The following is a 57,671-nucleotide window of genomic DNA, read 5'->3' as shown; positions in this document are numbered from 1 at the left end:
TGTCATTGCTCGAATGCGTAAACAGTTTGAGAAGTTAAATCCTGCATTGATGTCTTCACCTGCAATGGAGGCGTCACAATGAGTTCAATAAAAATTAATGGGTTAGACAAAGCACTCGAGTTAGTGCAAAAGCGTACAAGTGCTAGAGAATTAACCAGTGAAGGCGTCTATAAAATACTCAACGAAGTGCAAGAGACTTTAGATACTTATCTATTTAAAAAGGATCAGGTAGGTATTCGAATCTTAATTACAGTTTATACAAGAGTTGCGAGTTCATATTCAGGCATACCGTATGCAACTTTCGTTGAAGTTGAACGCGGTAAAACCGTGTGGAAACTGATCAATGTGTATCGTGATAAAGGGATAGCAGCGGATGCAAAGATCCTTAATTCGGAAATATTTGCTGATCAGATTTATTGTAAAGCTGAAAAGGAACTCAATAGACTAGTGTATCGTGACATCGAATTGTAGATTGTGGGATAGCTAGCACCTGATCTTCGGTAAATCGACCCATTGGGGTCGTATATTGCGGCGTTAACATCTGACGCCGCATTTGCACTTCTGCGATTCCCCCTTGTTCCACACACCCAAATCTTTGGTTTAACGTATCATAAACATCCATTAATTTTGGACCAATCGTGATTCAGATTAAAGAGTTCGACTGCTCATGTTGCTCACCCACTAAGTCAACCAGTTCCAATACCAATTTTATAAAATCTTATCTCGTTTGAAATAACAGGTCTGATAGTTTAGAGGATACTTAGTAGTTTTAGTTCAGCATTGTAACTCGTTTTAGGTATTACCGCTCAGTGTCAAAATGCCCTAGAATTTTTGCTCTGTAATTTATTACGATAAATTACGCTAAATAAGTAATTACATCTCGCTAGGTATTCTATAGTCTATAAATCAATACTTAAGGAGAACTTATGAGCAAGAAACGAGATACCATATTGTGGATAAACCACGCTATCAGCTACTTTAAGAGTCAGGGTAAAACGCAGAAAGATATGTCAAATGTACTCTGTATAGAAGAGTCTCGCATAAGTGAGATGAAAACGGCCAAAAGACTTTTGTCGCCATCTGAAAGGCAATCAATTATCGACTTTTGCGGAGCGCCGCGTCGTGAGTCTGGACGTTTTGAGCATGCTTTACGCTTTAACAGCGTAGACACCTTTGTCGCGTCGTTTGATGAGTTAATGGAAAATCGCTACTTGCGGGAACTCATTCGCTTTTTCCAAGATCATGAAAATCAGGCCAATTTATTAAGTAAGTGTATTCCAATAGAAGATGAGAATGGTAACTATATTGAAACTATTCGCTTGTCAGATATAGATGAAATGATTCGTGATGATGACTTAGAAGATACCTTCCAAAGATATCATCACTGGTTAAAAAATCAGAATGAGGATTCCTGTCTTAAGATGCCTGTGTTCAACAGCTCTGTGTTAGTTGAGGATAAAGATGTCTTCCACTTGATATACCAACTGTGGATGCTTGTTAAGCAATGTCCGACATTTTTACTAGCTACCGAGGAGTCTTTTAACCTAAATCCTGTCGTTGATGTTGAAGAGGTCGTCATGACAGGAGAGAAAGTATTACTAATCGAAAACTCGAACAACCCCAAACCTGTTAATCAACCGATTATCGAGCGTTTTGGCGATGGCAGTCGCTATCCAACCAATAAATGCATCAAACATGATTTATGGCAATCGGTACGATGTGAACTGTACCTAAGTGAAGACATGAACTACCACCTGCTGATTCATCTTTCTCATGAGTACCAGATTTGTTCTTATCCAGATACTGAAAAATACGGCGATGGAGCCGTACATATGAGTGAACTCACTTGGCAAACTGATGTGGATGAGAATGACTTGTTAGTCGTAGTCGAGAACATCAATTCACTGAAGTTATTCTCTATCATTGAAGATGTCAGAAAGTGGTGTGGACTACCTGTTGATAACCACCTCGAATTAAAACGTAGGATAGCTAAAGCGGGCGGTTACGTACCAGGTGCAAGGGTATTGGTGTAGGAGAGTTGTTGTGAGATTTGTTGCATTCTTTCAGGTTTGCCATTAAATATTTACATTAATGAACAGGTGAATTCCGAGGTTGACAGTGAGTCAGTGCAAGCGAAGTTTATATAAGACTAAATGATAAATACTGAGTAGCATAATTGTATTAAAGCGGCATAAAGCCGCTTTAATACCTCATAAACAAATATCAACTAACCCCGAGAGCCTTGTAAACATCATCTACAGGGGCACCGTGAAAGCTAACTTGAAACTTGGTAAATGTTTCAGCAGGCACCGTCGGAATATCTGTAGCAGATGCCATAGGAATGAGAATCTTGCGTGCGCCAGCTTCGAGAGCAACTTGCATTGAACCTGCCAAGTCCTGAACTGGATGCAATACGCCTCCTAGGGTCGTCGAACCCAAAAACTCATTGACTCTTGCATAGGTTTTACAAGTAAAGTAGAGCAGTTAGCAATCAAAGCTGCTAAGGGGGCTTTAATCGAAGGTAGGCACAGACGATAAAAGCCAGCGATTACACGCTGGCAATAGTCAACTTGGGAAAGGGTTAACGTAGAGTAAAGAGTATGGTTTTATGAGATTTGATTGGTCTTAACTTGTTTTAGCCAGTCGTTAATTGAGAAGGAGCAAAAGAAATCATCCATTTCGGAGTTTTTATCAACATCATCAAAAAGATAAAGTTGAAGTTCCCCATTATTAATTAGATTTCTAAAGTGAGATTTATTGAGAGCAAACACTACGTTTAAGATGTCCTCCTCACTTTCAATCTGACTTAGAAGCGTGCTTGAAAAGGTTGCCATAATAGCAGAGCCATCATTCAGCTTTATATACGAAAGGAGTACAAGCTCCATGGATTGTGCAAAAGTAAGGCATAGATCTAGTGGGGAAGTGATATGTAATTTTCTTCCGTTTAAACGAATGTTATGACTAATGGATAGAGGGCGGTCAATCAAAGAAAGTTGATTATTTGACTGTTCTTGATAGTTCTTCAAATTTTGCATAATAAATCCTTAATAAACTTACCCCAAACTTCGTTTATTGTAGATTTATTAAGTGACACGTGGGGTATTTAACGTGTCTTTTTTTAATTTATAATTTATTTTGATTAAAGTCAATTAACTTCTATAAAAAGTAAAGGTTTATGATTTTAATTATTTAATCATCACAATAGAGTTCTTCGTAGTCGATAAGATGCATGTTTCTATCAATCCGTTTTAAATCTTCAAAAGCAAAAAATTTCTTAGCTAATCGAATGGCGTAATACGGTTCGGTCGTATTTGAAAGTATTAACTCTCTACTATGGGGAACATGGACAAACTCAATACTGCCAAATCTAGTCTTATAAAAGCCCGATTCACCCGTTGTACCGAGAATTAAAACCATCGGAATTTGAGAGATAACGCTCCAGCGTGATAGGGCATCTTCGAAAGAGATGTAACACAGTTCATGCTCACGTAGCGACAGAGCAAGTTTGTCAAAAAAGTCAGGCGGCAATGTTGAACGCAAGTAAACAAATCGTTCTAAATCGATACTCACGATATAATCGTGTTTTGCAATGATCTGCTCAATATCATCATTTCTAAAGATTGAGCAGATCTCTTCACGTTTATAGATGAACTTTTCTTTACGCAGATACTGCATTTCGAAAATCATTTTCATAGATTAAAAGGTAGAGTTACTTAAACCGAAAAGAATGATTACATAATAGCTTGTTTTACATCAAGTGAAGTTTCATAATAATCATGTCGATTGAGTATCGATGGATACGCGTGTGAATTTAACCAAATGTTATACTTTCTATAATTCCCGTTTGTTTTATGATCAACTTCAATGTCAAATCCGAGTTTAGAAAGAAAATTATTTATTGCCCGTGTTTTATAGCCTTCAGAATGTGATTCTGAAGTGATGGGTTTCAACATTGTATTCATCGAACTCAGTTTTTTACAAAGTGCGGAATTAGTATTTAATAACTGGTTGATAACATCATAAGCTTCATAATAACTGGATTTAGGGATAGAATGCTTCTGGTCAATACTTTCAATAGATATGTTTAAAGTGTTAAAAAGAACATTCATCAGATTAAAAAGAGGCTTGTCTGGTGTTTTAGTCTGGCGCCACTCAGTATATTCTTGCAAATGTTCTAATAACGAAGCTTTGTTTCTAGAAAATGAGATTGCGTCGTCAGTCAAATAATCAATTTGAATATGCAACCTTTCTGAAATCACTCTCTTTTCAGCAGCACTTAGTTGCAAGTTGTTTGCTTGGCCTGATTGAATGACTTCATTAGCTTCATCCAGGTCAGTGACATGTTCAGGCGCGTTATAAATCGATTCGTTAACTGAGGCTCTGTATACTTCTACAAGCTGCTTTTGCAGCAGAGATTCATTAGCATCTTGTTTTGCGTAGTATTCTTCAGAGTTAACTCGAAAACCTAACGCTTTCGCGGTGCGCTGTAAAGATACAGGCATATTATGGCGCGTATGCGTCGAGATATGATGGATAACGTGCTGCATGTGTTCGAAAGTAAACGAACTATCGATTGGTTTACCAGAAGAATCTATGTTTTTGTACTCATAGGGGATAACGTTGTCGGTTTGAACACCGTAAGTAATTTCCTTTGCTTGGCGAAACCTTCTCCCTATCTGAATGAGTCCCTTAGGTGTTAGTATACTATGTGATATAACTAAAACCTTATCTGTGTAATTGGTTTCGATACTGACTGCTGAATCGATGTAGGGCGAGTATAAGATTTGCTTGTACAAGAAACTTGAAACGTTTGGGGTAGCTAGATATTTACGTACAGCATCAGTATTACAAGTATCACGTGTAACCACTAGATACCCAGCTTCCAGTGCTTTTTCAGCACAGCCTTTACCTGAAGATTTAAGGCCTATCGAAAACAAATATTGGTACAAAGCTTCTTTCTTATCAAAAGCAATCACCTGATAATCGTTATCTTCGTTCCTGATTGCGTTCAGTATGGTATCTCTATTCACCAGGTTGATGTTGATGTCAGAATATTTTCCGCCCTCGACTTTATAGAGCTGATAATCCTGAATTCCTGTAGACTTAACTAATTCAGAAGTGATGCAGTTAGTGCTGTCAGCATCCATCATGATAACTTGCTTAGCGTAGGTGATGACCGTTTTTAAAGCGTTAAATGATTTTGCTTTCAGTCGTTCATTTTTATAATGATTACCGTCGAGTGACAAGAAGCCTTTTTCGCTCTCATCGAAGATAACTAAATCGCAGCCGAGTACATATTGCAGCATGTTAGGCAGTGAGTTTGTGGTTGAAACGATGATTTGTGCCTCTTCAAGCTTTCTTAATGACTTAGTGTTGTGATTTGCTTCCTTTGCATTGGGTAGCAGTGTTGAGATCTTATAATTTATGTTATTGTTGATTTCGTTTTTATGAGCAATGATAGCAACTCTTAAGTTCGAATCCTTTTTCAGAAGATCACGAAGATAATTATCAATGACATACGTTGTTTTCCCCGTCCCTGTTTCAGCAGAGATAACATTAACTCGGTTTAACGATAAGTCGATGTTGTTTAAACAGGAAACCGTCTTTGCTTCTGAAAAGTTCAGGGACAGAGTGATCGCTTCATTCTCCTTTAGCCTGACGGAGCGTAAACGCTGATTGACCTCATCGTCACTGATCTCAAAGAATGTTGAAGCAAAAGACTTCACAACATCAATAGATGCAGTAGACGTTTGCACAGCTTGTCTGAGCAGCTTGAACGCATGTTCTATCAACTCATCATTGTTGATGTCTAGCTTACATGCCTGAGACGTTAAGTAGACTTCTTGAAATATAGGGTGCATATCGATCAAATCTATCGGGTGGCCTGAGATGCGCAACTCCTTTTTAAATCGGATGGCTGTGGCTATGGCATCGATGATTTCGTGTAAATCAGTCGATGCGTAAATACAGATTGAACTCACACAACGGTTATAGACGTGGTTATTAATGAGTACTTCACTCGGAGATCGTATAGCTATGTCATCACGTGCTTCGGTGTCTTTTATAACATCCTTTTCATTCTTAGTAATGTGAAGTCTAATATTTTTGTTTTTTAAAGGTGTAGCTGTGCTGATATTTTTATAAAAATATTCCATGATTTAATCTCGATTAATTAGTTTTTTAAAATTCTAATTAATAAATAACGACAAGATCAATCTGTTTTTTAATGTTTTTTATAATGCCTATTTATTCTTTACATTTCAATGATTTAATCGTTGCTGGTTTTCTATTATAATTTTAATATTCGATGGTATTTAAATTATAATAGAAAGGTTAAATGAGTCATTACGTTGTTAATAATATTATTTAAATAATATTACTTACATGTATAACAAACTGTTCAGGTTGTAACTTAGAGTATTTAAGTTTAGAAATATGACTTGCTTTGACTTATGATCGTATAACAATGTGTCCATTTCTGTATTGTATATATAATACAGAAATGTAGATGTGGACACTGAGAGCCTGTATTCCTAAACATAAACTCTTAATTGACATTGAATTATGCATGCGGTAGCATGCTAAACTTGCTGGTTGTTCATTTTGAGTAAAAGTTAACCTTTGAATGGCTATCGACCTATGTGTCCACTTCTCAATTGTATATATAATAATAAATGGAGAAGTGGACACTCAAAATTAAGCATTAAATATATATGCCACTTGCGAGGTACTATGCATCAGTAGGTAGACTCGCTCTTTGAGCGAGAGTTTCAATAGATGAGTACGTGATAATAACTCCAGTAAACGAATGGCGATATTCTGTCCGTAAATTGGAAAGGCCATTAAGAAAATTAATGGCGATTCACTAGAGGTTGTCATCCTCAACGATTTCATCGGTTTTAAAGTCTTTCTTAGTCAGTTTTGTACCATTTTCACTATTGTATCTTTCTATTGCTGCCGCCAGTTCACGTGATGCTTTACCTTGGGATCTTTCTTTAAAAACATCTTCTCCTACTTTAAATTTAACGAGTGGTGCTGGTTTTCGCTTCGTTGCGGTAGAAGACTTTGAACCTGTTAAAGTTTTATACTTTTTTTCGAGTTCGTGAGGTATTTCAAAGTCAATTACTTGTAAAGCGTGTATAGCTGCTTCAACAGCCTTCACTTCTTGCTCAGTATTAAGCTCATCGATAACGTGGCTAACTCTATCACGGATTGCTTCTAGCTCACCCAGAGATAGTTCTAAGCCTCGGATATTATTGCGACTATTAAATATTTCTATGGCTGCTTCTTGTTTTTCAGTCAATGTCATTAGTTTTATTCCTATTAGATGTACAACTGCTAATGCTCCAATTTTAAACCAAACTTAAAAAGTGTGGAAGTTTTTAATAATTAAAAAATTATTGTTTGACTTATATTTTTGTTTTTATATTTACAATAGTTTTTAAATGTGGTTTATTAAAAAGGTATTAAACATCTTCTTGATTTAAAGGTGAACAAAATGAATCGTCGTAAATATATATATAAAAACCCAAAACTAAACTTTGTTAAAAGTCGTTTAAATGATGGTTTAAATCCCAGTGTTTATTTAAATCCTTTTGATGATTATTTAATCGAAGATTGCGAGGCATTACTTAAAGCGAACAGTTTAACTGTTGAAGAACAGCAGCATAGAATTAAACCAAACGCATCATTCTCCAATAAAAAATCGGATAACTGTATGTTGTCGAGTCAATACCATACTAAAACGGATAGACTCCAATCAGCGCAAAGCAACCAAACACAGAAAGAATCTCGTGTCCCTGGACTCTATGGTTGCAATCGTTACAAATCAAAACGAAAAGAGCAAGTCAAAGAAAGCGAAATGTTTTGTTTCTTTTAACGTGAATCGGGATAGATATTATGACGAAGCGGCATCAATGTGAACAAATGCCTAAGGAAGTTCAAGTGTACTATACAGATCACTACACAACTGAAGAACAATGGTTTTTGTTTGTCTCTGAAACCGCAACAGAAATGGATCTAGAATTAAGCCATGAACTTAATGAGGTAGGAGAGTTGCTGTGGCAAACTGCTTTTAACATCATTCATTGCCCTTATTGCAGCTTGAAGTTGAAAGAAATAGATAATTATACTCTCCACTTTCATAAGGCTATTAACTATAAATTTACATAGCCACTTTACTTCGAAATTGTCATGCTTTTCAGCATGACTGAAAACCTAATTTTGAGAAGCGGTTAGGCCTTGTTCGAGCTTTATTACCTAGTCGCGACCAAGGTTGGGCAGCGAAATGTTCCACAACTATTCAACGTTTCGAGGATGTCAAGTGTTGAACTGCTTGAGTCTAAAATTGAAAAGCCAGTCACCTTTGATCTTGGAGAGTACAGCTTATCGAACCCCACAAGTTGGCTGATCAGTAGCAATATGGAACAAATCAAATTAAAGGTAAGAGGCTTTGTATACCACTGGCTTATGCACAATGAACTCAGCACGACTCAGCGAATTTCTGCTACTGATAAAGAGTGGACAACAGTAACTCCAGAGTCTCATGTTACCTATGACTTAGTGGGCTGGATTTTACGCTTCTCTACAGATGTAATTACAGTCAAGCCAATAATATTGGTAGATGAAGTCCTATATCGACTCAGTAGTTTGACCGTCCTTTACGAATAAGAAGGTTAATAAATTGAGATATAAAAGCCGTGATTTCAATAAACTCAGCGTAAGGCAGCGGAATCGCTTACGGAAAAAGTTGATTGATTTGGGGCACAGTATGATTTCAGTTGATTATGCTGGTTTTCGTTGGCTTGAGCGCGGTGAAATAATGCAATTTGGTCGAGTAAAGCTAAGGTTTTCGGCTTTGACACCAGATCTAAAGGAAATTGAAAATTTTCTGTGTCCGTTTACGGCAAGAATCATCGTCATCAGGTCTGGAATATAGATGTCATATGAAATATATAGCTTAATTGAAGATGCGTTTTCAGTTATCAATTCCTGTTACTCCCCGACTGGGGTATCGAGGACGAAATTGATGTTCGATGGGTTAATTGGAACCAGAGATAATAGGCTTTTTAGTATGAATATGAGGTAGCGTGATAGTGCAATGGATATAAATAAAAAAACAAATCCAACCAGATTTTTATGCTTACAAAGCAGTATGAAAAATACACAGATAGAAATGCCATAACGTTTGATAAGGAGAGCTAGGGTGCCGATTATATCGGAAATGAAAGTTCCACACTATCTCAATAAACAGGTGACTAAGGTTATTGAGTTACTGGCACTAGACAATTTAGTTATACCTAAATACCAGCGCCCCTATAAATGGACGCAAGCCAATCTCGCGGATTTACTCAATGACTTAAAGGTGTATCGTGATAAGTCTGCCTATCGTTTGGGAGCGGTCGTATTTCACCGACATTACGATGGTGGCAATGACCAAGAGAATGTCGAGCAGCTAGACATCGTCGATGGACAGCAACGTACGCTCACCTTGCTGTTGTTAGTGCAGGCGTTAATAGAAGAGCGGCTGCTAAGCACAAGTGAACAACAAGCGATAAAGCGCAAAGATGTTCGGGATAGCCTACAGAAGCTTAAAGCCCCACTTGCAAGCTTTCTAGCAGGACAACGCTTTAGCAGCGATATTTCGCACCACAATCTGCATCAAAACTTTATGGCGGCGAAAAGAGCGGTCAGCCGCAATGATTTTACTGAAGCGGATATCGATTATTTACTCAACCGCTGTGAAGTGGTTACATTTGTGTTGGATGACGTTTCAGAGGCGTTTCAGTTTTTTGATTCCCAAAACGCCAGAGGGAGAGATCTCGATCCTCATGATTTATTAAAAGCGTTTCACTTGCGCGAGTTCTCTGTTGCAGAAAGCGAACTAAAAGCCCAGTCAGTGAGCCACTGGGAGAGTTTGCAAAGTAAACAACTAGCAAATCTGTTCGCCAATTATTTGTTTCGTATTCGTAATTGGGCGCAAGGCAAACCCGCACAATACTTCGGTAAGTCACAGGTGGGGTTGTTTAAAGGGGTAAACCTTGAGCAAGTTGGCTTGTACCCTTATGTGGAGCCATTAAGAATTTCCCACCATTTTGTGGACGACTATAACGGCCAATACCAAAGACAGATAGATCATCAAAAAATGAGTTTTCCATTTCACCTTGATCAAATGATCATCAACGGTCGCCGTTTTTTTGAAATGACCAGCCACTATCAACGTACCATTAGTGCCATTATCGAGAGTGAGCACAAAGGTGATGATAACCAACCCATTGTCATATTGGGGCATGAACTAGAGCCTTTGCCGAGCAACATTTTACACACTCTAAATAGCTACTCATCGCGAACTCGCACTGGTGATGGCTATGTGCGTACTTTATTTGATTGTGGAGTAATTTTTTATTTAGATAAGTTTGGGGCGAACCAATTATCCCAAGCCATTGAAAAATTGTTTATTTGGGCTTACCGCTGCCGTTTGAAAATGCAGGTGGTGCAGTTGGTAACGATGGATAATCATGCTCTCAAGCACAATATGTTCGAGCGCATCAAGCAAGCGATACAGCCAAGTGATGTTTTAAATTGTCCGCTACCTAGCATTAAACAAAGTGAGGTCAAAGGCACCAAGCTAGCAGAAATCGAAGGGCTGTTTCAGGAGATGAAGTACTATGAATAACAGTCTTGGCGCAAAAGCACATGATGGTATATACAGCTTTAGAGTGAAAGAACTGCTCGCGGATACTAGTCGTTATCTCGTGCCTATGTATCAGCGCAACTATGCTTGGGGTGAAGGAGAAATCAATCAACTTATTCAAGATGTGCACGACTACCAGTTGCATAAGCCTAACCAGCCCTATTATATTGGAACTTTGGTGGTCTTTGAGCGCCCTAATGGTCAGTTTGAAGTGATCGATGGTCAGCAGCGTTTTACGACACTGACTTTGCTCGCGTTTGCGCTCAAGCGTATTGCAGAGGGCAACATTTCAATTGAAAGTAAACGCTCAGCGCCACAATCCATAGAGATGGGTTGGTATGACGTACCCAATCTCGACTTTGAGAGCCGCCAAAAATCTTCTGATACTTTTTCTGCTTTGAAACAAGGTGTTGCATTAGAGAACTTGAAAAATGATGAGTTCAACATTGATGTTGTTGAGGGATACCATCTTCTCGAAAAAGGCTTATTGGCTCTAGGTGATAAACTGGGTGACTTTTGCTCCTACCTTTTTAATCAAGTGGAAATTGCTCGTATTTCTGTACCAAAAGACACCGATTTAAATCACTACTTTGAGGTGATGAATAACCGTGGTGAGCAACTAGAAAAACACGAGGTAGTCAAAGCTCGTTTGATGTCAGTATTTAACGACATTGAAGATAAAAGTGAGCGCGAGCAGAATATTGATGTCCTGGATAAGGTGTGGGATGCAACAGCCAACATGGAGCGCTATATTCAGTACGGCTTTAGTAAGTCAGTTCGCCACGAACTATTTGGTATCAATGATTGGGGGCAGTTTACCCAGAAGAGCTTTGAAGATGTACAAAAAATAATAGTTGATAATGAAGCTCAAAAAGAGAACGAGGAAAAAGTCGCCGTTTCTCTAAGTTTGAGTGATATGTTAGCTAAGCCTCCGTCTTCAAAACACACTACTGAAAAAGAGTTTCCCCCAGAGCGGTTTAATAGTGTCATTAACTTCTCTAACTTCTTGTTACATGTACTTAGGGTTTATACCAAACAAGATGTGGCTTTAGATGACAAGCGCTTACTTGATCAGTTTGAACAATATCTATTGAATAAAGACCTGTTGGACAAGAACGCACGAATCGAAGCAGTAAAAGATTTCGTATTTGCATTGCTGAAGTCTAAATACCTATTTGACCAATACATTATCAAACGTGAATATGCTCAGGGTGAAGATAAGTGGAGCCTTAAGCGCTTACATTTTTACAATGATAAGAGCCAAAGCTACATCAACACCTTTGACAGTAGCGCGAATAATGACTGTGAAGATGGCTTCGAGGGAATTAACCGACGTATTTTAATGCTGTTGAGCGCACTTCACGTGTCTACTCCAACTATGGTCTATAAACACTGGCTCAATGGTGCGCTGTATCAGCTTTACTATATGGACGAAATAAGTCCTGTCGCTTACCTTGAAAGCCTTGAGCGTCTGGCTCGTCAGTTTGTCTTTGGCCGTTTTTTACAGCCAGAAGGCGCAGAGTATTTCGCCATGATTTACCAAGGTGCGGGTTATCAAGCCTTGGATAGTGATGATGAATCGGTGATGGACTTACTAAGATATGGCGAGATTGAGAATAACTTGGTATTCAACTACCTAGATTACCTACTATGGTGCAACGGATTAGAAAGCAGTGCCGATGCTGTTATCAACGAGTTTGAGTTTACTTTCCGAAGTTCAGTCGAGCACTTTTATCCACAGCATCCATTGGATGGCCATAAAAAACTGGATAATAGTGAACTACACCGATTTGGTAACTTATGCCTTATTAGTCACAGTAAAAACTCGAAGTTAAGCAACGTACAACCTTCGGCAAAGCGTGATCACTTTAAAGCAGCCATTAACGCTAAAAACATCGATACATTGAAGCTATACGAAATGATCCAGCACCTAAATAACAGCGGGGAATGGGGTGTGAATCAAATCCTTGAACATGAACAGCAAATGATAGAAGTATTGACGAAAGACTCTAGAACAGGGGCAAACGGATGAGCAGAGTTGGACATAAATAACGTGTGGCGCAACTCGTTTCAATAAATTCTCTGTAGTTCAATTGGATTCTAATTAGTTAGACATTTGAAAGTGCAGAGAAGGTAACCTGTAAATCAAAATGGCTATGTAAGCCGTTCGTTATATCGGTTGGAGCATCCGAAGCACATATTAAACGCACACTGAGAATATTGTGTGCGGAGCGAAGGTAACTGTCAGATAGGTTCTGAATTAGTGCATCTAACCTGATAAAGACGGTTTAGTAAAATAAGCCTAAAAAGTTTTTGTCCAGAACCTTCACAATTGGCACTTCGTAATTCAGAAGTGCCCCAAAGTGAGTTAGAACGAAAATACACCTCATTCTGCTTGTCGGTTTTTTCTACTAAAAATAATGGACAAGCAAAAGATCTGTCCCCCCTGCGCTTTTTTGATGAATGCCTATGAACACACCTTTTTCTATTCAATATATTGATTAACAGGCTTATAGTTGTCGGATTACCATTCTGTTTTGTAAGGAAATTTGCATACATGTCAGTTGAATTAGTTAAAGAGCAAGTTCGAAGGTTCCTTTCCACCGATACTCCCGAAGTACTAGCTATCAAAGGCGATTGGGGGGTCGGTAAGACTTATAGTTGGAAGCAGTACATCGAAGAGTTCAAAATCGAATGCGCTTTAAAATCATACTCCTACGTTTCATTGTTTGGGATTAATTCTATTGCTGAGCTAAAGCAAACTACGTTCTTAAACACTATTGATACAAATCGAATTGGAGAAGCGCCTAACATCAAAGGCTATTCAAAGAAAGTTGCTGACTTGGTGAAGGATACAAAAATTCCCTATGTGAGTAAGTATGTTGGAGGTATTGGCAGTCTTATTGATTCAGTTTCTCAGCTGGCGATGAACAAGACAATAATTTGCTTTGATGATTTAGAGCGTCATAGCAAGGGAATCACTATCAAAGACTTCATGGGGTTAGTTTCTTTCTTCAAGGAGCAAAAAGGTTGCAAGGTTGTCTTGTTGCTTAATGAGGAAGCTGGTGACGATACTTTCAAAGATTACAGGAAGTACAAAGAGAAAATCGTAGATAGACAACTTCACTTCGAACCAACCGCTGAACAGTGCTTCGATATAATGTTTGCTGACGACTTCGAGTTTAGAGATTATGTTCGTGATTGCTGTATTGGATTGAACATCAAAAATAAACGAGTCATCAGAAAGATAGTGGAGCACACAAATGAGTTTTTGGAGCTTGTTGATGGCTTCGATGAAAGCATCAAGAAGCAAGTGATTCACTCCACTATATTGCTCAGTTGGTGTTACTACTGCCATGGTGCTGATGAGGTGCACATTCCAGAGTTTGCGTTTGTAAACCAATCAGGGACTAGAAAGGAAAACGAAGAATCGGGATGGACGAAAGAAATAACCGATCATTGGAATATGACGCTAAATCGATATGGCTACAGATATACCGATGAAATCGACTTGGCTGTTGCTCGTGGTATTGAGCAAGGTTTTCTTGACAAAGAAAAGTTGATTCCTCTTTGTAGACATAAGCAGAAAGATTTAGAAATTCAACATGCTAGTGCTAAATGGGATGAGGCTTGGAAGCTTTTTCATGGCTCATTCGATTCTAACGAAGAAGAGGTTGCTGAAGCAATGGAAGCGGGTATGAGGGATATCGCACGCACAACATCATGCTCACAATATGCCACTGGTTTAGCTTTGCTAAGAACTTTGGGGAAAAATGAGAAAGCTGATGAGCTTATTGAACTCTTCATCGAATCTAGAAAAGATAATCCAGAAGTGTTTAATATTGATAGCATAGATGCAAATCCTTTTGGTATTAAAGATAAGAAGTTCGCAGAAAAGCTAAGGAAGCAGTACCTAGAGTTAAAACCTGAACCAACGGTTATGGATATTCTTGAGTTGAGGAAAGGCTCTAATAGCTATAACTCGTCAGAAGTTGAAGTGCTGAATAAGCTTTCTCAGGAGCAGTTTGTTGAGCTATTCAAAGGATTTAAGGGGGAAGACCTAACATCATATATCAGAGCCTGTATGTTACTATCCTCTGGTAGCCAAGAGCTAGCTGAGAAGATTGGTGGGGCTATAAATGAAATAGGAGAGTCTAGCCCATTGAACGAATATCGAATGGGTAAATTCCGAATTCGATAATTTTTGGAGAGCTATTCGAGCTTTACTACTCCATAATTTAGCTAATCCTGAACTATCTAAATTAGGTATTTCACTGACTCACTTTTGTCCAAAAGTGAGTCCAGCAATTAGGTCATGTGTGTGATCACCAAGCGATTCTGTCGTACCTTAATTACCAAGCGACTTTGTCATTAGATTAACTACCGAGGGAAAATGTCGGGAGTGATTTAGCGTATTTTTTTAAGTAATCAAATAAGCTTTAAGGGGGCTAAGGATGTTCACATGGATTCAAAGTCCCAGCCCACTGTGTAAGGTTCTTGATGGCAAAATCGCTATCGATAGTGCTACTCAATTGCTGCAAAAATCTCGAAGAACCGTTGAGCATTACTTGAGTTTTTATCGCAAAGAAGGTAATCGATTCGCTTTTCATGGTAACAAAGGTCGTGCTCAAACCAATAAGATCCCAGAACCGCTCAAAAAAGACGTGCAAAACTTCTTTCAAATGCAGCGAGCTTGTAACGAACTCGGTATCGAAATTATTTTCTCCAACTTGCCTTAAGTTAAGGGATGTATAGAGCGATCCTTCGATACCTTCCAAGATAGGCTGGTAACAGAACCTCGATTGCTCAAGATCACGGATATGGAAAGTTCGAATCGGTATTTGCAAAAAGAGATCATAAAAACTACTGGGTAAAAAAACGCCATGGTTAAGCCTACAGGTTTGCGTTCGGGCTGTTAGTGCATACCTGATGATTTAGACCTCAATACTATCTATGTGCAAAAAGAGTATCGTAAGATGCGGCGAAACCATACGTTCAGCTTGATAATAAGATGTATGTCATCTATTCACCCGTTCGTTATTCAATCGTCAACCAACAAGTGGAAATCCGTTGTAAGTATGATGGTAAGTTCGCAGCCTATTTTGGTCACCGTCAGCTCGATATAACGGAACTTGTTGAGTCTCCCAAATGCAGTGATTAAGGCAAAGAGGTTGAACGGCGAATAGAAGCATTAGTGCTTGTTGAACAGTTTGGAAGTATAACTAAAGCCGCTCGTATCCTTGGTGGCCCTCGCCACCCACTCTAAACCTAACAGAAAACAATGGCAGAAGGAGCGATGGGGATAAAACGGGTCCATAAGCCTCTCAAACGCAGTAAAAACCGCATACTAGAGCAAGCAGAAGACAAGATTATCGAGCTGACGTTGCAAAATCCCCACCACACTAAAGGAGTCAACTAACTCATTAAGTATACTATGCATTCGGATTGTGCAGAAACCAACGGTTTCTGCTGTAGCAATAAAGTTACAAGGGTAGAGCCAATTATTACCAATTGGAGTGGATTTGAGAAATGCAGTTACTATTATAGTCTACGCGTGTTAATAACTTTACCACTTGAAAAGTTTTTAGATGGTTGATGGTTGAAGAAACTAACTCTTACTCAAATCAAGGCTACATAAGGTAGTTCTTATTTGATTTGAAAGGTTCGTGATGCGAGCGTTACTATGAGTAGGTCGTAGAGGGCATTTATAGCTGATAAATCGTAGGTAATGATTTGAGTATAGACTTAATTTGGGTGAGTTAGTGTCACGAACCTTGTAATGAACATTAATGAGAGTATAGTGCTTCAGTCAATAGGTGATTCTATTTTAAAGTCAACTATAGATATCATCAGAAAAAATTCTAAATGATAAAGGTATTTAAATAGCGAAGTCGTCTAAAGTGGCACCTGAGTCCAGCGCCAATTGTATCACTTTAGGTGTACGTCCTTGTCCAGTCCAAGTCTTTTCAAATCCATTTTCATTGACGTATTTATATTTGGCTGGCAAAGGTTGTCGTTTATTCTTGCTTTTGGCTTGCTGTTGGGAAGATAGGGCAGAAATTACGGCATTAGCATCGAGTCCTTGCTCACGAATCTGTTTAGCAATTTCCTCAAGTTTTTCTTGTTTTTTCTCTAGTTCAATCTTTATCTTGTCTTCTTCTGTACGGCGTTCTTCTACAACCTTTGAAAATTTACTTAGAGCTTCTTCAAGCTGAATTAAAGATAAATCGCGAGAAAATACTCTTAAACTACGGATATTAAGTAGAGTTTTTTCAAATTCTTTTGTCATGATCTCTAGTACCTCATTTTTATATTTTTCTTTAAAACTATATGCAGCTTATCACATGAGTGTTCCTATTCGATAATAATTAATAATAAATTGTGAGTGGAATCATAACAAAGAGTTGGCAATAAGATATATAAATTTATAAAGAAAATATTTTAACTCCCTACAAGAATATTGTAGGGAGATTTTTTTAGAAATTGTATTTAATATTTACACTATAAGTATCTAGTGTTACGGAGTAGTCTTTGTTATTCGCTTTTGATTCTAAATCGAATTGTTCGGCATGATATGCAACATTGAACGAAACTGGACCTAAGAAATCAGGAGTAAACTCTAGCCCAAGACCATAGGTAAAAGTTGCACCAGTATCTTTATCAATGGAATCCTGGTTCTCATCTAAAGAGATATAGCCTACACCTACAGAAACGAAAGGAGATAAGAATTCTGTAATCGGGTAAGATACATTAGCATTAAATGATAATGACTTCGGACTCCATTTATACTCATTTTTGGCAAGGGGAGATTTAAAAGAAATATCACCATGCTTTTGTAGCTTGGTTTCGAAGGAAACATAAGGGTTTAGCTTATACCCTGCATTGATAAAGATAGGTGTACCTTCTGAATCAATAGTCATTGGAATAGGTATATCTTTAGCTATATCAGTATCTATACCGCCTGTGCCTAGGCCAGCACCAATATAGAAGTCACTTTCGTTAGCCGACGCAGATAGTGCAGTAAGTAATGGTACTACCAATAAAATAGACTTTATCTTCATTTTAATTTCCAAGTTTTGATTGATTGAGTTTATTATCTAGTTTTTTTATGATAAAACTTTCCCAGTCCGTAGATGTTATATTAGTTGCAATTGCTCTTTTACAAGAAATTCTAATAAATGATTCATTCTGATTTCCATATAAATTTATAAATACATTCTCTCCCCAACTGAATGCATTTATAGGTGTTTGAGCAAGTATATTTCCGTTAGACTTATCTTCGTAAACAAGTTGAAGATCAGAATTGTTAATTATTTTTATAGTATCAATCCATAGGGTTTCAATACTGACAGAGTACTGATGTGTTTTCTTTTCATTGATCGAGCTTCTAGAGTCCTTAATTGTCGAGCAACCAGTAACAAAAATAATTCCAAGTACAATTAATAATTTAATTGTTTTTATAAACATAAAAACCTATATCTATGATAATTCACTTCATGGTTGTGAATTCTATTGAATTAGATATCAATAGTCACTGAGAAGTGGCCGATTATAGGTAAACAAAAGTAATCATTTTTCATTTATGTAAGCATGTGTAAGAGAAATGAATGGTCTTTATTAAATAGTCTATAATTATGAGTTTATCATATGAAATAGTGAACAACATGAGTACAAAGAAAGTATTGTTAGTTGAAGATGATCATGAAATCGCTCGATTGATAAAGATGTACTTAACTACAGAGGGGTTTGAGGTTGATACCTTTGATCGGGGAGAGGATGCATTAAAAGAAATTGAAGAAAATGCCCCTGATGTTTTGATTTTAGACCTTATGCTACCTGGGTTAAATGGTAGTGAAGTATGTCAAAAAGCTAGATGTTTCTATGATGGAGCTATATTGATTTTGACTGCGTGTTCCGATGACTTGAATGAGGTAGCTTTATTGAGGCTTGGGGCAGATGACTTTATCTCAAAACCAGTTAAGCCACATGTGTTAGTAGCTAGAATTGAAGCATTGATAAGAAGAGTACTACCCAAAGATTTGCCCTTAAACGGAAAAGAAACACCGCTAAAAGTGCGAGATATTGAGTTAGAGCCGCATTCAAGACGGATTATCTTTAGAGGGAATAGAATTTACTTATCGAATGCAGAATTCGAAATGTTACTTCTACTCATGAGTAACGTAGGAAAAGTAGTGACTAGAGAAGATTGTTGTAGATCATTGAGAGGGGTAGAGCATGGATACAATGATCGCTCCATAGATATGAGAATATCTACTTTAAGAAAAAAGTTACAGGATAACAGTTCTCCACACAGGTACATTTTGACCATAAGAAACAAAGGGTACATGATGATCGATGAATAACTTTCTTCCTCCAATGTTTACAAGAATCTATATAAGTATGATCTTGTCGCTATTTACCAGTGTAGGATTCACTCTCTTCCTCACTACTGAATACCTCAGTAATGATGAGTTAGTAGATTTTCATAGAGATACAAAATATGTATTTAATACTATTAAAAATCAATTAGAACAAGATAGCGTATCGTTCGAGAGCTATTTTGAAGATTCCAAAAATCCAATGCCTTACCAACACTTCGATGTGAAGTGGGTTCCAAAATTGGACGAGGATAATTTAGAACATCTAACTTATCTATCAAACGTAAAAGGAATTGATATCTTTGAAAAAGATTCTGAAACTCTGTTTGCGATTTATGAAATTGGAATTGACAATGGTTTTCTTTTAATTAGTGATCGACCACCTTTAAAGCTAAGTGAAGAGGCTTTATCCACAACTCCAATATATAAAGATCCAGAGGTTCTTGTACCTTTACTAGTTTGCTCAGTTATTCTAATTGTTATCGGAGTTTTACTGTATTACCCAACGTATCAACTTCAAAAGCAGATTGAAAATCTAACCCTTGTACAAAAAAAGTTTGGGAAAGGAGAACTATCCGTAAGAGCTAATGAAAACATACCTAAGCCATTAAGTAAATTGGCTTTTTACTTCAATGAAATGGCAGAGGAGATATCTGGTAGTTTTACAAGAAGCCAGATCTTTGCACAAGCAGTACCACATGAAGTAAGAACACCTCTTAGTAAAATTCAATTAGCTGTCGGAATAATAAGAAAGGGAAAAATAGATAAAGATACAAAAGAGTTACTTGATGATATTGATAGATATATTGATGATTTAACGGATTTAAGTGATAAAGTTGTTCTTCTTTCTAAACTAAATAATCTTAGTAAATGTCAAAAAAACAATAAAGAAGCATGTAATGTTATAGCTTTAGTCAAAGAAAGGCTGAACTTTTTGGATAATTGCGATAAGAAAGTTAAGGTACAGTCTGATGATGAAATAACATTATTTTGTTCTCCTATACTTTTGAGGCTTGCATTGGATAATTTAATTTCAAACGCGATTAGATATTCATGTGATCATGTACATGTAGAAGTTACGACTAAAGGTGGATTCATTAGGATTACTATCAAAAATGATGGGCCTCCAATCGAAGATAATAAAAGAGAAGAGTTATTTATGCCTTTCTCTCGATTAGATGATAGTCGAGCATCAAAGTCGGGTGGATTTGGCTTAGGGCTTGCAATTGCAAAATCTGCGGCTAATTCTATGGAAGGAACCTTAAGCTTAGTTAAAAGTGATGCTTTAGAAACTGCTTTTGAACTTAACATTCCTGTTAAATAGTGTATGAGTGAAATTTAAAATGTACGTCTACTTGAAGGTATTTTATGAAAAATTCTTTTGATTTCATAGTGTTCTACTGTGTCGTAACAAGTGGGTCTTTTAGTCAGGCAGCCATACAGTTAGGAATTGCTAAATCAGCTGTTAGTAAAATTATATTTCGAATGGAAGAAGAGGTTGGCGTTCAGCTTTTATATAGAACTACTAGAAAACTTTTCTTAACGGAGGCAGGTAGCAAGCTCTTTGTAGGAGCGAAGAAAGTATATGATGCGGCAAAAAAAGCAGACGAAGCACTGAATGGACTGGAAAAAAACTTATCAGGTACTATTAAATTAACTGTTCCGACTATATCAGGTGAATTAATTTTTCCTGAGATTATATACGAGTTTAATAATAAGTTTCCTACAATAAAAATAGATATGGATTTGGATAATAAATATTTAGACATCGAAGATAACGGATTTGATTTAGCAGTCAGAACAGGTTCATATCCTGATTCTTCGTTTAATGTGAGAAAGTTGGTTGATGCAAAATGGACTACTTGCTTATCTCCTATGTATATAGCTAAACATGGACTACCAGATTCTCCAAGTGAACTCAATAGGCATAAATGTTTGACGTATTCTTTTCAGGAAGGTGGAGCAAACATTTGGAGTTTTAAAAACGCTAAGAAAAGATATAAAGTTGAGGTCAATAGTACTTTTTCTTCTAACAACTCTTCTGTTTTACGAAATCTTGCTATTTTGGGTAATGGGATAGTATATGTTCCAAGAATTCTTATTTATGACGATATAAAAAATGGGAGTTTAGTTGAAATCTTTAAGTATGATACAGCCAAAGAGATAGGTATATATGCAATTTACCCAAAATCAAGAACTCAATCAGAGAAGGTTGAGTTATTAATTGAACATATATATGAGAAATTTAATCAAAGAAACTCCCATTTTTAAAACGAGACTCGAAAGTCTCGTTAATATTATATAAAGTAGCTCATTAATGCTGCAACTAAGCCATAAATAGTCATAGGGACGATAGTTCTTTTCAATATATAGCCTTCTTGTCTAGATATTCCTAATATTGTAGATACAGCAATTATGTTATTTATACATATCATATTACCCATAGCTCCTCCGACAGATTGAAGAGCAAGAACTTTTGACTCTTCAAGACCTACATTTATAGCAATACTTTGTTGAATTCCTCCAAATGTTAAGTTTGACACCGTAGCAGAACCAGAGAAAAACGCTCCTAATGCTCCCAAATATGATGCTAAATATTGCCAGTTTTCTCCAGTAAACTCTGAAAATGCCGTCCCAATAGTCATTATTGGAGATTTACTTCCTCCAAGCATCATCAACTTCACCATTATTAGCGCACCAACAAGAGCAATAAATGGATACTTGATTCTGTCAGTAGTATCACTGCATATTCTTTTCAAACTGGTTGAAGATATATTAAATATAAATATGGAAATAACAACTACCAAAACGAACGGTATTAAAGCTGGAACGTAAAGCAATTTATATGACCAAGAAGCGCTTGTTCCAAGAATATTGCTAACTTTAATTATAAACGCCTGACTGATGCTTAAATCACCTATCAATCCTAATGATAAATTAAGCATTGATGTATCATCGAGTAATAATTGTTTGATACCAAACTGTTTAACACGAGTAATAATTAGAATAAAGATCAACAATAAAGTAGGAGATATTGCTTTCAAAATCTCAAAATTACTAACAAGATTACTATTTGAAATCTTACTACTTGTATCCGATTGTTTTTCTAATCCTAACCCTTTTTCTGCTATAAAAATTGTTATTAAAAGTCCAATTGCACCTCCTATTAACGCTGGGAACTCATAGTTCCACTGTGCAATATGAAAGTATGGGATAGTACAGGAAAGAGTACTTGCCAATATAAACTTATAGTTTGATTTAATCTTCTCCCAAGGTACAACAAACTTAAGAGCAATTAGAGGGATTATAAATGCAGAGACTAGGTGAATTAATGCAGAAAACTGTGCTGTTTGAATAATATCTTCTTCGGACAATCCTAAGTTTGAAAAACCAAACCAAGTCGGGGTACCTACAGCTCCGAAAGATACTGGAACGGAATTCATCGTCAGTGTAAATAGAACTACTTTTATTGGTGAAAAACCTAAGCCAACAAGAATAGGTGCTGCTATAGCTGCTGGTGTACCAAATCCAGAAGCCCCCTCTATCATAAATGCAAAAGCCCAGCCAATTATCATTAGTTGGGCAACCTCATTTCGACTAATGGACTCTAACCAAACCTTAATTGTTTTTTCAGAGCCAGTATAGTAGAGCAACCTATTTAATAAGATCGCACCTGCTACAATCGAAATCGGAGTTGTAGCCGATAGCATGCCAGAGACGCTGTATGCACCGATTGTGATCATGTCAGTATCAAAGTGAAAAAACTGGATTAGAGCAACCATAAAAGCTGTAAGCGGTAGTGCTATATGTGAAGGTACCGCATTTTTCTTTGTCATCATCCATATCAGAAAAGCGATAGGAATGATGGATATAAGTAGGGATATCATTATTATACTCCGATGCTTAATTTCAACCTTGAAATTAAGCATTCACATTTTGGATTTTTTGTAAGGGGTATTATCAAAATTTGCTTAATTAAAAGCGTAAAAATAATACCTTAAATGATTCATTACTACACATATAAAACATAGTGTATATATCTCGGAAAAATTATTTGTGTAATATATTTTCAATTAATTAATAATTGTTAACAATATAAAACCCATATAAATCATATAAGTGCTTAATTATGAAGTTTGAACTTTGAACTTATTGTTTCTAATTAGAAACAGTGTTTTTCTTAAATTTGCTATTGATGTTAAAGTTCATATTATTCAATCGTTTATCTATGTTTCTAATTAGAAACAGTGTTTTTCTTTTTTGTCTCATTCATTTAAGTATCTGAAAGTTAAGTTATTTTTTGTTTGTTTGGACTTGTTGTCTTTAATTTCATTCACTTACAATAGATTTGATTTTCCGAAGAGTTTATATTCCCAAATCCCTACATAAAGTGAGAAATGATGATGAATAATAAAAAAATAATCGATGAATTTGTATCTATTGTCGGAAATGATAATGTTCTTACTGATTCTAATAAAACCAAATATTTCCGTTCAGGATTTCGTTCTGGATGCGGAAAAGCAATAGCAATTGTTTTTCCAAATTCACTCGTTGAGCAATGGCGAGTAATCCAGGCATGTGTGAATAATAACTGTATTATAATCATGCAAGCTGCTAAAACAGGACTTACAGAAGGCTCTGCTCCTAGTGGAAATGATTATGATAGGGATGTTGTTGTAATAAATGTTACAAGAATAAATCAGGTTCAGTTGTTAGATGGCGGCAGGCAAGCATTATGCTTTCCAGGAACAAGTTTGTATTCATTAGAAAAGAAACTTAAATCTGTAAATAGAGCACCACACTCTGTCATCGGTTCATCTACAATCGGAGCAACAGTTATTGGTGGTGTTGCAAATAACTCGGGTGGCGCTTTGGTCAAGCGAGGTCCTGCCTATACAGAGCTTGCAATTTATGGTCAAGTAGATAAACACGGTAAATTACATCTTGTAAATCATCTCGGCATCGATGGTTTAGGTGATACGCCAGAAGAAATTCTTCGAAATCTTGAGTTAGGTAATTTTGATTCTACTCAGATTCAATATGATGAGAGGATGGCTTCCGACAAGGAATATGATCAACGTGTGCGAGATGTCACTTCAGAGATCCCGTCTAGATTTAATGCTGACGAACGTCGTTTATTCGAGGCAAGTGGTTGTGCTGGTAAAATAGGTGTATTTGCAGTTCGTGTTGATAGTTATCCTGTTCCAGAAAAGGAGCAAGTATTTTACGTTGGTACAAATGATCCTTCACAACTGACTAAACTTAGAAGAGACATCTTGACGAATTTTGAAAACTTGCCAGAAATGGCTGAATATATGCATCGAGATATTTTTAATATTGCAGAAAAGTATGGCAAAGACGTATTTTTATCAATCGATTTGCTAGGTACTGATAGATTGCCCAAGATGTTTGCATTGAAAGCCAAAGTTGAAAATATCTTGGATCGCGTTCCATTCGTTAGCAAATATCTTCCCGATGCAGTCATGTATTATGCAAGTAAATTATTTCCTCAGCATCTACCAGAAAGGATGTTGGATTTCCGTGATAAGTACGAACATCACTTAGTTCTTAAAATGAGTGAAGCTGGAATCAGAGAAGCACAAATCTATCTTCGTGAAGTCTGGGGAGAAAAGCGAGATTGTGATTTCTTTGAGTGTACACCAGAAGAAGGTAAAAAAGCTTATTTACATCGATTTGCAGCAGCAGGAGCGGCTATACGTTATGAAACGATCCACCGTAAAGATGTAGAAGATATAGTTGCTTTAGATATTGCGTTGAGAAGAAATGACGAGGAATGGTTGGAAAATTTACCCGAAGAGATTAGTAAGAACCTTATCCACTCGCTGTATTACGGTCATTTTATGTGCCACGTTTTTCATCAAGATTACATTTTCAAAAAGGGTACTGATACAAAATTGATGAAAAAGTTGATGTTAAAACACCTTAATGCACGGGGAGCAAAATATCCAGCAGAGCATAATGTAGGACATCTGTACGAAGCTGATAACTCACTTCAGAAATTCTATCATGAGCTTGACCCGACCAATACCTTCAATCCTGGTATTGGTAAGATGGAAAAGTACAAGCGCAACTGTAGCTGTTGTGTTTGATAACTCTCTTATTGAAAAGGCCACCTTATTAATCTCAGGTGGCCATTTTTTTCCTAATTTATGACTTTTGTAAAATTTTTTTAGAGTTGTAAGCACTCGTAATCTTAGTCTAGTAATCAAGTTATCATTAATGTCTATCTAGTAAAGTAAAGGCTTTGTTCGTATAAGGAATGATTCATTGAAAAGTACTACATTAGCGTTATCTTACCTAGCGATCGTCACTGCGTTAACGGGCTGTAATTCGAGTAGTGAGAAAAACACTGATAAAGATGTTACGCATAAACCCGCCGCTAAAAATGTTTTTATTTCTGAGTGCTCAACTACTGTCACGGGAATGACTCCTTTGCAGTTCGAAGTTCAAGGTAAAACAGCAATCATCGATGGTGTTTCATGCGATGGTTCAACTTCGGCATTCAATAACATGTTATCTAAAAATCCATCGGTAAATCGGCTGTATTTGAGGGATATTTCTGGCTCTATTGATGATGATGCTAACTTAAAGCTTGGACGGTTAATTAGAAGTAAGAAGATGAAGACGGTTGTAGATAGTAACAGCCATGTAACTTCTGGGGGCGTTGATTTATATCTTGCTGGTGCTTCAAGAAGTTGGTCTGCTGGAGCTAAACTTGGTGTACATTCATGGAGTGACGGGGTGAAAGATGGTCGTGAGTATCCATCATCACACAGCTCACACGATATTTTCACGTCTTATTACCAAGATATGGGCATTAACTCTGATTTTTACTGGTTCACATTGAACTCAGCTAAGTCAAGCTCCATGCATTACTTGACGCTTGATGAAATTGTTAAGTATGAAATAGTCACTGAGGAATCTAGTTTTTTAGGTATAACAACGGTACCTAAAGAGCTAGCTAAAACTTACTCTTTACAGTTAGGATTTGACCGCTATACAGAGGTTAAAACTCCAAACGGAAAAAGAATACCGATATTAGCCCAAGACGAGTTGACGGATGAACAAATAATTAGAGCAAGGAATGTATTATCGCATTACTTGACCAACTTTGATGGTTCTGAGTATGGGGATAATAAATCAGAAATCGCGAATAAGATGGCAGAAAATAACGCCAAACTATTACTGCTTAATGGCAAAGATGACGGATCTAACCCAGCGGTAAAACTTGATGGCCAACCTCTATACAAGGAGGAAATCCAAGTCGAGGGCGGTAGCTGGTACATCGAACAAAATTATGACCATAGAGATGCTACCTTTGAAGAAATATTGCATCTTGTCCATGACTACGGTATTGGCGTGGATCAAAATGAAAAGTTTATGGGCGCATTACCAGGTTATCAAGCGGAGTTAAGAAGTGCTCAAGTCAACGCTCTTACAGGAAAAATCTGGGGCCTCGGAGAAGATAATCAGGCATGGATACAAGAGCTGACTAAAGAGAACAGCCTGTCTCAAGAATACTATGCTGCTGTTGTTGATTCCTATTATGGCTTGTGGGGAGCTTGGGGACAAAAAGAGATTGCTAGTGTAAGTATCGAAGGAAGTACTGATGTGGCTGATACTGAAACATCCACATTAACTGACCTGTTAGATGCGACAGAACTAGCTCTCCTAGAAGAAAGAAGAAAACATTTAGAAGAGAAATTCAAAGGTGGTATGTGGGGCATTTATACAGCTAAGACAAGAGCAGAAATGTCTACTCTTGATCCGTTGGGCCTAAAAGCTGTACAGAAATTACTTCATCCATACCTTACCTATAATGCAAGAATTTCTAAGAGCTTTGAAGGAACGTTTAGTTTAAAGTTTGACACTAAGTTGCCTTATACACACCACTCACAATATCTGAAGAATATTACATTAACTGGCAGCAATAATGTAAATGTTATTGTAAATAAACTCGGAAATAAAATTGTTGGTAATAAAGGTAAAAATACAGTTATCTTCTCAGGTGATGAGTCAAATTATACAATTACTAAATTAGGGGATGGAAAATACTCTATTTCTGATAATCGAGATAATGGTGATGGTGTTGTCTTATTAGAAAATATAGAAAAAATAAAATTCACTTCTTCTGAACTAGACCTATAAATAAAAAGCCACCAAATTATGGTGGCTTTTTATTTACTTAACTAACTCAAGGATGAGTTTATAATAGATTGTGTGAAAAATTGTAGATATGATAGCTCTTGTTCTGCCGAAGATGGGCCTGATTTCAATCCTAATTGTGTTATGCAATCAATGTGTAATGCCGCAATAGAACCTGCTACTTGCTCGATAGGTATTATCCAAGAATCTTTTCCAAATACTTTTAATAGTTGATTTTCCACTTCACTTGATAAACAATCTCTGATTAACCTTGAAGCAATTGACCAATCATCACCCATTTTGTAAACCATAGAACGACCTATTCCATTCCGCCTTGACGCCAAGCTAGCCATATTAATGAAAGATTGTTGTGGTAGGCTACTCAGCCAAGCGTCTTTAGTATTCATTTGTGTAAATAATTTTTGAAACAACAGTTTATGCATTTCAATAAAAACACAGAGCTTTCCATTATAGTATCTATAAAATGTACTTTTACTAACATCTGCTTTAGATATTATTTCCAATACAGAGATTTCACAATAATCTTTTACTAATAATAAATCTCGAAAAGCAACTAGAATTCGTTTGCAACTTTTGTTTCTATACATTAGGTTTACTCCTATCTTATTGAATAGGATAGTGTGTTGAAATTTATAGTCAATATTAACATTAACGGTTTGGGACTATTGTTAAAAATAGTTCCAGATCGAACAGTTTGACTCTTTAGTTTCTAGTGTTTGATTTATAAAAGACTAAAATGGCTTCTCAATCATTTTATTGAGGCATTGATAATGGAAAATTTGAGTAAGAATCTGAATGTTGGAATATATATTTACCCTGGTGTTACCATGCTTGATGCATATGCTCCGTTACAAGTTTTAGCTGTAAGTGGATTAGTTAATGTTTTTACTTTTTCAAAAAGTATTCAACCTGTTTCTTCAGATGCAAATGTTAAGCTTTTACCAAACTATAGTGTTCATGATCTTCCCCATGTTGATGTATTAATTGTTCCTGGCTCTGCAAACCCGATAGAGCAAATCAGAGACAATGAAGTCATAGATTTTCTGACAAAAATAGGCAGTCATGCAAAGTACATAACATCTGTTTGTACTGGCTCTTTAATCCTAGCAGAAACGGGGTTACTAGATGGTTATAAAGTAACTACTCATTGGGCATACAAAGAAGCTTTAAATAAATATCCTAAATTAACGTACTTAAATCAGAGAGTTGTAAAGGATCGTAATAGGATAAGTGGTGGAGGCATCACATCTGGATTGGATTTTTCTCTGGAACTTTTAGCTGAGTTATCTGGGGATATTAAGTCAGTCGAAAGTCTAGAGTTACTCTTAGAGTATGACCCGCAACCCCCTTTTGGCTGTGGTAACCACAACGACGCCAAAGATGAGATGAAGAACTCTGTGCAGAATTTGGTTAAGTCAATCGCGTACGAAATGTTTAATTAAATTCAATTGATGACATGGTGTCTATGTTGTGCATGAAATTGTTATCATAGGCATCAGTAACACTACGATTTAACTCTTGTTTCACATATTTATAAATTTTTAAAATTTGTTCAAATATATTAAAATTTTAATTTTTCTTTAAGCGTGCTTAGATCACAAATATACATAAAGAAATGGATATATGTTGTATTAAATATATAATTTATCTTTATCGCTTTCATTGGGTCACTTTGGTTAGATATCCTTTGGTTTGATAAGGTATATGTAGAGTGAATGCAACCGAACACATTTCAGATTTCTTAAACTGTCTTTCTGATGCAAATATAATTGTAGATAAATATTCTAATATTGTATTTGCAAATACCTATTTTTTTAAATTGTTTGGATTTAATAAAAACGAAATTTTTAATAAAAAATTGGACGTTATAATTCCCAGTTACTTTGCTAAACAGCACCATAAAAAAGTTGATGATTTTATATCCAACAAATGTCAAAGTAGAAATATGACTTCTAGAGGAACAATCCTGTGTGTACGTTCAAATGGGGAGTTTTTTAGAGCAAGAATTTCAATAGCAAATATCTATTTTGATGGAATGGACTGTGCTATTGCAACCATTTTTGATGTTACTAGCACTGAGAAACTAATTGAGGATCTTCACGTTAAGGCCTTCAAAGACCCTCTGACTGGGTTATTTAATAGACACGAATTGGATCGTATTATTAACAAAAGTTCTGATTTGTTGTTCAGTTCTTCTTCATACATAGTGACTTATTTAGATCTTGATGATTTTAAGGTTGTTAACGATACCTATGGACATAATGTGGGAGATTTATTACTTAAAGGTGTCTCCTCTAGACTTATAGAAAGTGTTCGAGAATGCGATATGTGTTTCCGTGTTGGTGGGGACGAATTTATAATTCTATTTAAGCTGACGGATTCATATAAAGAAGAATATCAAATAGACGCTATAAAGTGTAAAATTACCAATATATTATCTAAGCCTTTCTCTATCGATGGACTTTCATCTCAATTAAAGGTTGAATTTAGTATGGGGTTCTCAGTATATTCTAAACATAGTTGCCATCTTAATGAAGTTATAAAAAAAGCAGACAAAGACATGTATAAAATAAAATTTAAAGACAAAAACTTTAAACGTATTTTTTATAATTAGTATTTTTATTATTAAATTTTAACTGGTCGGTTTATAACTAAGAGTTTATTATCTAATGACTTGTACTAGTTCCGACTAGATCTGATACTTAAGTTTGATAATAAAATAGTTACCCACTTTTATTAAAGGAGCTTAATCCGTAATCAAAGACAACAAGTGGTAACGCTCATGCTTCTTACTAGTAATCCAATCATCAAATACAAAGTTGGGCTTCTCAATCTTGCAGAAGAACTTGGCAATGTATCTAGTGCCTGCAAGATTATGGGTATCTCACGAGATACGTTCTATCGCTATCAAGAACTAGTTGAAACTGTGGTATCGATGCTTTACAGAAGAACACCAAACTTGAAGAACCGAGTTGATGGTTAAACAGTACTAGCCGTTCTCAAATAGGCCATTGATTTTCTTACTCACGGGCAATCAAGTCGCTGCTCTTGAGTGTAAGAAGCGCATGATGAAGCTTGTGATGAGATAGAAACAGAACACCCAGGCTACCTAGGATCTATTGCCATGCAAGAAATTGAGAACCAAATTATGTTCTGAATCCTACGCTAACTTACCTACCAAATCAGTCATATCACAGCCCGCTGACAACGGGTGTTATAGCACCAAGTTTTTAACAGGTTTCATTCAAAAATACCTTGTAGTATTTCGGTAAGAGCAACTCACCTTTTTGCCATTCTAATTGAACGTGTTGGCATCGGCCTTGGTAACGATAGTTACCGTCGGCGTAGATTAACGTGCCTTTATCTATCAACTCATTAAGGAACACAGCTTCTTCGATTTTATCGTCCATTCTGATTCTTGTTTGCAAGTCTCTATCATCATCTATTGCTATCGTCAGAATCCTATTTTTGGCGCTGAACTCTACAGATCTAAGATTACTAATTTTGTTTTTATCGCCACTGGTGAAAAAGTAGAACGCTACTTCAATTAAACTCAGAATAACAAATATTTTCTTTTCATCCCCATAAATAGTGCGTTGTATAATCAGCTATTTTAACACGGCGTTTTAGATAAAAATTGATTGAAACGGCAGTCTTGTTGGAGTATTCAATAAAGAGATATGTTTCAAAGGTCTTAGTAGAGTAAGAGAATTTTCTTCACGTTAGGGCGTTTGACTCTAACGATCGTAAAGAAGTTTAAGACGGGGCTGCTGAAGAGTACATGAAGGCAATCCAAATGGAGCCAGTAGAAGTCGCGTTATAAGACAGAAAATATACCTAAAGTAAGGTGTTAAGAATTGAACTGTTAACACCTTACTTTAGGTATATCTAGCCAGTTAGTTGTATATTGCGGAGTAAGCTTTTCTCTTCGCATGCTCCATTTCTGCTCTATGCCTTGGGAACAAACAAAAAGCGTATCAGTGCCATAGCGATTATTAAGACCATCAAACACTTTCATTAACTTATCATTACTCGGGGTTTGATTTAACAGATCTAATTGTTCGTGCTGCCCATTAACTAGATCGATCAAGCCGATGCCAATTTTGTAATAACGTACACCAGGTTTGAACAATTGTGTTGCTGCATGTGTAGCAATTTTGACCAACTGCATTGAGTCAGCAGTTGGATAAGCAAAATGATGAACTATACGGAAGCTCTGAGGTTTATCATCGAATGGTGAATTGGAAGCAAAGCAGAGCATAGCTTTACACAGCGACTTTTGATTTCGTGCTTTATGTGCTGCTATAGCGGCGTGTTTACTTAGTGCTTGCTTCAGTAGTTCAAGGTCGGTGATTCTTGTTCCAACGCTACGAGTTGAGTAAATCTGTTTTTTATCAGCTCTAGCTGTGTCCCAGCCCTTGCAAGCGAGACCATTTAATTCACGAACGGTTCTTTCAATTTCGACTGAAAATTCTCGACGTGCTTGTTCTGGGGCATACTGAGACAAATCATAAGCCGAGTTAATCCCCATATGTTTTAATCGTGTTGATATTTTTTTGCCCACTCCCCATACATCACCAACTTCTAGCTGCTTTAATATAGAGGTACGCTGATGTTCATTGTCGATAACGCAAACGCCCTTACAGCCTTGAATTTTTTTAGCTGCATGATTGGCAATTTTGGCGAGGGTTAGCGTTGTTCCCATACCTATACTTACTGGTAATCGACACTCCTTCCAAACAGCTCGTCGGATTAAAGAGCCATGTTCTCGTAAGTCTTTAATGGCAGGAAAGCAGCGATGAAAGGAAAGAAATGATTCATCAATGGAGTATACATATTGCTCAGGCGCAAACCGCCCGATAACATCCATCATTTTGGACGACAAATCTGCGTAAAGTTCATAATTAGATGATAGAGCAATTACACCTTTCAACTCACACAACGCTTTGACTTCAAAGTAAGGTTTAAACTTTGCTATACCTGCTTCTTTAGCTTGACGATTAGCTGCAACGACACAGCCATCATTATTCGACAGAACGATTACGGGCTTACCTCTCCACTCTGGTCTAAAAACTTGCTCAGCACTACAATAAAAGGAATTAGCATCAACTAGGGCAAACATTATTTTTTACGAGATGAGAGTAAATAGCTTGGGCGGTGACAACGGATAGAGCGAATCACTACACCTTCAATCGAAAATGTATCTTGAGCATGAATAAAGATAGGCATCATTGTTTCATTTGCAGATAAGAGTGATCGACGTGTCATATCTAGTATTTTACAAACGAACTCACCATTATAATTGGCCACGATTACATCAAGGTTTTGGACGGCAACGTGACGATCTACAATCAACAAGTCACCATCAAAAATGCCAATCTCTTGCATAGATTCCCCCATTGCTTGTCCGATGAATGTAGCACTTGGATGCTCAACTAGCAGTTCATCAAGGCTCATTCCTAGTTGTCTGTATTCAGCAGCAGGGCTTTCAAAGCCTGTAATACCAGCGCTTGCTAAGATAGGGATAACTTTCATAATAAAAATGCAGCTGTACATATATACAGTTATTTTGAAACTAAACGGTTTGATCGTCAAGGACATTAGAAAGAAAATACCGCACTTATCCTACTAAGTGTTTTAGGATGTGTCGGGTCGGCAGTAGGGCTACCTATCGTGCATAATTCGCCAATTTCATATACATACACCAATAAAAATGCTTGAAAAGAGGGTAGGGTGTAAAGGGACTTTCTTTACGCTTCGGGTTAGTCGTCGATTGCTATTGTAGAGTTTTGATACTGCGAGTCTGGCTGAAGCATTTATGCCCCATTCCTTGCCAGTAACCTTCTACCTCACAAATAACAGTGAGGTGATTTGACCTACTTCTTCTAATCAGCATAGTGTCTATGAAAGTGGGGGGCTTACCCACTTAGCCAACTAGTTCGAATAGGCCGTCTTATTTCCATTTTTTAACCTACCGAAGAAACGTGTTCTCTGTTAGAGTCACCGTCAACTACGCTATTGAATAAAGACACCCACAGATCACATGTAATTGATGGATTTTTATTCACCCTTAGAACTCATTTTAGGAATCCCTAGTGACTAACAACGAAATTTTACGTCGTATCCAACACGCGTTAAACCTTAAAAACGCACAGATAATGAAAGCTTTCGGGCAGGCCGAAGTCACTGTGGCTCACGATAAAGTGGCAAACTGGTTAAAAGATGAAAGCGAAAAATCTTACGTTAAGATGAAGGATCAAGAGTTAGCGGTATTCTTAAATGGCTTTATTAACCTCAAGCGAGGAAAAAAAGACGGCGAGCAACCTAAGCCAGAAATCTCGTTGACTAACAACATGATTTTCATGAAGCTGCGCATTGCACTAGACATGAAAGCAGAAGATATGTTGGACGTATTAGAAGTGGTTGGTATTAGTTTAAGTAAATACGAAATTGGTGCGTATTTCCGCAAGCCAAACAATAAAAACTACAAACAGTGTGAAGACCAACTACTGTGCGACTTCTTAAATGGTGTGCAGTTTACCAATCGTCCTGATTCTGAAGAGTTTACTGGGTAATTTTTATCTCGAATCGAACGTAGCAATTGATTAAAAAAAGCGAGAACCATCTTATTTGGCTACTCGCTTTTATCATGCTAAAGACCGATATTAGAGCTTCACAATCACGTCTACTCTTTGTCTTTCTTCAGTAGATACCTATCAAACCACGCTGAAATCTGGTCGGCTTTTAGAATCCAGACACACCGTCCCCTATGACCCTACCAAGATAAACTCAAGCTAAAACCTTAAGCCAGTTAGGGGCCACTATTCTGGTCAAGATGTTCCAGACATCTTGTAATGATTAACTAAAACTGGCCACGTATATAGAGTTTTTCCATACTTTTGGTCATGCGTGCAGAGTCACGACTAACGCCATTGGTAACACGAATTTGCCCCATTCAAAGTTAGAAATAGGGATCATGCTTGTATCGAATATCTGTTTTGCAATAATTACTTTTAATGATGCTGTTGATTTCAATTCAACCTTTCACTTTTTATGTCATTGATTTTATGGACAATAAAAATCAATCAAGAAATAGATATCTATTATATTCATATAGTGTATAGTGTCAGAAGCTCAAACGGTGAGCTATTAGTAAAATATTTAGTTCAAGATCTTCTCAGTTTTTATTCGATTAAATTCGTCATATTTATCCTGCGATACCTTTTTCTTCATTCCTTATTTAGTAGCTTTCTTTTTAACTTAATCAATGTATCGAGATATATTATGTCAAATAAATCAACAGGCTTAGTAAAATGGTTTAATGAATCCAAAGGTTTTGGATTTATCACCCCTGATAACGGCGGTTCTGACCTATTTGTTCACTTCAAATCAATTGTTAGTGAAGGCTTCAAAACATTATCTGAAGGTCAAAAGGTTTCTTTTGTTGTTGAACAAGGTAACAAAGGCCCTCAAGCGGATAATGTTACGTTAGTGTAAGATATTTCTAAAAAGTCTCTTCTGTCGAGGAGACTTTTTACTTTATGTTTAATAAAGATTCTGAACGTTCGAAATACGAATAAAAATAAATGTTGGGTTCGATAAGATAAGAAGCAATATGAGAAAGCCAGTAAGAAAATCAAGCAAGAAAACACAGAAAAACAACTTCGAAGAACGATTCGCTGCGATGGTAAAAGAATATCAAGAAGCGAAAGAAATTCTCGACTCTATGACTGAAGGTTCATCAGAATATTTAGCACAGAAAAAAGCATGCGATAAAATTTTTGCAAACGCGGAACGATACATTAATAAGAGATAATGAATTGAGATGGCTTTATTCTAATCTGAATAAAATCATCTTTCTTAGCATCAATAGGATGATGTATGAGCAAGTTACCTAAACCGACACAAAAGCAGAAGCAATTTAGTATTAATCAGAAAGGGATTAAACGGATACCAGAAGAGTTGAAAAAAATGGGTGTTCGCAAACGCATAGAAGAGATTGAAGAACAAAAAAAGTGGGATAAAGAGTGGGGACTATGAGTTCACGAAACCTCTCTGAGCTTATCAATACGACACTCCTCTTACATTCCGAAAAGCTGAGCAACTTGGACCGAGACATGCTGACAGGTTTACGAGATCAACTTAATCGTGAGCAAGTCTTGTCAGACAAACAAGCCAAACTGTGTCAAAGGCTACTACGAAAAACGAATCATGATTGCTAACCAACGTCAGCCTTCACAGCTATCTACCCAGCTATCATCAAGCATCAAGCGTCATTCGACTTAGCATCTGATCCATTAAATCTCTAATCTCAATTAGTATTGCACCCTCTGGCGCATGATGTTCAGCTGAGCGCTTGGCGTTCGTTAGACTTTTCATGAAGATAGCTTCGCTATCCATCACGGCGTGTTTCGCGTTGAAGTAAGTGACTTAGGTCGGCATGGTCCTATTCCTTTTGAGGAGACGTAGTGGTATGACGCTTTCAATATAACATTGTTTCACGCTTAAACGTTCGAACTGACTTGGTTTCTCCCTAAAAGCTGACTAGGCAAGCAACTGATTATCAAGGAGTATGGACGGCAAAAAACCATCACAGAATGGCTATTACCTCATCTCACAAGCCTGAGCACTACGAGTATGTTTCATCGCTCCCTACAGTTTAAGCAACTTAACGTTCCACTTGTCATAATATGATGTGTGCCCCAGATATTTCGTGGTTGCGACTCCCAAAGCTCATCTGTTGAAGAGCATAGTCTTTCTATGAGCAACCTTTTACAAACCTTACATTCAATATGATAAAATTTTTTTAGTGTATGATTCGCACTTTTTTAACTTAAACCAGATCTTCTTTCTACCATGCTTTTTCAAAGTAATTCCTCCAAAACAACACCAGCCTCACCATTAGCAATCCTTTGGAGAAGACTATTCATCTTTGTTTTTTTATGTATTGATGTTTCTTTATTTTGAATAGATTTGTTTTTATTATTTCTATTCTCATTATTAAATATTTGATTAGACATATTATGCCCTTTATAAAAATTATAATTAAGGTGCACTGAACATAAGTATTTTTAGGATAGGTAATTAAGGAGATTACAGAGATAAACTTGCTAGGGATGACGCTGGAAAACTTTCTTTATATTTTATCTTGAAACAACTCTGTGTCAGAGCAAAGACCACTATACAGATTAATTAAAAAAAATATATCTTTATTTTAAATTAATTTTCATATCATCTATTCACACGCATTTTATCACAAAGGGTTCATCTTGATTCCGACGTTTTACAGTTGGGAACATTAAGCAATAAATCAATACCGCTAAACGGCCTTTTTTGAGAGAGACTTGCTTGCGGCTGTCAAACTCGCCTTTGTCCAGTCGTGAGCTACAATTTCGGCAGCACTCGATTTTGTTAAGCATACCGACTTAGGTGTATTCCCATGCATGGGAATGACTTGACTCACCATTTCTCTCCGTAATCATCATACGACTTCGGATAGATACTTTCGCTTTTCTGAACAATATGCATTTCAAGATTTAGCGACGATAAGATGCGAAACAATGTCTGAATGCTGGTTGTTTCTGGATTAAGTTCAAACTTAGAAACGGTGTCCTGCTTAAGTCCAACTGGATCAGCAACTTTAGTCTGAGACAGCTTTTTGTGTCTTCTTTCATCACGAAGATGTATCGCTAACTGCTTCGGCGATGTTATTAACATAACAATTTCTCGTATTTACCCACTATCGAGGGTAGTTTTACCCCAGTCAAGGGTAAAAGGCAACTTTAGCGTGTGAGGGGGCTGTTGGTTCTAGTTTGTGTTTGCTTATGCTTTCGCTAAGTATGCGATTAGCTTTTGAGCATCTTCTCCTGCTTTTTTCGGTTTGGGCTTGTAATCGAAAGGCGTTAAAGCACTAGCGTGGGGTGCAAATCTTTTTAAGTTTGATGCATGAGAGATTGATGCAATACTTTTTCTTTTCGCTCTTATAGCTTGTAAGTTATTACTGTCGTCAAGACTGAACACATGGTCATTGAACATAACAGTAGGGAACTTCGCTGCATTTAGTCTTAAAGTCATTCTGTATAGCGCCTGATGGAGTTCTTGCGCTTCTTCAGCATTAATCTCATCTTCACTATCTAGCTCGTCAAACATCTCTACAGCTTCATGCAGTTTCGCAGCTATTGCACAAAGAGAGTGTTTATCTTTATTGATAACAACACTTTGTTTTTCATGCAACTCTACTTTTCTGTACTTCTTGTATGGCGCATTTGCGGGTTTGAAGTGAGACATGATTTCTTCAAAGTTGTGCTCAGTGATTTCGTACTTTCCTGATTTCGCTTCTTCAGTGCCATGCTTGGCAATTAAGTCCTTAATTGAACGCGGACATGTAGGAGATGTGATTGATAGCTTTATTAATATTACATGCGTTGCGTTGCCGCTCGAATTTGTTAGCTCAGGGTCTTGGTTGATATGCAATGACTATAAAACAAAAATTTAAAGCGAGCTTTGAAGCTCGCTTTTTAGTTCTACTATTTAGAACGAATAGAGTGTCTAGGGGATATTAAGCCCTTGCAAACTTGTAAGTACGATAGCCACCTATAAGGTTACGAGCTTTGTAACCATTGTTAACTAACTGACGATAAGCAACGTTACCACGTAACCCAACTTGACAGTAAATCACAATCTCTTTGTCTTTTGGTAGTTCGTTCATACGATGACGTAATTGGTCAACAGGAATGTTGATTGCACCTTCAAGATATCCTACCGACTCAAGTTCACCTGGATTACGTACATCAAGAAGGACCTGGTTTTCAGACAATTTATCGATTTCATCATAATGAATCGCAATCGCGTCACCTTTGATGATGTTGTTTGCGACAAACGCAGCTTGGTTGATCACATCTTTTGCACTGCCGTAAGGTGGCGCGTAAGTCAATTCTAAGTGTTGAAGTTGCTCTACCGTCATACCTGCGCGTTGAGCCACGGCCATAACGTCGATGCGTTTATCGATACCGTCTTTACCAACTGCTTGAGCGCCGAAAATCTTGCCCGACTTTGGATCGAACAACATTTTAAATGAAACGACTTCTGCACCAGGATAGTAACTCGCGTGGCTTGCGGTATGGACGTAAACTTTTTCGTATTCAACGCCAGCATGTTTCAATTGTTTCTCATTTTTTCCTGTTGAAGCCACAGCAAGGTCGAAGATCTTACAAATCGCAGTACCTTGTGTACCTTGGTAAGTTTCTTTGCGACCTAGCATGTTATCGGCAGCCATACGACCTTGACGGTTTGCTGGTCCAGCTAGAGGAACAAGTGTCTGCTCGCCAGTGACAAAATCTTTTTCTTCAACTGCATCACCAACAGCGTAAATTGAAGGATCGTTAGTTTGCATGTATTCATTGGTACAAATACCACCTAGAGCACCGATTTCTAAGCCAGATTCTTTTGCCAATTTTATCTCAGGGCGAACACCAATTGCCATAATCAAAATATCGGTGGTGAGTTTTTCACCGTTATTTAGAGTGAGTTCCAGTTCACCTTCTAAGTGTTGGTGCTTTTCGCTTTCACCAGCCTCGATACTTGCAATATGCTCGTTAGGTAAGAACTGAACAGATTCAAGCGCCACCCCAAGCTTCAGGTTGATCCCTTTTTCACGGATTTCTGCGTGAGCAAAACCTGCCATTTCACGGTCAACAGGTGTCATGACTTGCTCTGCCATTTCAAGCAAAGTGGTTTTAATCCCAAGTCGGTGGAAGGCTTCCATTACTTCTAAACCAATGAAACCGCCGCCTACAACCGTGGCGTGCTCTGGCTTGTTCATCTGGATCGTTTTAATGATGCGATCCATATCAGGGATATTACGAAGTGAATGAGTCAACGGGTTATCCAGACCAGGGATTGGTGGAACGATAGGGCCTGCACCTGGGCTAAGTAATAGGAAGTCGTATGTCTCTTCGTATTCTGAGCCATCAAGAAGATTTTTTACTGTCACTGTTTTGTCTTGACGGTTTATCGATACCACTTCATTCATTACACGAACATCAACGTTGAAACGCGCTAAAAAGCTTTCTGGTGTTTGTAGCAATAATTTACTTCGATCTTTGATGTCGCCACCGATGTGATAGGGAAGGCCACAGTTAGCAAAAGACACGAAATTACCTCGTTCGAACATAATAATTTCTGCATCTTCACTTAAACGACGAGCGCGGGCTGCTGCTGATGCACCGCCAGCCACACCACCGACAATGAGAATTTTGGTCATATAGACACTCCAACTTAGCGAGTAAAAAACAAACAATAATACACTCGAAAACAAGTGAATTTTTGTTTGTTTTTAAGATTATATTAGGAGTAGTACTAAACTATTTTAATGTCGTCTATCATGTAGTTGACTAATGACACAAATGGACCGCGTTCAAACATAATGATTTCTGCGTCTTCACTAAGACGACGAGCGCGTGCTGCTGCAGATGCACCGCCAGCAACACCACCAATAATCACGATTTTGCTCATGGATTTCTCCTACTGATGATCGAAAACGCCTACACCTTACTTAAATAAATTAGTCATGTCTAATGTTAATTTGGCTACATTAGCATTGACTTAATAATATTAATTAGTAATATCTAATAAAACTTAACGTATTGATGAAGAGGCATAAGAATGGGCGACAGTATGCTACAAAGTGCGACCGAAGCGAGTGAGCTACTTAAAATAATGGCTCATCCAGAGCGCTTAATCGTGATGTGCAAGCTTATTGAAGGCGAAAAAGGGGTCGGTGAACTGTTTGAAGGCTCAACATTAAGCCAATCAGCCTTTTCACAACACCTCACCGTATTGAGAAAACACGACATCATCAAAGCTCGAAAGGTGTCTCAGCAGGTGTTTTATTCGATTTCTGATGGAAGAGTCGCTCCACTGATCGAAGCGTTTAACCAAGTTTTCTGTAAGCAGTAATTCAAAACTTTATACGGGTGATTGTTATGTTTGAAGTTCCTTGGATGTCGCTTTTGGGCGGCGTAATGGTTGGCGCATCAGCGGTAGTATTGATGCTTTTCAATGGCAAGACAGCTGGAATCAGCGGGATCTTAAATGGTGCCGTTGAGAATGCGGACCGAGTTTGGCGAATTGTCTTCTTAATTGCGATGGCATTGGGCGGTGTGTTTGCTGTTTATGCTCTTGGTGGGTATGTACCAACTGAGTACAGCGGCTCTCTTCGTTTGGTTGTCGTTGCTGGTTTACTGGTTGGGGTCGGTACACGTATCGGTAATGGTTGCACAAGTGGTCATGGCATTTGTGGGATGGGGCGTTTCTCTATCCGTTCTGTAGTCGCAACGTGTACTTTTATGGCAACCGCCATGTTAACCGTCTTACTAGTCTCGTAAGGAATAGTGTCGTTATGAAAACTCAGGTAATGAAAAGTATTAAGCAAATTTCTATCGTTGCATTTTCTGGTGCGCTCTTCGGTATTGGTATGGTGATTTCCGGTATGGCTGATCCGGCAAAAGTGATCGGCTTCCTCGATATTACCGGCGCGTGGGACCCAAGCTTAGCCTTCGTTATGGGCGGAGCACTTGCGGTGTTCGTTCCTGCTTATCTTTTATTAATAAAGCCAAGAAGCGAATCTGTGTTTGGTGATGAGATTGTCTGTCCAACTTCTAAAGCGATAGACAAAAAGTTAGTTGGCGGTGCAGCACTGTTTGGTATTGGGTGGGGCTTACTGGGTGTGTGTCCTGGACCTGCGGTTGCCAGCCTTTTTACTGGCAACACACAAGTTCTGCTATTTATTTCGGCAATGTTGGTTGGGTCATTCACCGCTAAAACAATAGTTAGTCGGTAAAGAGCGAATTTCAATGCTAAAAAGAGTATTTCAACGTTAAAATGAGAGCGTCGTAGAAACTGGGCAATGGTCACTCAGCTTATAGTCGAGCACATCTTGTGTTTTGAAAACGGTTTGAACACCAGACGACGCCTTTAAATCACCACTCACAATAATGTGGTCTATCACCGAGCGGAATTGGTGGGTTTTATTCGGATTACGATTAGAACGCACTTTACATTCCGCTTTGGTATTTTGGGTCACTAACTTAGCATCGGTATTGTCCGATAGCACGTCCCATAACCAATCTCTTCGATAACCCAAATTGTGGTTAAAGTCGCCAAGCACCACATATTGTTGTTTGTTGTCCTCGCGCGCTTTTATCCATTTGGCTAGTGCCTGTCCTTGTTGTTTCACGATCTTACAATCGCGATTATTGCGATACGCACCACTGCATCCCGCTTTTAGATGTACAGAGAGTAGGTGAGTCTCGTTGTCTTGGTTTGGATTCAAGACAAGGTAGCTGGCGAAGCGGAGCTTGCTGTTGCCTCGTGTGATAGAAAAGTCTGGTTTGTCCAACACGCTCATACCATTACGTACCGCAAAACCGGTGTATTGATTGGTGTCATTGAACTGAAGGTGTCGGTTGGAGGCGTTTGAACGATCGGACAGATAAATAGTGAAATCATTGCCAACGGCTTTTTGGATTGCGGCGACACTTTCGACTTCTTGAAAAGCGAGAATATCGACTTGTGTTTTATCCACATAGTGGGTCAGTTTTTCAAAATCTTGTGGTGTTCTAGACACTTTTCCACCATCTATAGATAGCCATTCAATATTCCAGCTGGTTAATTTGACGGAATTTTGAGCAAATGAAAGAGAACTAAAAAGTAATATTACCGTAACAAAAAGTGATCGCATTTTGGTCTATCGCACTCCTATAATTTAGCGCATTCCTTTCCATCCTTTATCCTATAAGACCTCGAAAAAAAGCAAGTGGATTTCGCTCCAATTTTGCAATTTTCACAGTTTTCTTCGCAACTGAGATCAACGCCAATAAGATCGATTTGTTCTTGTTCGCTACCCATTTTTTATTGATCAAAATCAATGTTTTCAATTGGTGCTTCTCGTTAAATACGCCACAATATATTGTGTCAGCAGAATAAGAAATAACCCCATATAGTGTATTTGTGGATAAGTCTGTGAGTATTTTGGGGTAAGGAGAAAAAGTGAAACCAATCGTAATCAAGCGTGACGGCTCAAGAGCTCCGTTTAACAGGGATCGTATTCAAGCAGCAGTAGAAGCAGCAGCGGAAAACAAAGACAAAGATGTCGCCATTTATGCACTAAATGTTGCTCTGGCAGTTGAGTTACAGCTTCAGGATCACGATGAAGTTCACATCCATGAGATTCAAGACTTAGTCGAAAATGAACTCATGCAAGGTCCTTACAAAGCCCTAGCACGTTCTTACATCGAATACCGCCACGATCGCGACATCGCTCGTGAGAAACAAAGCGCACTAACTCGTGAAATCGAAGGTCTGATTGAAGAAAGCAACCTAGACCTAATCAACGAGAACGCGAACAAAGACGGTAAAGTAATCCCGACTCAACGTGACTTGTTGGCGGGTATCGTAGCGAAACACTACGCGAAGACACACATCCTTCCACGCGATGTGGTTCAAGCACACGAAGTGGGTGACATTCACTACCACGATTTGGATTACGCTCCGTTCTTCCCAATGTTTAACTGTATGCTTATCGATCTTAAAGGCATGCTAACGCACGGCTTTAAAATGGGTAACGCTGAGATTGATACGCCAAAATCAATCTCGACTGCAACAGCAGTAACGGCACAGATCATTGCTCAAGTAGCGAGCCACATTTACGGCGGTACAACCATCAACCGTATTGATGAAGTTCTAGAACCGTACGTAATCACAAGCTACGAGAAACACCTAGAGATCGCAAAAGAGTGGAACATTGCTGAGCCAGAAGAGTTCGCAAAAGCACGCACTGAGAAAGAGTGTTACGACGCGTTCCAATCTCTAGAGTACGAAGTAAACACGCTACACACTGCGAACGGTCAAACCCCATTCGTTACGTTTGGTTTTGGTCTTGGTACAAGCTGGGCATCACGCCTTATCCAGAAGTCTATTCTGAAGAACCGTATTGCAGGTCTAGGTAAGAACCGTAAAACGGCGGTATTCCCTAAACTGGTATTCGGTATCAAAGATGGTCTGAACCACAAATCAGAAGATCCAAACTACGACATCAAGCAACTTGCGCTTGAGTGTGCGTCTAAGCGTATGTACCCAGACATTCTTAACTACGACAAAGTAGTAGAAGTAACGGGTTCATTCAAAACACCTATGGGCTGTCGTAGCTTCCTTGGTACTTACGAAGAAAACGGCGAGTTGATTCACGAAGGTCGTAACAACCTTGGCGTAGTGAGCTTGAACCTTCCTCGTATCGCTATTCGTGCAAACGGCAGCGAAGAGAAATTCTACGAGCTTCTAAACGACCGTCTACGTCTTGCTCGTAAAGCGCTAGAAACACGTATCACTCGTCTAGAAAACGTGAAAGCACGTGTTGCACCAATCCTTTACATGGAAGGTGCGTGTGGTGTTCGCCTGAAAGCTGACGACTCAATCGCAGATATCTTCAAGAATGGTCGTGCGTCTATTTCTCTTGGTTACATCGGTGTACACGAGACAATTAACGCGCTATTCGGTACAGAAGCGCACGTTTACGATGACGCTGTGCTGCGTGAAAAAGCAGTAGCAATCATCAAGCACCTGAAAGACACAGTAAACGGTTGGGCAGAAGATACTGGTTACGGTTTCAGCCTATACGCAACGCCAAGTGAAAACCTATGTAGCCGCTTCTGCCGCATCGACGCGAAAGAGTTCGGCGTCATTGAAGGCGTAACAGACAAAGGTTACTACACCAACAGCTTCCACCTAGATGTTGAGAAGAAGGTGAACCCATACGACAAGATCGACTTTGAGATGCCTTACCCAGAAATCTCAAGCGGTGGCTTTATCTGTTACGGCGAGTTCCCGAACATGCAACGTAACGTTGAAGCACTAGAAAACGTATGGGATTACAGTTACACCCGCGTACCTTACTACGGTACAAACACGCCAATTGATGAGTGTTACGAGTGTGGCTACAACGGTGAGTTTGACTGTACAAGTAAAGGCTTCACTTGCCCAAGCTGTGGCAACCATGATTCAACCAAAGTGTCAGTGACACGTCGTGTTTGTGGCTACCTAGGCAGCCCAGATGCACGCCCGTTTAACTTCGGTAAGCAAGAAGAAGTGAAGCGCCGAGTTAAACACCTGTAAGGTTAACTACCACTCGTTTTACACTTTGAAAATCAACTTTAAACAGGTTGATTTTCTCTTTCTCGATAACACAGAGACGCATTATGAATTACCACCAATACTATCCAATTGACGTTGTTAACGGACCGGGTACGCGCTGCACGCTGTTTGTGTCGGGTTGTGTGCATCAGTGCCGTGGGTGTTATAACCAGTCGACGCAACGTTTGGATTCTGGTGTACTTTTCACGCAAGAAGCGGAAGACAAAATCATCGCTGACTTAAACGACACGCGTATCAAACGCCGTGGCTTGTCGTTGTCGGGTGGAGATCCGCTTCACCCTGCTAATGTGCCTCATATTTTGAAGATAGTGAAAAGGGTGAGAGGGGAGTGCCCAGGTAAAGACATTTGGGTTTGGACTGGCTACACGCTGACGGAACTGAATGACGCGCAAAGGGAAGTGGTGCAATACATCGATGTTTTGATTGATGGTAAGTTTGAACAAGACAAGAAAGACCTCAATCTCGAATGGCGTGGCAGTTCAAACCAAATCATTCATCGATTTACGGACATCTAATCAAGCATTCTCCGCACATAAAAAGGGCTCACGCGTGCATAACGGGTGAGCCCTTTTGGTGTGAGTTCGTTAATGTCTTTTTGGTTACGCTGTCACCGATTGGTCATCTTCAACCATATTATTTATCCAACGTTTAGATTGAATACGGTAAGTCGTCAGTACGCCTTTCACTAACTCTTCCGCGAGCAGAGACATCAAGACAAAATGCAAAGGCAGCCCTAACACCATGCCTGTGTAATAAGTAAGGGGGATGCCAATAGCCCACTGACCGAACGTGTCGATGAAAATGCTATAGCGAATATCAGCGCCACTCTTTAGTACGCCGCCAATCCCAACCATGTTAAACACCCTCAAAATCATACCTAGCGCCATGACTAAACATACGTTAAGTGCCATGTCTGCATCGGTTAACGGGCTCAGTACCAATAGGTGATGAATCATGGGCGAGCTCAACCACACTAGGAAAAACAGCAAGGTGGCTAAGATTGCGCTGGTTAACACATACCACCACGCCGTTTTCTCGACTCGGTCATAATGTTTTGCACCAATATCATTCCCAAGAAGAACGGATGCAGCGACCGCAAATCCCATAAAGGTTGAAATCAGTACCCCTTCAATCGGTGATAAGAATGAGATGATCGCCAGTTCTGAAACGCCCAATTGACCATAGATGATGCTGTAAACGATCAATCCACCAGTCCAAAGCGCATCGTGGACCAACATGGGTAAAGAAACCTTAAAGTACTTTTTTCGATACTGTTTTAAGCGGCCTTGTACCCAATCGAACTTAGTCGGAATTAGGTAAGCATATCGTTTGTAGAAAAAATAAATCAAGACGGCGGTTTGGAAAAATCGAGAAACAAAACTACCTACGGCTGCACCAAATACGCCCCATTGAGGGAAACCAAATAAACCAAAAATCAAAACATAATTAAGCGCGACGTTAACGACAATGGCGGAGATACTAACGTTGGTTGCCAGTTTGGTTTGGCCCACGGAGCGCAATACCGCTTCAATCGGTACTACTATCGCCGTAGCAATGAGGCTAAAGCCCGTAACCACAAGATAATCACGTGCATAAGTGACGTATTCAGGATCGTCTGACATAAAAGAGACGATCTCTTCATCAAAAATCGCATAAAGAACGATAAACGGCAGCGTCACCAAAATGGAAATAAACCAAGATTGCGCCAACGTTCTGCGAATTCCGGCTAGGTTTCCTGAGCCGTAGTATTGAGAAGCAAGTACGGTAACTGCACCGCATAGGCCAAAGACAACCGCTAGGTTGAAGAAAAAGATACGATTTCCAACTCCAACTGCTGCCGTTGCAGATTCACCGAGTAGGCTTACCATGAAAATATCCACGACGCCGAGCAAAGCAAAAAGCATGGACTGAAGTGAAACAGGTAGGCCAATCGTAATCAGTTTTTGCCAAAATACTTTATCGATGTATTCGCGTGTTAAGAGCATCGTATTTCTCCTTAAAGATTAATGCGAGTAGTTTATCCTCATGATTTGGCGGTGTATTTTTCAAAGGAATCCAAAACCTTTGTAAAACTCTCTACTAACGCACATGTGAGCCAATAAATCATGGAAGATAAACAAGAACGCTACGCGATTTCAGAAAAAACTTATCAAGAGTTTATTGATCACAGTCGAGTATTAGCACTTGAGGAGAGAGGCATTGTGCAGTGCGGCATTGCCACTTGTCGTGACTTCTTCTCTGTTTATCGTAAAAACCAAAAGAAACACATGCTGCTCTATACGGTGCGTGGTAAAGGGTGGCTAGAGAGTGGGACTTATCGATACGATTTGGAACCGGGCTCGTTGATTACAGTACCCGCAGGTGTTGAAAACGGTTTTGGTATAGAAGAAGAACCTTGGCAGATCGCGTGGCTTTTTCTTGCTCCTGATAGAGAGTGGCCGATATTAGAATGCGATGTTCGCTACCAGCTTTCATCTACACCTGAAGTGATGTATGCATGTATCCAAACACTACTACGCAGCATTCACCTTCCAATCGATTATGGTGGTGCGGTAGGTGAGCATAGTGTGGCTCAGTTAGAGCTGATGTTAAACATGCCGCCCTCAGAGTCGATATCACGCAGCCAATTGAGGCTTCGGCGTGTATTTGACCTTGTCCAACGTCAGCTCCATAAGGATTGGAGCGTTGAGCAGGTGGCGGCTCTATATCCATGTTCGGAGCCTCATTTGCATCGACTGACTCAAAAGCAGTTTGGTCGAAGCCCAATGGCACATTTAACGCGTATGCGCATGGAATATGCTGCTAGGTTACTTCGTTCAACAGAATGGCCAATTCAGCATATTGGAGAAATAGTCGGATATCCGACAAGCGCTAACTTTAGTACACGTTTTAAAGCGTGGTCGACCATGACACCAAGAGAGTTTAGAAAAAACGGTAGAGTGGATTGGTACGACAAGGAGTGAATCGTTCTTTTTCTGAACGATAGAGCGCACAAAACTCACCGTAAGCCAGAATTTTGTTCTCTAATTGATGAAATAAGTGAAAAATCATTTCGTCATTTTTTGCGATGGTGTTAACGTGAGGTTCGGTACTTGAATTTCAAAGGGTTATGACTTTCATGTTTTCTAATCTCCCAACTCCCGTATTAGATCCTATTTTATCTCTATCCGTTGCATACCGTAACGATGAACGTCCAAACAAGGTTGACCTTGGCATTGGCGTATACAAAAACAGCGCAGGCGAAACGCCGATCATGAAAGCCATTCAAATGGCGCAGGATGTCGTTGTTGAAACTCAAAAAACCAAGTCTTATGTTGGTCTTGCGGGTTGCGAAGAATTTAATAAAAGCATGATCGATTTGCTGCTGACGGGAACGTCTGCAATGGATCGTGTTGCAGCAATTCAAACGCCAGGTGCAAGTGGTGCGCTGCGTATGCTCGGTGATCTGATGAAGATCGCACAGCCAGATACGACGGTTTGGATTTCCAACCCAAGCTACGTAAACCACAAGCCAGTGATGGAAGCAGCAGGCCTTAAAGTTAAGTTCTACCACTATTTCTCTTCGGAAACGAAACAAGTAGACACCGCAAAAATGATGGATGATCTTGCGAAAGCTGGGCCTTCAGATGTGGTACTTCTTCATGGTTGTTGCCACAACCCAACTGGTGCGGATATTGACTTCTCTGCTTGGCAAGCCATTACAGAATTGTCGCAGAAGAACGGTTTCATCCCATTTGTGGACATTGCTTACCAAGGCTTCGGTGATGGCCTAGAAGAAGACGCAAAAGGCCTTCGTTTTATGGCAGATAACGTTGAAGAGATGTTGATTACTACTTCATGTTCGAAGAACTTTGGTCTGTACCGTGAACGAACTGGTGCAGCGATTGTGGTTGGTAAGAACATGCAAGACGTGGCCAACGCAAAAGGCAAGTTACTTACGTTAGCGCGTTCTACTTACACGATGCCACCCGATCATGGAGCAGCTTTGGTTAAGACGATTCTTCAAGATGACAACCTGACTTCCGTTTGGAAGCAAGAGTTGAGTGAAATGCAACATCGTTTGGTTAGTCTTCGTCAAAGTTTGTGTAACGAATTGAGAAACAACCATAATACAGATCAATTTGATTTCATTGAGGGTCACAAAGGCATGTTTACTGTGCTAGGCTTTAGTGGAAACCAAATGGCGCAACTGCGTGAAGATTATGGCATTTATGGTGTTGGCGATGGTCGAATTAACATTGCCGGACTTACCGAAACTCATATTCCATACGTAGCGGACGCAATTAAGAAAGTATCTCAAGCTTAATTGGAGTGTGGATGAAAAACTGGAAACTGATTCTGCCGCTTATGATGAGCGGCAGTTTAATTGCTTGTACGTCAACTCAAACGACGCAGGAACCTGTTGAGCCAGAGTCGCCAAAGGTCGAAGAGCCCGTTAAAGTAGAGCCAGAAGTGAAACCTGAGGTAGATCCAAAGCCAGAGGTGGAGCCCAAACCAGAAGCGAAACCTGAGAAAAAGCAGGAACCAAAGCCTAAGAAGCCAGTCAAGGTCACAAAAACACCCGATGGCATGTTAATTCTCGGTTCTGAAGAATGGGTTTATGTTCCTGAAATTGACCAGACTTTCAAGGCTAGAGTCGATACAGGTGCGACAACATCATCAATTAGTGCGACTGACATTGTTCCGTTTGAGCGTGATGGTAAAGACTGGGTTAAATTTAAGATAGATTTAGGTGACAAAGACACCAAAGAATTTAAAGTACCCGTTGAGCGCTGGGCTAAAGTTAAGCAGTCTTCGTCAGAAGAGGTGGATAAACGAGCGGTGGTAAAAGCCTACATTACCGTTGGGGATCACAAAGAAAAGACAGAGTTTACGTTAGCGGATCGCGGACATATGACGTTTCCAATTTTGCTTGGTCGAAGCTTTTTTAGAGATATCGCCGTTGTAGATGTATCGAAAAAATATGTGCAAGATAAACCTAAAAAAACCGCTAAAAACTGATGTATTACAGCTAGTTTCTGCTACAAGCTAATAATTCGTGATTAACAAAAAATGGCCTCCAAAATTGGAGGCCATTTTTATTGAATCATATGCTTGCTTGTGATGCCCTGGTAGTCATAGTCATGTCCACTAAAATGCAAAACGAGCAGACATTACAATTTGCTGGCCATAGACACCATTATTTTTGAAATCTGCACCAAGTGATAGTTGCTGAGTTGAGTGGAATCGTGCGCCCAGATTGTAAATGGTGTTCGAATCGTCATTATCTATGATTTGGCCGATACGGCCATGTAGCTCAACATTTTGCATAAACCAAATACGAGTGCCAATATTCACTTCCGTGCGCCACTCGTCGCCGACTTTATCACTGCCGTTCTCTTTAATGTTGTGTACCAACATTTGGCCATAAATATCTGCAAATTGGCCTGCTGGCCCATTAAAGCCTATACCACCAGCAATGTCCCAGTCTCCGCTGAATTCACTGTCTGCGCGAGCAATGAAATGGGTATTCTCTGTAAAGTAGGTATTGAACTCTCCACCAAATGTACCAGGGCTAGTGCCCATGCGAAATTCCATCGTGTTGTAGTTGAAATTATTTGCATGTGCGGAAAGTGGCAAAATAGCACACAAACCAAAGGCTGCAACCTTTAGAGCTTTACCTAGCATGGTGTCTCCGGGCAAGATGATTAAAATGAACAAAAAATGGTCTGCAAAAAGCAGACCAAGATTGATAAAGCTATCATTTTAAGTGCTTGCCGTCACTATTTAGCTGTAATCGTCACTACATCATGTTGATATGCACAGCAATCGGGGTTTGTTTTACATGACCACGAGTTGTTCGACTTCAATCTCTGGTTTGTTCCCGCCTTCAAATTCGCCAAACAAACGGACTTTAGTCTTGTGATCAATCGGAGTATTTAGCTGAATATCATCATCGAGTTCGACTATCACTTCACCGGAACCATCGCTAAAGACAAACTTATCCGCGCGAACTTGACGCAATAAGTTACCTTCAACGACCACATCTTTTTCAGTAAACATATTGGAGTCGTTTAGCAAGGCATCCAATTTTTCCACAGTGACAGGACCGTTAAACTGCAAGTTTGATTGGTTTTGAGCGTTATCTTTCGCGAACGCGATAGAAGGAGCAATAGCTAAGGCGGCGATTGTTGCGATAATTGTATTCTTTTTCATGTTACATCCTCATCGGTTTGTTTTGATGGGGTCATTAAAACAGGGCTTGTTTGAACCAATGATGATTTCAACATTCATATTCTATTCATTTGCTTGAGTAAGTGGGGACGATGACGTTATGATTGTTCATCTTCCTCTATTCCTTACAAATGTTCATGAAATCAGCGATCCCATCTTTAATGGTTCAAGGCACCACTTCGGATGCCGGAAAAAGTGTCCTTGTGGCAGGTTTATGCCGTGTATTAGCACGAAAAGGGATAAATGTTGCCCCATTTAAGCCACAAAACATGGCACTAAATAGTGCGGTAACCAAAGATGGCGGTGAAATAGGTCGAGCACAGGCCGTTCAGGCACAGGCGTGTAATATTGAGCCAACCGTACATATGAATCCGGTTTTAATTAAACCTAACAGTGATACAGGTGCTCAGATCATTTTGCAGGGTAAGGCGATTTCCAATATGGATGCGGCTGGCTTTCATGATTACAAGAAAGTGGCGATGGACACGGTGTTAGATTCCTTCTCTCGTCTGACTCAAGAATTTGATTCGATCGTTATCGAGGGCGCGGGGAGTCCTGCTGAAATCAATTTACGAGAAGGCGATATTGCAAACATGGGTTTTGCTGAGGCCGCTGATGTACCAGTGATCATTGTTGCTGATATTGATCGTGGTGGAGTGTTTGCACATTTGTACGGAACACTTGCGTTACTTTCTGAATCTGAACAAGCGCGAGTAAAAGGATTTGTTATCAACCGTTTTCGAGGTGATATTCGCTTATTGCAATCGGGCCTCGATTGGCTAGAAGAAAAAACAGGTAAACCTGTACTTGGTGTACTTCCTTTTCTTCATGGTTTGAATTTAGAAGCAGAAGACGCGATCACTGCGCAGCAAGAGTTGCACTCTGAGGTAAAACTGAATGTTGTTGTGCCTGTTTTAACCCGGATTAGTAATCATACTGATTTTGATGTGCTGCGATTGAATCCAGATATCAATCTACGTTATGTAGGTAAAGGCGAAAAAATAGATAAAGCCGACCTTGTTATTTTGCCTGGGACCAAATCAGTGAGAGACGACTTAGAGTATCTAAGAAGCCAAGGGTGGGATAAAGATATCTTGCGTCATATTCGTCTTGGTGGAAAAGTGATTGGTATCTGTGGTGGCTACCAGATGCTTGGATACTTGATTGATGATCCAAACGGCGTCGAAGGCCAACCAGGTCAAAGCGAAGGACTTGGCTTGCTTGATATCACTACGACGCTAACTAACAGCAAACAGCTTACAAACACACAAGCACAGCTTTCTCTTAACGGCAAAACAGCCAATGTAAAGGGTTATGAAATCCACGTAGGGCGAAGTGAAGTACGGGGCCTGCAACCTCTTACATTCAGTTCCGGTGAAGCGGAGGGGGCGATCAGCGAGTGTGGCCAAATCATGGGAACCTACCTTCACGGGTTCTTTGACGAGGCAGATGTCTTAAGCCTGGTATCAGAATGGGTAAACGGCACCCAAATCAAACAACAAGACTTTGAAGAGTTAAAGGAGCAAGGCATTAATCGCATCGCAGATGCGATAGAACAACATATGCGCCTTGATTTTTTGTTTAAATAGCACATTAACTGATTGAACTTTATATTCAAATAACCTGTTCTTTCGCTTGCCTTGTATTGGAGTATCTCTATGAAAGCATGGAAACAGCATGCTTGCCTTGCGGCAGTATTAAGCATTTCATTTTCAGCAAACGCAGCAACGAACCTAAAAGTGTATGCAGCCTCTTCTATGACGAATGCGATTAACGAGATCGCGCAAAACTTTGAAGAAAAGTATGACGTTTCTATCACTCCCGTTTATGGTGGTTCTTCTTCTATCGCTCGACAAATTATCAATGGCGCACCAGCGGATGTATTCATTTCTGCGAACACGAAATGGATGGATTATTTGGTCGATAAAGACGTCATTTATCGTGACAATGTCACAAATCTAGTGCGCAATAGCTTAGTGTTGATTGCTCCCCAGTCTTCAGAATTAACCTCATTTAACTTTTCTGATGCAAAGGCATGGGAGAAGGCATTGCATGGAAATCGTCTTGCTTTAGGCAATCCGACGTCAGTACCTGCTGGTATGTACGCGAAAGAGTCATTGACTACACTGGGTGTATGGAAAGCGGTTCAAACTCACGTCGCACCAGCAAAGAATGTGCGCTTAGCTTTGGCGTTGGTTGAACGTGGAGAAGCGCCTTTAGGTGTGGTCTACAAAACCGATGCTCAGTTAACTGATAAAGTCAAAATTCTCGGCGAATTTGCGAGTGATACGCATGCGGCTATTGTTTACCCGGCTGCAATTGTGAATGATTCTACTGAGTCGGAGCAGTTCTTCCAGTACCTAAAATCGGACGAAGCCGCACGCGTTTTTGCTCAATATGGCTTTCAGCAATAAACCGGCCTTCAATTATAGGAACGAAGCGTGACAGAACTGGAATACCAAGCCTTAATGTTAAGCCTCAAAGTAGGCGCGTACGCAGTACTTTGGCTGATTCCTCTCGGCGTTTTTCTTGCTTGGCTACTTTCTCGAAAAACGTTCTTTGGTAAATCGATTCTCGATAGCTTAATTCATTTACCACTGGTATTGCCGCCAGTGGTAATCGGCTATTTATTGTTGATTTCTTTAGGACGACAAGGGCTCCTTGGAAAGTGGCTCTATGAAAACTTAGGGGTAGTATTTAGCTTTAATTGGAAAGGGGCAGTAGTCGCTTGTATTGTCGTGGCTTTGCCTTTGATGGTTCGTTCAGTACGCTTAAGCTTAGATAGCGTCGACCCTAAATTGGAGCACGCAGCCTCTACGTTAGGCGCTTCTCCTTTAAAAGTGTTTCTCACCGTCACGTTACCACTGACCATTCCCGGAATTATTACGGGCACGATGCTGTCATTTGCTCGTAGTCTTGGCGAATTCGGGGCGACGATCAGTTTCGTCTCTAATATTCCGGGTGAGACCCAAACGATTCCGCTGGCAATGTACAACTTTATTGAAACGCCAGGTGCAGAAATGCAGGCGGCTCGTCTGTGTATCATTTCTATCGCGTTAGCCTTGTCTACATTAATGATCTCTGAATGGCTAAATCGTAAAGCGGCAAGCAGATTGGGTGCGAAGCAATGACGATTAAAGTCCAATTTAAACAAATGCTTGGTGAGACTGACTTCGACATCAAACTTAAGTTACCCTGTAACGGAATTAGTGCCTTGTTTGGACGATCTGGTGCAGGTAAAACGACGTTGATTAACATCATCAGCGGATTGGTCACTCCAAGGCAAGGGTATGTTGCGGTTGGTGAGCATGTTTTGTTTGACAGTGAACAGGGAATCAACCTACCAACGCACAAGCGTGGTATTGGTTATGTGTTTCAGGATTCACGTCTGTTTCCTCACTATTCGGTTCAAGGCAATTTGTTATATGGCGTTAAAGAAAAAGATGACGAGTATTTTGATGCAGTCACCGAACTCTTGTCTATCAAACCGTTACTAAAGCGCTTTCCGGTATCACTTTCTGGTGGTGAAAAGCAACGTGTTGCGATTGCGCGCGCATTGCTATCTAAACCCAATTTGCTTTTGATGGATGAGCCACTTGCCTCACTCGATATGCCAAGAAAGCGTGAGGTAATGCCTTTTCTTGAGGAGTTGTCGGAGAAGGTAAATATCCCTATTATCTATGTCACACACAGTCTCCAGGAAATTTTAAGGCTTGCTCAGCACCTTGCAATTATTGACCAAGGTAAAATTTCGAGTTCAGGTAAGCTTGAGGAAGTGTGGGCTTCTCATGCTATGCGTCCATGGCAATCTTTCTCAGATCAAAGCAGCTTATTTGAAGGCCGGATTGCTGAACATCATGAACGTTATGCACTGACTTGTATCAGCCTTGCACCTAATGTATTCCTGTGGGTGCAAAAGATCGACGGAACACCAGACACGCCAATACGCTTGCAAGTGCGTGCCAACGACGTTTCTATCACGCTCGAGCAACCCAAGGCGACGTCGATTCGAAATATTTTGCCTGCTATTGTCGATTCCATCGAAGTGTTTAACGCAGCCGATGACAAACAGAGTATTAATGTATCACTCAAGCTAGACGAGAAATGTTATTTGTGGGCAACGATCACACCGTGGGCCCTTGACGATCTCAACCTAAAAGTTGGTAGCCGTGTTTTTGCACAAATTAAAGGTGTCAGTGTGACACAAAAAGATATGGCACTAGCGCCTCATTAACCGTTTAGACTGATTTACGCTTCATGATCAAAAAAGGCCGCAAAGTGCGGCCTTTTTTACTAGAAGAATGCCGGAATTACTTCGCGAATACTTCTTTGAATTCACGCTTAAGAAGTGGGTCACGACGTGCTTTCTTCAGTTGCTTAACCATGTCTTTCACGCAGTTGTGAAGCACATTATCAAGTAGTTGAGCACGGTATTCTTCTTTATCTTCATCTGTCATGTTTTCTGGCAGATTAAGAGTCGGAAACTCTTCCATCACATTAATACCAGCGAATGCTTGGCCTACAGAAACTAGAGCATGAAACTGTTCAAAGTTGTCTAGAATGTTCTGTGCACTTGCTGGCATTTCGTCCCATGATTCACGTACCGCTTCTTCAGACACTTCATGGATAGAGGTAACCATTTCGAACATTTGCTCTGGAACTTCGTCAAATTCGATAACTTTACGTAGCTCTGGAGAAATGCTGGCTAGATCGATTTTTTTGCTTTCGCTGTTAGTTGCTTCTGACATGGTGTGTCTCTCATTACAAAAAGGCGGGAATATTAATACCAAATGCATCAAATAGCTATACCCATTAGTCCGCAAGATGACCAAAGTGAATGAGTTTGTTGAACTTCTGCTCACAGGCCATGATTAGATAGGGTAACGTTCAGTCTAACTGCTTTATGCAATGGATTCCGTGATATTCAAACAAAAATATAGCACTTAATTATGAGTCGAATGCAACAACTCTATGAGTATGGTATATGTTTAATAAAGACATAATTAAAAATGGAACGCGTTATGCAACCGACAGGGACATCGATGCGAATCCTTCTGGTTGACGATGTTCAGCTAGACAGGATGCAGTTGGCTATTCGTCTAAAGCAACTTGGACATATTGTAAAAGCCGTAGGTAGTGGACTAGAGGCGTTAAATACCTACGAGAGTTTTGATCCGGAACTGGTGTTACTCGATATATCAATGCCAGATATGAACGGTTTTGAAGTCTCTCTTCATATAAGAGAAACGTTTCCGGATTGGATCCCAATTATTTTCTTGAGTAGTCACGAAGAGCCAGAAATGATTGCTAAAGCCATAGATGCGGGCGGTGATGACTATTTAATTAAGCCGGTAGATAAACTGGTACTGAACTCTAAACTTATCGCAATGCAGCGTATTGCTCATATGAGACGAGAGCTTAAGCAAGCGACAGCTCAATTGGAGCAGGTTAATCAACTTTTGACTCAGCAAGCGAATGAAGATGGCCTAACCAAACTCTATAACCGCCGTTATATCGACCATAAGTTGGAATCGATGGTTGCATGGCATGGCCGTCACAACATGCCAATGGCTTTGATTCTATTGGACGTCGATTTTTTTAAACCGTTTAATGATAATTACGGTCATATTGAAGGCGATCGTTGCTTGCAAGCGATTGCGAATCAACTCAAGGCTACTTTTTGTCGCTCTGGGGAATATGTAGGTCGATATGGTGGAGAAGAGTTTGTCGTGTTGCTAGGGTGTACCGACACTCAAACAGCAGAAAGAGAAGCCGAGCGTATACAAGAGGCTATGTATTTTCTCGATTACCCACATGAGTATTCTAGTGTGTCAAATAGAGTGACAGTGTCACAGGGTGTTTTTGTTTTTCAACCGACAGGGAAAGAAGTGCAATCAGACTTGTATGCAACCGTTGATAAAGCACTATATACCTCGAAGTCTTTGGGAAGAAACACACATACTGTAGTTCATTCTTTTTAAAAACAAAATCTTATGAATGCTACTCTTTTTGTTGCGTTGTCACTTTTTGGTGGTTATTTTAAAGCTAACTCAAAGTAAGATAGGCAAACAGTGCGAACGGAATGTCGCAATCGGGCGTATACCTTATACCTTTGATTAGATAGATGACATCGGGATAGTGGCAACGATGAGTGCAGTTATTATGCTGATGGGGAAGTTCGGTTTTGTTTTAAACCCAGACAAGCTTGTTAACTTTCACGATTGGTTAGGGTCTAACGAAGCTTTATGCAGTTACGTCCGGCCTTTTTCGCTTTGTAAAGTGCTTCGTCCGCTGATTTAATAACGTCCAGAGGGGCTTGCCCATTCCGGCTATCAGCAACTCCGAAACTTGCGGTAACAAAAACCGACTTTCTTTTCGAACTGTTGCTACCACGACGTTTTTGTCCTTGTTTATGGTTCTCAGGGCGAGATTCTTCATCGCGTAATATCATCTCGTATTCTGCAATCGATTTGCGAGCTTCTTCCAAAAAGTTCTTACATTCGTCAGCGTATTTGCCTTTAAAAACGATGGTAAATTCTTCTCCGCCAAATCGATAAACTTTTGCGCCGCCTGGGGTTTTAGTGAGGCGCGAAGCGACCATTTTTAGAACGTCATCACCAGTATCGTGACCGTAGGTGTCGTTAAACTTTTTAAAATGGTCAACATCAAGCATTGCGATCGTGAACTTCTTACCCATGTGTTTTAGATCGAGATCAAGTGCACGTCTGCTCGGAATCAGCGTTAGGCTATCGGTGAAAGCCAGTTGATGGCTAGCGGAAGCGGCATAAATAATGATAAGCAGCCCTGTTAGCGTAAACATGGTGCTTGATATGTACTGCACATCAAAGAAAATGAACGTCGCAGACGCCAATACCATGGCAGAGTAGGTCATCGCATGGATAATTTCATTCTTCTTTAAAACAAGGATTCCAAGAAAACAGACAATACCCACGCAATATAAAACAAGAATTAAAGGCAGTTTAGAGACCGTA

At 39.2% G+C, this 57,671-nt stretch carries 60 protein-coding genes and 1 pseudogene (2 of these 61 cut by a window edge); 36 read left to right on the top strand and 25 right to left on the bottom strand.

Translation table 11 applies throughout. The features are described from left to right. Both R7O13_RS04000 and R7O13_RS03995 read left to right on the top strand, forming a co-directional pair. Positions 1-82, top strand: partial view of an ATP-binding protein gene (locus tag R7O13_RS04000; protein WP_140360278.1) — the 3' end only. It extends 341 nt beyond the left edge of the window; only the last 82 of its 423 coding nucleotides appear in the window; the start codon falls outside the window, past its left edge; the stop codon is at positions 80-82. Beyond that, a complete protein-coding gene (locus tag R7O13_RS03995; RefSeq protein ID WP_006071664.1) occupies positions 79-471 on the top strand; it encodes a hypothetical protein in 393 nt (130 codons plus the stop codon). Before R7O13_RS04000 ends, R7O13_RS03995 begins: the two co-directional genes overlap by 4 nt. On the opposite strand, the gene R7O13_RS31500 is transcribed toward R7O13_RS03995, so the two are convergent. After that, on the bottom strand, positions 437-622 hold the full coding sequence (locus R7O13_RS31500; protein ID WP_080254954.1) for a DUF4113 domain-containing protein: 186 nt from the start codon (positions 620-622) through the stop codon (positions 437-439). The two genes, R7O13_RS03995 and R7O13_RS31500, sit on opposite strands and share 35 nt — an antisense overlap. A gap of 304 nt (positions 623-926) precedes the next feature. Between R7O13_RS31500 and R7O13_RS03990 the strand changes: the two genes are divergently transcribed. Continuing rightward, a complete protein-coding gene (locus R7O13_RS03990; RefSeq protein ID WP_116921264.1) occupies positions 927-2,033 on the top strand; it encodes a hypothetical protein in 1,107 nt (368 codons plus the stop codon). 190 nt (positions 2,034-2,223) lie between these two features. On the opposite strand, the gene R7O13_RS03985 is transcribed toward R7O13_RS03990, so the two are convergent. From R7O13_RS03985 to R7O13_RS03965, 5 genes are all read right to left on the bottom strand, one after another. After that, complete coding sequence (locus R7O13_RS03985) at positions 2,224-2,412, bottom strand: hypothetical protein (RefSeq protein WP_318303055.1); 189 nt, start codon at positions 2,410-2,412, stop codon at positions 2,224-2,226. 194 nt (positions 2,413-2,606) lie between these two features. Continuing rightward, positions 2,607-3,035, bottom strand: a complete 429-nt coding sequence (locus tag R7O13_RS03980; RefSeq protein WP_116921262.1) for a hypothetical protein — start codon at positions 3,033-3,035, stop codon at positions 2,607-2,609. Between the two features lie 154 nt (positions 3,036-3,189). Then, positions 3,190-3,693, bottom strand: a complete 504-nt coding sequence (locus R7O13_RS03975; RefSeq protein WP_025536126.1) for a hypothetical protein — start codon at positions 3,691-3,693, stop codon at positions 3,190-3,192. Positions 3,694-3,731: 38 nt separating this feature from the next. Continuing rightward, positions 3,732-6,155, bottom strand: coding sequence for a DEAD/DEAH box helicase family protein (locus tag R7O13_RS03970; RefSeq protein WP_193281398.1), 2,424 nt, complete (start codon positions 6,153-6,155; stop codon positions 3,732-3,734). Between the two features lie 710 nt (positions 6,156-6,865). Then, a complete protein-coding gene (locus tag R7O13_RS03965; RefSeq protein WP_116921260.1) occupies positions 6,866-7,309 on the bottom strand; it encodes a hypothetical protein in 444 nt (147 codons plus the stop codon). 189 nt (positions 7,310-7,498) lie between these two features. On the opposite strand from R7O13_RS03965, the gene R7O13_RS03960 reads away from it, so the two are divergent. From R7O13_RS03960 to R7O13_RS03925, 8 genes are all read left to right on the top strand, one after another. Continuing rightward, positions 7,499-7,879 carry a hypothetical protein gene (locus R7O13_RS03960; RefSeq protein ID WP_318303051.1) on the top strand — a complete coding sequence of 127 codons (381 nt, stop codon included), beginning with the start codon at positions 7,499-7,501 and terminating at the stop codon, positions 7,877-7,879. Between the two features lie 20 nt (positions 7,880-7,899). Further along, complete coding sequence (locus R7O13_RS03955; protein WP_025536118.1) at positions 7,900-8,172, top strand: hypothetical protein; 273 nt, start codon at positions 7,900-7,902, stop codon at positions 8,170-8,172. A gap of 69 nt (positions 8,173-8,241) precedes the next feature. Beyond that, a complete protein-coding gene (locus tag R7O13_RS03950; RefSeq protein WP_081248212.1) occupies positions 8,242-8,670 on the top strand; it encodes a helix-turn-helix transcriptional regulator in 429 nt (142 codons plus the stop codon). A 535-nt stretch (positions 8,671-9,205) separates the two neighbouring features. Continuing rightward, positions 9,206-10,675: a DUF262 domain-containing protein gene (locus tag R7O13_RS03945; protein ID WP_318303046.1), complete on the top strand. Its 1,470-nt coding sequence runs from the start codon at positions 9,206-9,208 to the stop codon at positions 10,673-10,675. Continuing rightward, positions 10,668-12,725: a DUF262 domain-containing protein gene (locus tag R7O13_RS03940; protein ID WP_025536112.1), complete on the top strand. Its 2,058-nt coding sequence runs from the start codon at positions 10,668-10,670 to the stop codon at positions 12,723-12,725. Before R7O13_RS03945 ends, R7O13_RS03940 begins: the two co-directional genes overlap by 8 nt. Positions 12,726-13,250: 525 nt before the next feature. Beyond that, entirely contained in the window at positions 13,251-14,894 is a 1,644-nt protein-coding gene (locus tag R7O13_RS03935) for a hypothetical protein (RefSeq protein WP_140360265.1), read from the top strand. Positions 14,895-15,147: 253 nt separating this feature from the next. After that, complete coding sequence (locus R7O13_RS03930) at positions 15,148-15,432, top strand: hypothetical protein (protein ID WP_025537660.1); 285 nt, start codon at positions 15,148-15,150, stop codon at positions 15,430-15,432. A 272-nt stretch (positions 15,433-15,704) separates the two neighbouring features. After that, entirely contained in the window at positions 15,705-15,854 is a 150-nt protein-coding gene (locus tag R7O13_RS03925; protein WP_242412961.1) for a hypothetical protein, read from the top strand. Between the two features lie 717 nt (positions 15,855-16,571). On the opposite strand, the gene R7O13_RS03920 is transcribed toward R7O13_RS03925, so the two are convergent. From R7O13_RS03920 to R7O13_RS03910, 3 genes are all read right to left on the bottom strand, one after another. Next, positions 16,572-16,982: an H-NS family nucleoid-associated regulatory protein gene (locus tag R7O13_RS03920; RefSeq protein ID WP_025510137.1), complete on the bottom strand. Its 411-nt coding sequence runs from the start codon at positions 16,980-16,982 to the stop codon at positions 16,572-16,574. 187 nt (positions 16,983-17,169) lie between these two features. Beyond that, a complete protein-coding gene (locus tag R7O13_RS03915; protein WP_025510136.1) occupies positions 17,170-17,754 on the bottom strand; it encodes a porin family protein in 585 nt (194 codons plus the stop codon). A 1-nt stretch (position 17,755) separates the two neighbouring features. Then, positions 17,756-18,160, bottom strand: coding sequence for a hypothetical protein (locus R7O13_RS03910; protein WP_025537662.1), 405 nt, complete (start codon positions 18,158-18,160; stop codon positions 17,756-17,758). Positions 18,161-18,357: 197 nt separating this feature from the next. Here R7O13_RS03910 and R7O13_RS03905 point away from each other — a divergent pair, with 197 nt between their 5' ends. The 3 genes from R7O13_RS03905 to R7O13_RS03895 are packed head-to-tail and all read left to right on the top strand — an operon-like array spanning position 18,358 to position 21,342. Further along, positions 18,358-19,056, top strand: a complete 699-nt coding sequence (locus tag R7O13_RS03905; RefSeq protein ID WP_025537664.1) for a response regulator transcription factor — start codon at positions 18,358-18,360, stop codon at positions 19,054-19,056. Next, entirely contained in the window at positions 19,049-20,395 is a 1,347-nt protein-coding gene (locus R7O13_RS03900; protein ID WP_025537666.1) for a sensor histidine kinase, read from the top strand. The genes R7O13_RS03905 and R7O13_RS03900 overlap by 8 nt, the downstream gene beginning before the upstream one ends. A 44-nt stretch (positions 20,396-20,439) precedes the next feature. Next, positions 20,440-21,342 carry a LysR family transcriptional regulator gene (locus R7O13_RS03895; protein WP_064354799.1) on the top strand — a complete coding sequence of 301 codons (903 nt, stop codon included), beginning with the start codon at positions 20,440-20,442 and terminating at the stop codon, positions 21,340-21,342. 26 nt (positions 21,343-21,368) lie between these two features. Here R7O13_RS03895 and R7O13_RS03890 read toward each other — a convergent pair whose 3' ends face one another. After that, a complete protein-coding gene (locus R7O13_RS03890) occupies positions 21,369-22,958 on the bottom strand; it encodes an L-lactate permease (RefSeq protein ID WP_193281397.1) in 1,590 nt (529 codons plus the stop codon). Between the two features lie 516 nt (positions 22,959-23,474). Between R7O13_RS03890 and dld the strand changes: the two genes are divergently transcribed. After that, on the top strand, positions 23,475-25,181 hold the full coding sequence (gene dld / locus R7O13_RS03885) for a D-lactate dehydrogenase (RefSeq protein ID WP_262601775.1): 1,707 nt from the start codon (positions 23,475-23,477) through the stop codon (positions 25,179-25,181). A 178-nt stretch (positions 25,182-25,359) separates the two neighbouring features. Further along, positions 25,360-27,240, top strand: a complete 1,881-nt coding sequence (locus R7O13_RS03880; protein WP_193281396.1) for a hypothetical protein — start codon at positions 25,360-25,362, stop codon at positions 27,238-27,240. A gap of 41 nt (positions 27,241-27,281) precedes the next feature. Here the strand turns inward: R7O13_RS03880 and R7O13_RS03875 are convergent, their stop codons facing one another. Continuing rightward, positions 27,282-27,845 (bottom strand): TetR/AcrR family transcriptional regulator, encoded by a 564-nt coding sequence (locus R7O13_RS03875; RefSeq protein ID WP_025537462.1) that lies wholly within the window; start codon positions 27,843-27,845, stop codon positions 27,282-27,284. A gap of 183 nt (positions 27,846-28,028) precedes the next feature. Here R7O13_RS03875 and R7O13_RS03870 point away from each other — a divergent pair, with 183 nt between their 5' ends. The 3 genes and pseudogenes from R7O13_RS03870 to R7O13_RS03860 form a co-directional block, all read left to right on the top strand. Continuing rightward, the gene (locus R7O13_RS03870) at positions 28,029-28,700 is read left to right on the top strand and encodes a DJ-1/PfpI family protein (protein WP_025537464.1); all 672 of its coding nucleotides are present in this window, start codon (positions 28,029-28,031) and stop codon (positions 28,698-28,700) included. A gap of 269 nt (positions 28,701-28,969) precedes the next feature. Then, positions 28,970-29,872: a sensor domain-containing diguanylate cyclase gene (locus R7O13_RS03865; protein ID WP_025537466.1), complete on the top strand. Its 903-nt coding sequence runs from the start codon at positions 28,970-28,972 to the stop codon at positions 29,870-29,872. Positions 29,873-30,040: 168 nt separating this feature from the next. Further along, positions 30,041-30,376 (top strand): annotated as a pseudogene (locus R7O13_RS03860) (helix-turn-helix domain-containing protein); the annotation flags it as partial. Positions 30,377-30,488: 112 nt separating this feature from the next. On the opposite strand, the gene R7O13_RS03855 reads toward R7O13_RS03860, so the two are convergent. The 3 genes from R7O13_RS03855 to R7O13_RS03845 all read right to left on the bottom strand — a co-directional run bounded on the left by R7O13_RS03855 (position 30,489) and on the right by R7O13_RS03845 (position 32,793). Further along, positions 30,489-30,668, bottom strand: coding sequence for a hypothetical protein (locus R7O13_RS03855; RefSeq protein WP_228763911.1), 180 nt, complete (start codon positions 30,666-30,668; stop codon positions 30,489-30,491). Between the two features lie 455 nt (positions 30,669-31,123). Next, the gene (locus R7O13_RS03850; protein ID WP_025538624.1) at positions 31,124-32,380 is read right to left on the bottom strand and encodes a Y-family DNA polymerase; all 1,257 of its coding nucleotides are present in this window, start codon (positions 32,378-32,380) and stop codon (positions 31,124-31,126) included. After that, positions 32,380-32,793 (bottom strand): LexA family protein, encoded by a 414-nt coding sequence (locus R7O13_RS03845; protein ID WP_025538623.1) that lies wholly within the window; start codon positions 32,791-32,793, stop codon positions 32,380-32,382. Before R7O13_RS03845 ends, R7O13_RS03850 begins: the two co-directional genes overlap by 1 nt. Positions 32,794-33,353: 560 nt before the next feature. Between R7O13_RS03845 and R7O13_RS03840 the strand changes: the two genes are divergently transcribed. From R7O13_RS03840 to R7O13_RS03825, 4 genes are all read left to right on the top strand, one after another. Beyond that, positions 33,354-33,833, top strand: a complete 480-nt coding sequence (locus tag R7O13_RS03840; protein WP_064354797.1) for a DUF1456 family protein — start codon at positions 33,354-33,356, stop codon at positions 33,831-33,833. A 709-nt stretch (positions 33,834-34,542) separates the two neighbouring features. After that, complete coding sequence (locus R7O13_RS03835) at positions 34,543-34,755, top strand: cold-shock protein (protein ID WP_024703846.1); 213 nt, start codon at positions 34,543-34,545, stop codon at positions 34,753-34,755. Between the two features lie 118 nt (positions 34,756-34,873). Next, complete coding sequence (locus R7O13_RS03830; protein WP_024703845.1) at positions 34,874-35,074, top strand: hypothetical protein; 201 nt, start codon at positions 34,874-34,876, stop codon at positions 35,072-35,074. 65 nt (positions 35,075-35,139) lie between these two features. After that, the gene (locus tag R7O13_RS03825) at positions 35,140-35,298 is read left to right on the top strand and encodes a hypothetical protein (RefSeq protein ID WP_171822351.1); all 159 of its coding nucleotides are present in this window, start codon (positions 35,140-35,142) and stop codon (positions 35,296-35,298) included. Between the two features lie 824 nt (positions 35,299-36,122). Here the strand turns inward: R7O13_RS03825 and R7O13_RS03820 are convergent. From R7O13_RS03820 to R7O13_RS03800, 5 genes are all read right to left on the bottom strand, one after another. After that, a complete protein-coding gene (locus R7O13_RS03820; RefSeq protein WP_180801981.1) occupies positions 36,123-36,278 on the bottom strand; it encodes a hypothetical protein in 156 nt (51 codons plus the stop codon). 439 nt (positions 36,279-36,717) lie between these two features. Further along, positions 36,718-36,975, bottom strand: a complete 258-nt coding sequence (locus R7O13_RS03815) for a helix-turn-helix domain-containing protein (RefSeq protein ID WP_025538797.1) — start codon at positions 36,973-36,975, stop codon at positions 36,718-36,720. 105 nt (positions 36,976-37,080) lie between these two features. Further along, complete coding sequence (locus tag R7O13_RS03810) at positions 37,081-37,731, bottom strand: hypothetical protein (protein ID WP_025538795.1); 651 nt, start codon at positions 37,729-37,731, stop codon at positions 37,081-37,083. Between the two features lie 85 nt (positions 37,732-37,816). After that, positions 37,817-39,520: an FAD-dependent oxidoreductase gene (locus R7O13_RS03805; protein ID WP_031778282.1), complete on the bottom strand. Its 1,704-nt coding sequence runs from the start codon at positions 39,518-39,520 to the stop codon at positions 37,817-37,819. Between the two features lie 95 nt (positions 39,521-39,615). Then, complete coding sequence (locus R7O13_RS03800; RefSeq protein ID WP_064354796.1) at positions 39,616-39,771, bottom strand: hypothetical protein; 156 nt, start codon at positions 39,769-39,771, stop codon at positions 39,616-39,618. 150 nt (positions 39,772-39,921) lie between these two features. Here R7O13_RS03800 and R7O13_RS03795 point away from each other — a divergent pair, with 150 nt between their 5' ends. The 3 genes from R7O13_RS03795 to R7O13_RS03785 are packed head-to-tail and all read left to right on the top strand — an operon-like array spanning position 39,922 to position 41,098. After that, positions 39,922-40,215 carry an ArsR/SmtB family transcription factor gene (locus tag R7O13_RS03795; protein WP_005435229.1) on the top strand — a complete coding sequence of 98 codons (294 nt, stop codon included), beginning with the start codon at positions 39,922-39,924 and terminating at the stop codon, positions 40,213-40,215. Between the two features lie 26 nt (positions 40,216-40,241). After that, positions 40,242-40,643: a YeeE/YedE family protein gene (locus R7O13_RS03790; protein ID WP_318303030.1), complete on the top strand. Its 402-nt coding sequence runs from the start codon at positions 40,242-40,244 to the stop codon at positions 40,641-40,643. A gap of 14 nt (positions 40,644-40,657) precedes the next feature. Continuing rightward, the gene (locus tag R7O13_RS03785) at positions 40,658-41,098 is read left to right on the top strand and encodes a YeeE/YedE family protein (RefSeq protein ID WP_318303028.1); all 441 of its coding nucleotides are present in this window, start codon (positions 40,658-40,660) and stop codon (positions 41,096-41,098) included. A gap of 36 nt (positions 41,099-41,134) precedes the next feature. Here the strand turns inward: R7O13_RS03785 and R7O13_RS03780 are convergent, their stop codons facing one another. Then, positions 41,135-41,998, bottom strand: a complete 864-nt coding sequence (locus R7O13_RS03780) for an endonuclease/exonuclease/phosphatase family protein (RefSeq protein WP_318303026.1) — start codon at positions 41,996-41,998, stop codon at positions 41,135-41,137. 308 nt (positions 41,999-42,306) lie between these two features. Here R7O13_RS03780 and nrdD point away from each other — a divergent pair, with 308 nt between their 5' ends. Beyond that, positions 42,307-44,427: an anaerobic ribonucleoside-triphosphate reductase gene (nrdD, locus tag R7O13_RS03775; RefSeq protein ID WP_005435223.1), complete on the top strand. Its 2,121-nt coding sequence runs from the start codon at positions 42,307-42,309 to the stop codon at positions 44,425-44,427. A gap of 83 nt (positions 44,428-44,510) precedes the next feature. Next, the gene (gene nrdG / locus R7O13_RS03770; RefSeq protein WP_213871121.1) at positions 44,511-44,981 is read left to right on the top strand and encodes an anaerobic ribonucleoside-triphosphate reductase-activating protein; all 471 of its coding nucleotides are present in this window, start codon (positions 44,511-44,513) and stop codon (positions 44,979-44,981) included. An 84-nt stretch (positions 44,982-45,065) separates the two neighbouring features. On the opposite strand, the gene R7O13_RS03765 is transcribed toward nrdG, so the two are convergent. Then, a complete protein-coding gene (locus R7O13_RS03765; protein ID WP_017634627.1) occupies positions 45,066-46,451 on the bottom strand; it encodes an MATE family efflux transporter in 1,386 nt (461 codons plus the stop codon). 120 nt (positions 46,452-46,571) lie between these two features. On the opposite strand from R7O13_RS03765, the gene R7O13_RS03760 reads away from it, so the two are divergent. The 3 genes from R7O13_RS03760 (at position 46,572) to R7O13_RS03750 (ending at position 49,467) form a co-directional block, all read left to right on the top strand. Continuing rightward, positions 46,572-47,429: an AraC family transcriptional regulator gene (locus R7O13_RS03760; protein ID WP_017634626.1), complete on the top strand. Its 858-nt coding sequence runs from the start codon at positions 46,572-46,574 to the stop codon at positions 47,427-47,429. A 155-nt stretch (positions 47,430-47,584) separates the two neighbouring features. Then, positions 47,585-48,772 carry an aromatic amino acid transaminase gene (locus tag R7O13_RS03755; RefSeq protein ID WP_054575976.1) on the top strand — a complete coding sequence of 396 codons (1,188 nt, stop codon included), beginning with the start codon at positions 47,585-47,587 and terminating at the stop codon, positions 48,770-48,772. An 11-nt stretch (positions 48,773-48,783) separates the two neighbouring features. Then, a complete protein-coding gene (locus R7O13_RS03750) occupies positions 48,784-49,467 on the top strand; it encodes a RimK/LysX family protein (RefSeq protein ID WP_054575977.1) in 684 nt (227 codons plus the stop codon). A 129-nt stretch (positions 49,468-49,596) separates the two neighbouring features. Here the strand turns inward: R7O13_RS03750 and R7O13_RS03745 are convergent, their stop codons facing one another. Together R7O13_RS03745 and R7O13_RS03740 are read right to left on the bottom strand one after the other, a co-directional pair. Continuing rightward, a complete protein-coding gene (locus tag R7O13_RS03745; protein WP_017634623.1) occupies positions 49,597-50,133 on the bottom strand; it encodes a hypothetical protein in 537 nt (178 codons plus the stop codon). A gap of 153 nt (positions 50,134-50,286) precedes the next feature. After that, positions 50,287-50,661 carry a NirD/YgiW/YdeI family stress tolerance protein gene (locus tag R7O13_RS03740; RefSeq protein WP_318303018.1) on the bottom strand — a complete coding sequence of 125 codons (375 nt, stop codon included), beginning with the start codon at positions 50,659-50,661 and terminating at the stop codon, positions 50,287-50,289. A gap of 155 nt (positions 50,662-50,816) precedes the next feature. Between R7O13_RS03740 and R7O13_RS03735 the strand changes: the two genes are divergently transcribed. From R7O13_RS03735 to modC, 4 genes are all read left to right on the top strand, one after another. Beyond that, positions 50,817-52,268: a cobyric acid synthase gene (locus tag R7O13_RS03735; protein ID WP_318303016.1), complete on the top strand. Its 1,452-nt coding sequence runs from the start codon at positions 50,817-50,819 to the stop codon at positions 52,266-52,268. Positions 52,269-52,337: 69 nt separating this feature from the next. Next, positions 52,338-53,093 (top strand): molybdate ABC transporter substrate-binding protein, encoded by a 756-nt coding sequence (gene modA / locus R7O13_RS03730; protein ID WP_137282621.1) that lies wholly within the window; start codon positions 52,338-52,340, stop codon positions 53,091-53,093. 27 nt (positions 53,094-53,120) lie between these two features. Then, complete coding sequence (modB, locus tag R7O13_RS03725; RefSeq protein ID WP_213901221.1) at positions 53,121-53,810, top strand: molybdate ABC transporter permease subunit; 690 nt, start codon at positions 53,121-53,123, stop codon at positions 53,808-53,810. Then, a complete protein-coding gene (modC, locus tag R7O13_RS03720) occupies positions 53,807-54,913 on the top strand; it encodes a molybdenum ABC transporter ATP-binding protein ModC (RefSeq protein WP_237306153.1) in 1,107 nt (368 codons plus the stop codon). Before modB ends, modC begins: the two co-directional genes overlap by 4 nt. A gap of 76 nt (positions 54,914-54,989) precedes the next feature. On the opposite strand, the gene R7O13_RS03715 is transcribed toward modC, so the two are convergent. Next, positions 54,990-55,427, bottom strand: a complete 438-nt coding sequence (locus R7O13_RS03715) for a DUF3069 domain-containing protein (RefSeq protein WP_005376232.1) — start codon at positions 55,425-55,427, stop codon at positions 54,990-54,992. Positions 55,428-55,700: 273 nt separating this feature from the next. On the opposite strand from R7O13_RS03715, the gene R7O13_RS03710 reads away from it, so the two are divergent. After that, positions 55,701-56,660 (top strand): diguanylate cyclase, encoded by a 960-nt coding sequence (locus R7O13_RS03710; protein WP_258474456.1) that lies wholly within the window; start codon positions 55,701-55,703, stop codon positions 56,658-56,660. Positions 56,661-56,911: 251 nt separating this feature from the next. Here the strand turns inward: R7O13_RS03710 and R7O13_RS03705 are convergent, their stop codons facing one another. Then, positions 56,912-57,671, bottom strand: partial view of a sensor domain-containing diguanylate cyclase gene (locus R7O13_RS03705; protein WP_025998618.1) — the 3' portion only. 479 nt of this gene lie beyond the right edge of the window; 760 of the gene's 1,239 nt are visible here — the last part of the coding sequence; the start codon falls outside the window, past its right edge — the gene reads right to left on this strand; it ends in the stop codon at positions 56,912-56,914.

Source organism: Vibrio sp. Y176 (assembly GCF_033438945.1).
The sequence above is the reverse complement of the archived record's forward strand: the minus strand, read 5'-3'. Positions and strand labels throughout refer to the sequence as shown.

What these genes read in the sequence shown, in the direction of transcription:
- R7O13_RS03935 (WP_140360265.1), top strand. Translation starts at nt 13,251, where the DNA reads ATGTCAGTTGAATTAGTTAAAGAGCAAGTTCGAAGGTTCCTTTCCACC.
- R7O13_RS03875 (WP_025537462.1), bottom strand. Translation starts at nt 27,845, where the DNA reads ATGTATAGAAACAAAAGTTGCAAACGAATTCTAGTTGCTTTTCGAGAT.
- R7O13_RS03830 (WP_024703845.1), top strand. Translation starts at nt 34,874, where the DNA reads ATGAGAAAGCCAGTAAGAAAATCAAGCAAGAAAACACAGAAAAACAAC.
- R7O13_RS03990 (WP_116921264.1), top strand. Translation starts at nt 927, where the DNA reads ATGAGCAAGAAACGAGATACCATATTGTGGATAAACCACGCTATCAGC.
- R7O13_RS03780 (WP_318303026.1), bottom strand. Translation starts at nt 41,998, where the DNA reads ATGCGATCACTTTTTGTTACGGTAATATTACTTTTTAGTTCTCTTTCA.
- R7O13_RS03905 (WP_025537664.1), top strand. Translation starts at nt 18,358, where the DNA reads ATGAGTACAAAGAAAGTATTGTTAGTTGAAGATGATCATGAAATCGCT.
- R7O13_RS03955 (WP_025536118.1), top strand. Translation starts at nt 7,900, where the DNA reads ATGACGAAGCGGCATCAATGTGAACAAATGCCTAAGGAAGTTCAAGTG.
- R7O13_RS03890 (WP_193281397.1), bottom strand. Translation starts at nt 22,958, where the DNA reads ATGATATCCCTACTTATATCCATCATTCCTATCGCTTTTCTGATATGG.
- R7O13_RS03965 (WP_116921260.1), bottom strand. Translation starts at nt 7,309, where the DNA reads ATGACATTGACTGAAAAACAAGAAGCAGCCATAGAAATATTTAATAGT.
- R7O13_RS03900 (WP_025537666.1), top strand. Translation starts at nt 19,049, where the DNA reads ATGAATAACTTTCTTCCTCCAATGTTTACAAGAATCTATATAAGTATG.
- R7O13_RS03825 (WP_171822351.1), top strand. Translation starts at nt 35,140, where the DNA reads ATGAGCAAGTTACCTAAACCGACACAAAAGCAGAAGCAATTTAGTATT.
- R7O13_RS03805 (WP_031778282.1), bottom strand. Translation starts at nt 39,520, where the DNA reads ATGACCAAAATTCTCATTGTCGGTGGTGTGGCTGGCGGTGCATCAGCA.
- R7O13_RS03915 (WP_025510136.1), bottom strand. Translation starts at nt 17,754, where the DNA reads ATGAAGATAAAGTCTATTTTATTGGTAGTACCATTACTTACTGCACTA.
- R7O13_RS03970 (WP_193281398.1), bottom strand. Translation starts at nt 6,155, where the DNA reads ATGGAATATTTTTATAAAAATATCAGCACAGCTACACCTTTAAAAAAC.
- R7O13_RS03800 (WP_064354796.1), bottom strand. Translation starts at nt 39,771, where the DNA reads ATGAGCAAAATCGTGATTATTGGTGGTGTTGCTGGCGGTGCATCTGCA.
- R7O13_RS03960 (WP_318303051.1), top strand. Translation starts at nt 7,499, where the DNA reads ATGAATCGTCGTAAATATATATATAAAAACCCAAAACTAAACTTTGTT.
- R7O13_RS03930 (WP_025537660.1), top strand. Translation starts at nt 15,148, where the DNA reads ATGTTCACATGGATTCAAAGTCCCAGCCCACTGTGTAAGGTTCTTGAT.
- R7O13_RS03940 (WP_025536112.1), top strand. Translation starts at nt 10,668, where the DNA reads ATGAATAACAGTCTTGGCGCAAAAGCACATGATGGTATATACAGCTTT.
- R7O13_RS03980 (WP_116921262.1), bottom strand. Translation starts at nt 3,035, where the DNA reads ATGCAAAATTTGAAGAACTATCAAGAACAGTCAAATAATCAACTTTCT.
- R7O13_RS03995 (WP_006071664.1), top strand. Translation starts at nt 79, where the DNA reads ATGAGTTCAATAAAAATTAATGGGTTAGACAAAGCACTCGAGTTAGTG.
- R7O13_RS03845 (WP_025538623.1), bottom strand. Translation starts at nt 32,793, where the DNA reads ATGAAAGTTATCCCTATCTTAGCAAGCGCTGGTATTACAGGCTTTGAA.
- R7O13_RS03855 (WP_228763911.1), bottom strand. Translation starts at nt 30,668, where the DNA reads ATGGACGATAAAATCGAAGAAGCTGTGTTCCTTAATGAGTTGATAGAT.
- R7O13_RS03785 (WP_318303028.1), top strand. Translation starts at nt 40,658, where the DNA reads ATGAAAACTCAGGTAATGAAAAGTATTAAGCAAATTTCTATCGTTGCA.
- R7O13_RS03820 (WP_180801981.1), bottom strand. Translation starts at nt 36,278, where the DNA reads ATGTCTAATCAAATATTTAATAATGAGAATAGAAATAATAAAAACAAA.
- modC (WP_237306153.1), top strand. Translation starts at nt 53,807, where the DNA reads ATGACGATTAAAGTCCAATTTAAACAAATGCTTGGTGAGACTGACTTC.
- R7O13_RS03760 (WP_017634626.1), top strand. Translation starts at nt 46,572, where the DNA reads ATGGAAGATAAACAAGAACGCTACGCGATTTCAGAAAAAACTTATCAA.
- modA (WP_137282621.1), top strand. Translation starts at nt 52,338, where the DNA reads ATGAAAGCATGGAAACAGCATGCTTGCCTTGCGGCAGTATTAAGCATT.
- R7O13_RS03975 (WP_025536126.1), bottom strand. Translation starts at nt 3,693, where the DNA reads ATGAAAATGATTTTCGAAATGCAGTATCTGCGTAAAGAAAAGTTCATC.
- R7O13_RS03870 (WP_025537464.1), top strand. Translation starts at nt 28,029, where the DNA reads ATGGAAAATTTGAGTAAGAATCTGAATGTTGGAATATATATTTACCCT.
- R7O13_RS03715 (WP_005376232.1), bottom strand. Translation starts at nt 55,427, where the DNA reads ATGTCAGAAGCAACTAACAGCGAAAGCAAAAAAATCGATCTAGCCAGC.
- R7O13_RS03755 (WP_054575976.1), top strand. Translation starts at nt 47,585, where the DNA reads ATGTTTTCTAATCTCCCAACTCCCGTATTAGATCCTATTTTATCTCTA.
- R7O13_RS03850 (WP_025538624.1), bottom strand. Translation starts at nt 32,380, where the DNA reads ATGTTTGCCCTAGTTGATGCTAATTCCTTTTATTGTAGTGCTGAGCAA.
- R7O13_RS03910 (WP_025537662.1), bottom strand. Translation starts at nt 18,160, where the DNA reads ATGTTTATAAAAACAATTAAATTATTAATTGTACTTGGAATTATTTTT.
- R7O13_RS31500 (WP_080254954.1), bottom strand. Translation starts at nt 622, where the DNA reads ATGGATGTTTATGATACGTTAAACCAAAGATTTGGGTGTGTGGAACAA.
- R7O13_RS03795 (WP_005435229.1), top strand. Translation starts at nt 39,922, where the DNA reads ATGGGCGACAGTATGCTACAAAGTGCGACCGAAGCGAGTGAGCTACTT.
- dld (WP_262601775.1), top strand. Translation starts at nt 23,475, where the DNA reads ATGAATAATAAAAAAATAATCGATGAATTTGTATCTATTGTCGGAAAT.
- R7O13_RS03765 (WP_017634627.1), bottom strand. Translation starts at nt 46,451, where the DNA reads ATGCTCTTAACACGCGAATACATCGATAAAGTATTTTGGCAAAAACTG.
- R7O13_RS03895 (WP_064354799.1), top strand. Translation starts at nt 20,440, where the DNA reads ATGAAAAATTCTTTTGATTTCATAGTGTTCTACTGTGTCGTAACAAGT.
- R7O13_RS03735 (WP_318303016.1), top strand. Translation starts at nt 50,817, where the DNA reads ATGAAATCAGCGATCCCATCTTTAATGGTTCAAGGCACCACTTCGGAT.
- R7O13_RS03740 (WP_318303018.1), bottom strand. Translation starts at nt 50,661, where the DNA reads ATGAAAAAGAATACAATTATCGCAACAATCGCCGCCTTAGCTATTGCT.
- R7O13_RS03710 (WP_258474456.1), top strand. Translation starts at nt 55,701, where the DNA reads ATGCAACCGACAGGGACATCGATGCGAATCCTTCTGGTTGACGATGTT.
- R7O13_RS03745 (WP_017634623.1), bottom strand. Translation starts at nt 50,133, where the DNA reads ATGCTAGGTAAAGCTCTAAAGGTTGCAGCCTTTGGTTTGTGTGCTATT.
- R7O13_RS03750 (WP_054575977.1), top strand. Translation starts at nt 48,784, where the DNA reads ATGAAAAACTGGAAACTGATTCTGCCGCTTATGATGAGCGGCAGTTTA.
- R7O13_RS03815 (WP_025538797.1), bottom strand. Translation starts at nt 36,975, where the DNA reads ATGTTAATAACATCGCCGAAGCAGTTAGCGATACATCTTCGTGATGAA.
- R7O13_RS03790 (WP_318303030.1), top strand. Translation starts at nt 40,242, where the DNA reads ATGTTTGAAGTTCCTTGGATGTCGCTTTTGGGCGGCGTAATGGTTGGC.
- R7O13_RS03925 (WP_242412961.1), top strand. Translation starts at nt 15,705, where the DNA reads ATGTATGTCATCTATTCACCCGTTCGTTATTCAATCGTCAACCAACAA.
- R7O13_RS03920 (WP_025510137.1), bottom strand. Translation starts at nt 16,982, where the DNA reads ATGACAAAAGAATTTGAAAAAACTCTACTTAATATCCGTAGTTTAAGA.
- nrdG (WP_213871121.1), top strand. Translation starts at nt 44,511, where the DNA reads ATGAATTACCACCAATACTATCCAATTGACGTTGTTAACGGACCGGGT.
- R7O13_RS03835 (WP_024703846.1), top strand. Translation starts at nt 34,543, where the DNA reads ATGTCAAATAAATCAACAGGCTTAGTAAAATGGTTTAATGAATCCAAA.